We start from the raw sequence: 55,877 nt of genomic DNA, 5'->3' as shown, positions 1-55,877 counted from the left end.
AGGCCAGGGCGACCTGGAACAGGTGGTCCCGGGTGGCGCCGTACTCGTGCATGTAGCGACGGGTGAGCATGGCGATCTCGTCGACGGGCCTGAGCAGCCCGAACGGCCGGGTCCACTGGGCCGGGGTCGGGAGCTGGACGGCGGTGCTGGTCCACGGCCGGGGCCCGCTGCCCCGTTTGCGCGACCGCCAGGCGACCCCGACACTCGCCTGGCCGCTCGCGACGGCGGCGGCGAGATGCGCGACGGTCGCGCACGAACCCCCGCCCCCGAAGCCGACTTTGCTGAAGAAGGTGAGGTCCCCGAAGCCGCAGGCCTTCGCCAGCTCGACCTCGTCCGTCTCCTCCATGGTGTAGGAGGCGAGGGCGTCGACCTCGCCGGGCGCGATCCCGGCGTCGTCGAGGGCGGCCAGCACGGCACGGCAGGCGAGGGTGCGTTCGTCCTCGGGGAGCCGCTTGGCGAAGGGCGTCTGGCCTATGCCGACGATGGCGGTGGCGTCCTTGAGGCCTGCCGGTCCTGCTGCCATGCTGCGCGCACCTCCGGGCCCGAACGGTCGCTGACAGGCCGTCAGATTACAGCTAATCTGACGGGTAGTCAGCTCCGATGTCCTCGGGAGGCGCGCGGTGCGAGCGGATACGGCAGGGGAGAGCGTTCCGGACCTGGTCAGGACGGCGGCCGAGCGGTACGCGGATGTCGAGGCGGTCGTCGAGGGCCGTACCCGCGTCTCCTACGCGGAGTTGGGTGCCCGGGTGGACCGCGCGGCGGCGGCCTGCCTGGCGAACGGTCTCGCACCGGGCGACCGGGCCGCCGTCTGGGCGCCGAACACCCTCGACTGGATCGTCGGCGCCCTGGGCGCGGTCTCGGCGGGCGCCGTCCTCGTGCCGCTGAACACCCGCTTCAAGGGCGCCGAGGCGGCGGACGTCCTGCGCCGCAGCGGAGCCCGGCTGCTGTTCGTGACGGGCACGTTCCTCGGCACGTCCTACGTGGCGTCCCTGCGCAGGGCGGCGGGGGAGGGCCCGGGCCGGGGCCCCCTGCCCGGCCTCCCGGCCCTGGAACACGCGGTGGTCCTCTCGGGGGACGCCCCGGCCGGCTTCCTCACCTGGAAGGACTTCCTGGCGAGCGGGGAGGGGGTCGGGCCGGCCGAGGTGCGCGCGGCGGCGGACGCGGTCGACGGCTCCCTGCCCTCCGACCTCATCTTCACCTCGGGGACGACGGGCCGCCCCAAGGGCGCGGTCATCACCCACGCCCAGACGGTGCGCGCCTACGACATCTGGAGCGACCTGGCGGGCCTCCACCAGGGCGACCGCTACCTCATCGTCAACCCCTTCTTCCACACCTTCGGTTACAAGGCCGGGGTGATCGCCTGCCTGATGCGGGGCGCGACGATGATCCCGCAGCCGGTGTTCAACGTGAACACGGTCCTGGCCAACCTCGCGGCGGAACGCGTCTCGGTCCTGCCCGGCCCTCCAACCCTCCTCCAGTCCCTGCTGGACCATCCGGCGCGGGACGCGCACGACCTGTCGGCGCTGAGGCTGGTGGTGACGGGAGCGGCGGTCGTGCCCCTGCGGCTGGTGGAACGCCTGCGCGGCGAACTCGGCGTCGGCACGGTCCTCACGGCGTACGGACTCTCCGAAGCGGGCGGCGTCGTCACGATGTGCCGGCGCGGCGACGACCCGGCGGTGATCGCGTCGACGTCGGGCCGGGCCATCCCCGGCACGGAGGTGCGGGTCGGGGACGCCCAGGGCCGGCCCCTGGAACCCGGGGTGCCGGGGGAGGTGCTGGTGCGCGGCTTCAACGTCATGACCGGCTACCACGAGGACGAGCAGGCCACCGCCGAGGTCCTGACCCCGGACGGCTGGCTGCGCACGGGCGACGTCGGCGTCCTGGACCCCGCGGGCAACCTGCGCATCACCGACCGCCTCAAGGACATGTTCATCGTCGGCGGCTTCAACGCCTACCCCGCGGAGATAGAGCAGCTCCTGGGCCTCCACCCGGACGTGGCGGACGTGGCGGTGATCGGCGTCCCGGACGCCCGGCTCGGCGAGGTCGGCAAGGCGTACGTGGTGCGGCGCCCGGGTGCCCTGCTGACCGCCGACGACCTGATCGCCTGGTCCCGCCGGGAGATGGCCAACTACAAGGTCCCCCGGGCGGTGGAGTTCGTGGCCGAACTGCCGCGCAACGCGAGCGGGAAGGTGCTGAAAGGGGCGCTGCGCGACGGCAGCCTCACGGGCTGACGGCCGGCAGGGCCGGGGTCCCGGTCACGGACATCATCAGGGAGTAGAGGGTGGTGTCGGCGGCGATGAAGAGGCGGTTGCGCCGGGCGCCGCCGAACCGGATGTTGGCGACGGTGCCGGGGACCAGGACGCGGCCGAGCAGCGTGCCGTCGGGGTCGTAACAGTGCACGCCCCCGTGCAGGGCGGCGGCCCAGAGCCGCCCCCGGTCGTCGAACCGGATGTTGTCGAAGTTGCCGTTCCCGCTCCCGCACGCGACGAAGACGTCACCCCCGTCGAGGCCGCCGTCCTCGCGGACGTCGAAGACGCGGATGTGGTTGGCCACGCTGTCGGACACGTACAGCCGCCGCTCGTCGGGCGAGAAGACCAGCCCGTTGGGCCCCTGGAACCCGTCGGCGACCAGCCGCACCTCGCCGCTCGCGGGGTCGACGCGGTAGACGTTCCGGGCGCCGATCTCACTGACTCCCCGGTGGCCCTCGTAGTCGGTGGCGAGCCCGAACTCGGGATCGGAGAACCACACCGACCCGTCCGACCTCACGACGGCGTCGTTCGGACTGTTGAGCCGCTTGCCCCGGTACCGCTCGGCGATCACGGTGACGGACCCGTCGTGCTCGGTCCGGGTCACCCGCCGGTTCCCCTGCTCACAGGTGACGAGCCGTCCCTGGCCGTCCAGGGTGTTGCCGTTCGGGTACCCGGCCGGTGACCGGAAGACCCCGACGGCCCCGGTGGTCTCGTCCCACCGCAGCAGCCGGTCGTTCGGGATGTCGCTCCACAGCAGGTACCGCCCGCCGGGCACGTACACCGGCCCCTCGGCCCACCGGCAGCCCTCGAACAACACCTCCAGCTTCGAGTCCCCGGCCTGGCACCTGCCGGACCGGAAGCGCTCATCGAGCGTCTCGTACAACTCGGGGTGCTCGCCGGGCATGCCGCCGCCTTTCGGGATCGGGCCTGCTGCTGATCTTCAGGATCCCACTATGACGGGCCCCGCCCTGCCGCGCACAGCGCACGGCCCCCACGACGACGGCGCCCACGGCGACGGCGCCCACGACGACGGCCCTCACGACGACGGCGCCCACGATGACGGCCCTCATGACAACGGCCCTCATGACAACTGCCCCCACGCCACGGGAGGGTGTCGTTCCGGTGCGGCGGGACGTGCCTGTGGCCGGACACGCCTCGGCCGCGACGGCTTCCCCTCCGCGCCGCCGCGGCCGAACCCCGTGTGGCGATGGTCTACTTCGTCGGCTTGAAGGGCTCCGACGTGGCGTGCAAATCCTTGATCTCCAGCGGCTCGCCGGTGGCGTGCAGGTCCTGCGGGGCGGCGGCGCCCTCTTCCGTGGTGTGCGGGTCCTTCGTGGACGCCACGCCGTCCGTGGTGCCCGTGGCGTGCAGGTCCTGCGGCTTGAGCTCGTCGCCCATGATGTGTCATCTCCCGTTGGCGTGGATCAAGCAGTGGGGCGGGCGAGCCTGTCCGGCCACTCCCCCGAGGGTGGCCGGACGGGCCCGCCAGGGCCGCTCACCCTGGTTCGTGGTGCGAGGCCCTCCGCAGTGACCCGTCTGCCCCCCCGACGCGACGGATCGACTACGACGAGCATGGCGTGCGGCGATAAACGAATGATGAACGCCGCCGGCCAGGCCTCAGGCCGCCCGCACCGGGGACAGCAGGGCGCGCACCTCGGCGGCCTCGGGCGAGCCCAGCTCCTCGTAGATCCCGGCCGCCTCCTGCCAGCAGACCTGGGCCCGGCCGGTCTGGCCGATACCGCTGAGCGCGCGGCCCAGGACCGTGAGGACGTTGCCGCGCCGCCACTGCCCGCCGATGCCGCGGAGCACGGTGAGGGCCATCTCGGCGCTGGCGGCGGCCTGGGCGGGGCGACGGGCGGCGAGATCCACCTCGGCCAGCCGGAACAGGCTCATGCCCTCCCAGAGGCGCTGCCTGCTGTCCCGGAACACCGCCAGCGCCTCCTGGAGCCGCTCGGCCGCGTCGCCCAGCTCACCGCTCTGGGTGAGGGCGAGCCCGAGCGCGTAACGGGCGTTCGCCCCGCGCATGGAGTTGCCCATGGCGTCGTAGATGCCGATGCCCTCCTGGGCCAGCGCGACCGCGCTCTGGGTCCGCCCGGTCGCGAGGTGGATCCGGGAGAGGTTGCAGAGCGCGGAGGCCTCGCCGGGGCGGTCGCCCAGGGCCCGGAAGTGCTCGATGGCCCGGGAGAGGTGCTCCTCGCCGTCCTCGTGCCGGTTCTGGTACAGCGCGATGATGCCGCGCGCGTTGCGGGCCCAGCAGACGGGAAGCAGGTCGTCGGCCTCCTGCGCCAGGACGACGACACGTTCCGCCTCCTGGTCCGCCCGCTCGAAGCGGCCGCCCACGTGGTGGACGTTGACGAGCGTCGTGAGCGCCCGGGCCTCCGACCGCGCGAGGCCGAACTGCCGCGCCGCGTCCAGGAGCGCCCCGGCCGTCGCCTCGTACTCCCGGGAGTTGGCTCCCGACTCGGAGAGGTCGTGCGCGGCCCACAGCAGGTCGATCGCCCGCGGGAGGGTGTCCGGGCGGCCCGCCGACTGCCGCACGCACGCCAGGAGGCAGATGGCCTCCGCGTACAGCCAGTCCTGCGCCGTGTGCCGGTTCTCGAAACGCAGCCCCGGGTACGAGGCCGGCTCCAGATGGTCCACCAGCCCGTCACCGGGCCGCACGATCGCGTACACCCCGGCCGCCGACGCCAGGTAGAAGTCCAGCAGCCGCGACAGCGCCGACCCCCGCTCGCTCGGCGGCAGCTCGTCCCGTTCCGCGCACGCACGCGCGTAGAGCCGTACCAGATCGTGGAAGCGGTAGCGGCCGGGAGCGGCAGACTCCAGCAGTGAGGTGTCCACCAGGGATTCCAGGAGGTCCTCGGTGTCCTCCACGGGCAGGTCCAGGACTGCCGCCGCGGCCGGGAGGGAGATGTCGGGGCCGTCGGCCAGGCCGAGCAGGCGGAAGGCGCGGGCCTGGGCGGGTTCCAGCTGGCCGTAGCCGAGCTCGAACGTGGCCTTGACCGCGAGGTCGCCGGCCTGGAGTTCGTCCAGGCGGCGGCGTTCGTCGGCGAGCTTCGCCGCGAGGACCGACACCGTCCAGGTGCGGCGGGCCGCCAGGCGGGAGGCCGCGATGCGGATGGCGAGGGGCAGGAAGCCGCAGGCCGCCACGACGTCCAGGGCGGCCTTCCGCTCGGACGCCACCCGTTCCTCGCCCACGATCTTCGTGAACAGCGCCAGCGCCTCGTCCGGGGACATCACGTCCAGGTCGACCAGGTGGGCGCCCGCCAGGTCCACCATCCGCACCCGGGAGGTGACCAGCGCGGCGCAGCCGTCCGTGCCGGGCAGCAGGGGGCGCACCTGGGCGGCGTCCCGGGCGTTGTCCAGCAGGACCAGGACGCGGCGGCCGGCCAGGACCGAGCGGTACAGCGCCGCGCGTTCCTCCAGGGAGTCGGGGATCGCCGAGTCGGCCGTGCCGAGTGCGCGCAGGAAGGAGCCGAGGACCGTCTCCGGCTCGGCCGCCCGCGCGCCCGCGCCCTGCAGGTCGACGTACAACTGCCCGTCGGGGAAGGCCGTACGGGCCTGGTGGGCCACGTGGACGGCGAGGGTCGTCTTGCCCACGCCGCCGATGCCGGCCAGGGCCGAGACCGCCATGACCCGGCCGTCGGCCGAGGCCAGGATGGAGCCGAGTTCGCGGACGAAGGCGGAGCGGCCCGTGAAGTCCGGCACCGTCGCAGGCAGTTGCGCGGGGCGGACGGGGACGGAGACCGGCTCGGGGGCCGGTGAGGAGGGCTTCGCCAGTCCCGGGTCCGCCTGGAGGATCCGCTGCTGCAGCTCGCTCAGGCCGGGGCGCGGGTCCACGCCCAGTTCGTCGGCGAGCAGACGGCGGGTGTCGGCGTACACCGCGAGGGCCTCGGCCTGGCGGCCGCTGCGGTAGAGCGCCAGCATCAGCAGCTCGCGGAGCCGCTCGCGCAGCGGATGGGCGGCGGTGAGGGCGGTGAGCTCCGAGACCGCCTCGGCGTGGCAGCCCTGCTCCAGGTCCATGTCCAGGCGGGATTCGATGAGTTGGAGCCGCCATTCCTCCAGGCGGACCCGCTGGGCCTCCGCGTACGGGCCCGGCACGCCGGCCAGTGTCTCCCCGTCCCAGTGGGCGAGGGCGCGGCGCAGCACGTCACGGGCGTGGCAGAGGTCGCCGGCGGAGCGGGCCTTCTCCGCCTCGGTGGCCAGGCCCTGGGCGACGGCGAGATCGAGGGTGCCCTCGGCCAGGCCGCGGATCGCGTAGCCGCCTGATTCGCTGACCAGGACGCCGGAGTCGAGGACCTTGCGCAGCCGGGAGGCGTACGTCCGCAGCGCCGCCAGGGCCTGTGAGGGCGGTTCCTCGCCCCACAGGGCGTCGATCAGCTCCGCCGCCGTGGCGGTGCGGCCCTCGCGCAGCAGCAGCGCGGCGAGCAGGGCGCGTTGCTGGGGGGAGCCGGTGGCGATCGGCTCGTCGGCGCGCCAGGCGCGCACGGGGCCGAGCACGCTGAAGCGCAGCGGCGCGGACACCACCGGCTCCGTCGGCCTCGCCGGCTCCCGCGACTCCGGAGAGGAGTCGGGCCGCTGCTCCGGTACGCGCGGCACACCGACCGGTACACCGTCCATGCAGTCCCCCTAGACATCCTGAGCAACCAGGCCAGTTTGCCTTGTGCGCGGCGGATACGTCAGCCGTGGGGGACACCGATCGCAGGCCGGCGCACGGGAGTCCACAAGGTCCGCACACTCTCTTCGCAGGCGCGAGGGCGGGGTCCGTGCGGATCACGCCATCGCGGCCGGAACCTGCCCTTGCCGCATAGCTGACGACCCGTCAGATCAGCGCTACGGTGAGCGCCATGGACACCCACGACAGCACGTTCCCGCTGATCATCTCCGTGGACGACCACACCGTGGAGCCCGCGAGCGTCTGGCAGGACCGGCTTCCGCGGAAGTACCGGGACGTCGGGCCGCGGATCGTCCGGGCGCCCGTGAAGGAGATGACCTTCCTCGGGGGCCGCTTCAAGCCCGTCATGGGACAGCCCGGTGACGACGGTCCGGTCGGGGACTGGTGGGTCTACGAGGATCTCCGCAGGCCGCTGACCCGCCTCGACACCGCCGTGGGGTACGACAGGGACGAGATCCGGCTCGAGGTCATCACGTACGAGCAGATGCGGCCGGGCTCCTACGACGTCACCGCGCGGCTCGCCGACATGGACGTCAACCACGTCCAGTCCGCCCTGTGCTTCCCGACCTTCCCGCGCTTCTGCGGCCAGACCTTCACGGAGGCCGGGGACCACGAGCTGGGACTGCTCTGCGTGCGGGCCTACAACGACTGGACGGTGGAGGAGTGGTGCGGCCCGGACGCGCACGGGCGGCTCATACCCCTGCCTCTCATCCCCCTGTGGGACGCCCGGCTGGCGGCGGCGGAGGTCCGGCGCAACGCCGCACGCGGGGTCCGCGCCGTCGCCTTCTCCGAGATCCCGCCGTTCCTCGGGCTGCCCTCCATCCACACCGACGCCTGGGACCCCTTCCTCGCCGCCTGCGACGAGACCGGGACCGTCATCGCCATGCACATCGGCTCCAGCAGCCGCATGCCGTCCACCTCCGCGGACGCCCCGCCCGCCGTCGGCTCCACCATCACCTACGCCAACTGCTGCTTCTCGATGGTCGACTGGCTGATGAGCGGCAAGTTCGAGCAGTTCCCGAACCTCAAGGTCATGTACGCCGAGGGGCAGATCGGCTGGATTCCCTACATCCTGGAGCGGGCCGACGTGGTGTGGGAGGAGAACCGGGGCTGGGGCGGTGTCGCCGACAAGGTGCACCGGCCGCCGTCCGAGCTGTTCGCCGAGCACGTCCACGGCTGTTTCTTCGACGACGCCTTCGGGCTGCGCAACCTCGACTCCATCGGCGTCGGCAACGTCCTCTACGAGACCGACTACCCACACTCCGACTCCACCTGGCCCAAGTCCCGCGAGGTCGGCGAGGCGCAGATGGGGCATCTGGCTCCGGACGTGGTCGAGCGGATCGTGCGGGGGAACGCCATCAACCTGCTCGGGCTCACCGACGAGGGGCTGTGGCCCGGCAGCGGTGGTGCGCGGTGACGCTGCTGTACGGGATGCAGCTTCCGGTGCAGTCGCAGAGCACCCTCTACGCCGAGGGGTGGGAGGCCGGGGCCGGTCCGGAGGACCTCCTCGGCATCGCCCGCGCCGCCGACCGGGCCGGCTTCGCCTACCTCGCCGCTTGCGACCACGTCGGCATTCCGCGCAGGCTGGCCGCCGCGATGAGCACGGTCTGGTACGACCCCGTCGCCACGCTTGCCTTCCTCGCCGCCGCCACCGAGCGCGTCCGGCTGCTCAGCCATGTCGCGATCGTCGCTCTGCGCCATCCCCTGCTCACCGCCAAGCAGTACGCCACCCTCGACCACCTTTCGAGCGGCCGCCTGATCCTCGGGGTCGGCGCCGGGCACGTCCAGGAGGAGTTCGAGGCGCTGGGCGTCGACTTCCGCGGGCGCGGGGCCGTGCTCGACGAGTGCGTCGACGCCCTGCGGGCCGCCCTCGGACCCGACGAGTTCCCCGAACACCACGGCAAGCTGTACGACTTCGAGGGTCTGGGACAGCGGCCCCGGCCCGTGCAGGGCCGGGTCCCGCTGTGGGTCGGGGGTTCCTCGCCCGCCGCCGTACGACGGGCCGCGCTGAAGGGTGACGGGTGGTTGCCGCAGGGGGACCCCAGGGACCGGTTGCCCGCCCAACTCGCGCGCATCCGGGAGCTGCGCGAACGGGCCGGGGCGCGCGGGCCGTTCACCGTCGGCGCCATCACCGAGCCCCTGTACGTCGGCACGCCCCGCTGGGACGTGGGCCGCAGGACCCTCACCGGCGGGCCGCAGGAACTGGCCGAGTCGCTGCGGGCGTACCGGGCGATGGGCGTGCACCAGATCCAGGTGCGGTTCCGCAGCCGGGACAGGCGCGAACTCGTCGACCAGATCGCCGCGTTCGGGGCCGAGGTGGGGCCGCTGCTCTGAGGGGTCGTCACCCTGCGGGCGCCCGGGGCACGCGGCCTGTCACCGGCGCCGGACCCCCATGAGAACGGGGCACCCCATCCAGGGTCCTGGCGCCTTGCGATGCACGGCACCAGACCACGCGACCTGACCGAACGCTCATGCTGCACGGACCGCTGAGGACGCATACCGGCGGTCCGTGACGCACCGTTACCGGGTGTCGCCGGGGCGTGGTGCGGGAATTCCCGAAGTGCGGGTAAACACTCTGCCGCTCGGGTGCTGTTACTGGGCAGAACACACCATTCGTCCCCGGACACAGGAGAGTGCTTGCCCGATGCGTGACACGGTAACCGTAGTGGCCCTGGTGGGCGTGGTGACGGCGTTCCCGAGGGTGCTGATCTTCTGCCTGATGTGCCGGGAACGGCGGCGGCTCGTGGTGCTGGCCCGGGCCTGCGGACACGACGGACTCGTCCTGGAACACCGCGGACCGGACCGCGCACGACTGGCGCTGAGGCAGGCACGGGGAGAGGACGCACGCGGATGACGACGGAGAGGGCGGAGAGGGCGGAGACCGAGGAGGCCGGCGGGACGGCCGACGGGGGGTTCGCGGGCTTCTTCAACTACCGGATCTCTCATCTCCCGCCGCCGGATCGCACCACGCCACCGGTGTACACACCCACCCTGGAGCCGCGGACACCGACGTGCCCGTCCGGGGTGGTGGACGCTACGGCGCCCTTGGCGGCCGCTGGAGTACGACGCGGCCCGCATGATGTTCAACCGCGCCATTCGTGACCTGGGCCGTTGTCGTCTCCGGCGATGGTCAGAGGACGCCTGTCGTTCGGGCGGTGATGCCGCGGCCATGGCGTGTTGATCAGCCGTTCGACGGTGTTTCTCTCCTTGTGGAGGTCGGTGTCGTGGCTGACGGGCCGACCGAGAGTGCGACGGAGCCTTTCCCCTGACCCGACCCTGACCATTTTTCGCGCTGCGCCCCGGTCGCCCCTGATCGGTCCCCGACCCGACCCGGAAAAACCCCTGGCAGGGGCACCACATGGGCAACAGCGCACCTAACGTGACGACGGTGCCCCGGCCGGGTCCGCACGCTGACACAACCGCTCTCTTCATGAGGAGGATCCATGCCGTTAAGGGGCAGATCCACACTGGGGCGCATCGCCGCACGGGGCACGGCCATGGCCGTGGGAGCCGCCACGGCCGTCATCACCAGCCTCGCCGCCGCTCCCGCGGTCCACGCGTCGCCGCCTGCCACCGGAGCCCTGCGGTGGGCACCGTGTGACGACCCGGCGAAGCCAGGAGCCGAGTGCGCCACTCTTTCGGTGCCGGTCGACTGGGCCCACCCGGACGGACCGAGACTCGACCTGGCCGTGGCCCGCCGCAAGGCCACCGACCCCGGCGCACGCGTCAGCTCGATGGTGTTCGGCCCCGGCGGGCCGGGCGACTCGGGTGTGGAGATGGTGGTGGGCCGTATCAGCCGGTTCAGCCCAGAGGTCCGCCGCAGGTTCGACATCGTCAGCTTCGACCCGCGCGGCGTGGGCAACAGCAACCCGGTGACCTGCTCTGGCGACCTGCTTGCCGAGCGGCCGTCACCGGAGCTGAAGGGCCAGGCGGACTTCGAGGCCACCATGGCGTACAACAAGCGGCTCCGTGCCGACTGCCGGGCCCGTACCGGCCCAGTGTTCGACCACCTCGACACCGCCCAGACGGTCCGGGACCTGGACGCCCTCCGGGCCGCCCTCGGCGAACGGAAACTGACCTTCCACGGCAGCTCGTACGGCACACTGCTCGGGGCTCAGTACGCCGAGACCTACCCGCGCCGCGTGCGTGCGATGGTGCTGGAGAGCGTCATGGACCACAGCGTCCCGACCACCCGTGACTTCCTGCAGTCCGAGGCGGCCGCGGCACAGGATTCATTCCAGGAGTTCGTGAAGTGGTGCGACGGTGCCGCGGACTGCGCGCTGCACGGCCGCGACGTCCGCGCCGTCTGGCAGGGCCTGTTGGCCCGGGCCGGGCGCGGAGAGCTGGAGGACCCGGCGAAGCCGGGCACCTCGCTGTCGTCTTCGGATCTGGTCAACAAGATCGCGTTCAAGAAGTTCTACGTGGCCGACTACGCGGGCCTGGCCACGGCGATCGCGGGGATGGACGCGAGCAAGCCGCTGCCTGCGTCGCCCACCTCGACAGCGCCGCTGCCTCCTGCCACCCCGGTCTTCTGCTCGGACTGGCACCTGCCAGTGCGCGACTACCAGGAGTACGCCTCGCTCGTCGCCATGATGAACAAGACCGCGCCCGACCTGCCTTACCTGCTGCCGATCCACATGGCAGCGGCGTGCCTGGGCGCGCCGACCGCCAACCCACAGCACCGCCTGGACGCACACGGCGCCCCGCCGATCCTGGTCTCCAACGCGCTGCACGACCCCGCCACCGGCTACCCGTGGGCGGTCTCGGTGGCCCGGCAGCTCGGCCGCAGCGGCGTGCTCCTCACCTACGAGGGCCACGGGCACGGCAGCGTCACCAGCGGCCCGTGTATGGAGGACGCCGTGGACAGCTATCTCACCGACCTGGCAGTCCCACCACAGGGCACCAGCTGCCCCGCCGTGCCGTTCTGACAGCTTGCCGATCCGGATCCACCTTCCGTACGGACCCGGATCGGCAAGGTTGATCACGACATCACACAGGCCCTAGGGTCGGCGGGCCAGCAAGTGGGCGTCGAGGAAGCCTCGCTCGGAAGCCGGGTCGTGGAGCAGCCGGGCGAACGTGACGAGCCCGGCCCTGGCCAGCAACTCGGCGAACTGGTCCACAGGCCAGCTATAGGCGGGCGTCACCTTGTGGTCAAAGCAGACCGGCTCCGGTTCATCGGTCGCGAAGAACGAGACCAGGAGCAGGCCCCCTGGTGCCAGAACACGTACCTGCTCGGCGAGCAGCGGGGCCAATTGCCCAGACGGGGTATGGATCATCGAGTAGTGGGCCAGCACGCCGCCGAATGCGCCGTCCTCGACCGGCAGGGCTCCCATCCGCGCCTCATCGAACCGCAGCGCCGGATGGGCCCGCCGGGCGTGGTCGACATGCCCGGGGAGAGGTCGAGCCCGAAGGCTTCCAGCCCCAGTTCGTGCAGCATGGCCGTCAGATGCCCAGGCCCGCACCCGACGTCGGCTGCCCGCGGGTTCCCCGTCCCGCGCACCAGCTCGGCGAAAGTGCCGATCATGTTCCGCGCGAACGGCCGCGTCTCCAACCGATTAGCGAACATTGACGCATAGAGCTCGACGACCCCGTCGTAGGCCGCCCTCGTCTCGTCCTGGTGTTCCGCCACGGGGAAGAAGCTAACGCCCTTGCCGATCGCGGCCGTTCTCCGGCTCCATACCGCCCTTGGGGCTGATCCCATCACCTGAACACGGGACGACCCCGGTAGTTCGGAGAAGGTACCGGCCGTACCAGTACGTCTGCCTGCCCCTGCCCAGCCCGAGTGGCCAGGACGTCGTCTCCTACCGCACGATCCGGGTGCCGCCGAACGTCACCCTGCCCGAACTCGCCTGCCGGTACGGGACGAACGTCCCCTACCTCATGGCGCTCAACTTCCTGGACGTACCGGTGCTGAGCCCCGGCCAGAAGCTGATCGTCCCGGAGATCCCCGCCACCGGGGCCGCCACCGCGACGCCGTGCTCCGCGAACCCGTGGACCTGAAGCACGCAGCCGTCGACTGGAAGACCGGTGGCGAGGGTCCTTGAAAGATTGAACATATCCGCGTCGCGTCGCGTATGTACGCACGTACGGACCCACGGATCCGGTGGAAGGACACAACGACGTGCGTACTTCCCAGTCAGTCTCCGTCGCCCTCGCCTGCCCCGAGGGCGCCTGGCCGCACACCGGCTGGCCGGCACCGGACGATCCGTGCGTGGGGCAGACGGTGCGGGTGACTCCGCCCTTCGAGGAGCTCCGGACTCTCCGGGGCGTGGAAGTGGTGATCCTGCGCTGCGAGGATCCGTCGGACACGGCGTCGGGTCTGCCCGCCGTACGCGAGCGTACGGCGGCTCCGGTGATCGTCGTCAGCCCTCGCCGGGACTACGGGACGATCATCGAGGTCTTCCGCGCGGGAGCGGGTTACCTGGTCGAGGGTGACCACTGCACCCGCATGCTCTCCTCGGCCGTCGTGGGGGCCGCGGTCGGGCACACCTACCTCTCCCCGGCGGCCTGCGCGGCCCTGCGGGAAGGACTGCGGCGGCTGTCCGAAGGCGGGGCGGCGATGGAGCGGCTGCGGACGCTGCTCTCCCCGCGCGAGCGCCAGATCATGGAACTGCTGTCGACCGGGCTGGGCGCCAAGGAGATCGGGCTGCGGTTACGGCTGAGCGAGAAGACCGTGCGCAACAACCTCAGCAACATCTACGCCAAGCTGGACGCACGCGGCAGCACGGACGCGGTCCTGAGGTGGCTGGGAGCCGCGCCCGTGCTTCGCGTCTGAGAACCTCCGGTGCGCCCGGCTACGGCGCCGGTATCTCCGAGAGCGGGATGTCGACGTCGGTGACGTTCTCGCCGCCCTCACCGAAGCCCGGTTCGGACCTGAGGGCGCGCGTGGAGTTCAGCAGCCCCGCGGCCTCCGGCGTCCCGCACTTCACGTTGCGCAGCCACAGGCGCCCGTCGGGGGTGCCGTTCTTCAGGATCTGCGGATAGAAGACGTGCACGCTCGTGCCGCCCTCACTCGGCGAGAAGAACACCTTCTGGCCGTTCTGCGCCTCCTCGTACGTGGCCCGCAGGAATCCGCTCACGTCGGTGCGTTTCGCGGACCACATGAAGAAGGCGATGCTGTCCGCCTGCACGGTGTCCGTCCTGCTGAACGCCAGGCCGGTCGCCTTGTCGTCACGCGTGATGTTGATTTCCGAGGTGCTGAACTTCAGGCCGATCTCGAAGAAGGAGTTGCCGAGTTTCGTGTCGGCGCCGGCCGTGAATCCGTCCTCGAGTTGAACGACCCTGGTGACGGACGTGCTCACATCGAAGGTCTTCGAGGCGGTGCTCGTCGATCCGCAGTTGTCGGACACCGGGGAGACCCGCTGGTTCGGCCCGAGGTTGTCCCGTTTGAACTGGACGTCGACGAACTCGCAGTTCTCCAGCCTGTCGGAGTCCGCCGAACAGTCGGCGCTCACTTCGGAAGGGGTGGCGGCACCGGCCGGGTTCATCAGCGGTACGGCCACCGCGACGGCCGCCACCGGGGCCAGGGCGAGGGTGATGCGCTTCTTCCTGCTCCGGTGGCTTCTCTTGCGGCCGGCGCTTGTCATGGGGTTCTCCTGTGGGGAAAGGGGGTGGGGGAAGGGGTGCGCGGGGTGTCAGCAATCGGTCAGCACCGGCCTGGACGTGCCGTCCACGACACCGGGAGCGCCTGCGGCGCCCGGCAGCATGACCGGCCCCTCGACGACCTCCGGTGCCACGAAGTTCTGTTCCGGCGTGGCGTTGGTGGTGGTCGTCGCCTCGCGGGCGTCGATCCGCACTCGCCATTCGCCCGTCATGCGCTGCATCTTGGGCGTGAACTCCATGTGGAGCACCTTGCCGACCGGCACCTCCCGCTCTTCCGTGTCACTGGCGGTCGCCGACTTCAGGGTGAGGTCGAGGGTGCCCTTGTGCTTGAGCCAGGAGCCGCTCAGGGCTCCGAAGAGTCCTCCGCCGCCACCCTGCTGGGTGACGGTGTACTTGCCCTGGCCCTGTGCCGTCGTGGCCGACCAGGTGACCGACACCTTCGCCGGTTCGGTGGCGTTGGGTTCGCAGTTGGGGAAGTCGATGGAGGCCTTTTCGGCCGGTCCGTCGAAGGTCTCGAAGTCCGTCTCGACGAACTCGCAGTTGTCCGACGCGAAACCCGGTCCGGCGATCGGGTGGCCGCCGAAATCGAAGATGGACTGCTGCGTGCCGTTGAGTACCTTCGCCCGCTGGCACATCGTCACGATCCGCTCGGGCGTCTTCTCGTCGGCGGCGTTCGCGGACGGCAGCAGTACCGTGGCCACGGCTCCGCCGGTCACGAGAGCCGATCCGATCGCGACCGTCCTGATCTTCCTGTTCCTCAGTCTTCTCTTGGCCATGAACCAGATCCTGGACGGGCCTGACCGACCCCGACAGGGTCAAACATCCCTACTTGCCGGTCACGTGACATTCGCCTCAGCAACGTCCGAAGCTTGCATCTGACGCATCGTCAGGTATGCCGCTACGATGCGGAGTCCACCGTGTCCACCCGTGAAGGGGGCCGTAATGGGCAAGCTCGACGGACGGGTCGTCATCGTCACCGGCGCCGCACGGGGCCAGGGCGAGCAGGAGGCGCGGCTGTTCGCGGCCGAGGGTGCCCGGGTGGTCGTCGCGGACGTGCTCGACGACCAGGGCGAGGCCCTGGCGAAGGAGATCGGCGCCCGGTACTTCCGTCTCGACGTCGGCCGGGAGGGCGACTGGCAGGCCGCCGTCGCCGTGGCCAAGGAGGCGTACGGGCACGTCGACGGGCTGGTCAACAACGCCGGCATCCTGCGTTTCAACTCCCTCCTCGACACACCCCTCGACGAGTTCATGCAGGTCGTGCGGGTCAATCAGGTGGGCTGCTTCCTGGGCATCAGGGCGGTCGCGCCGGAGATGTCCGACGGGGGCACCATCGTCAACACCGCCTCCTACACCGGCCTGACCGGGATGGCGGCCGTGGGTGCCTACGCGGCGACCAAGCACGCCGTGGTCGGGCTGACCCGGGTGGCCGCCCTGGAGCTGGCCGGGCGGGGGATCCGCGTCAACGCCGTCTGCCCGGGGGCCATCGACACGGCGATGTCCAACCCGGCCCGGCTGGATCCGACCGCCGACCCCGAGGAGACGGCGAAGGGGCTGGACCGGCTGTACCGCACGCTCGTGCCGCTGGGGAGGGTCGGGCAGCCGGAGGAGGTGGCTCGGCTCGCCCTCTTTCTCACCTCCGAGGACTCGTCGTACATCACCGGGCAGCCGTTCGTGATCGACGGGGGGTGGCTGGCGGGCGTCAGCGTCATCTGACGAGTCGAGCTGACGCATCGTCTGCTATTGACGCTCCCGGAGCCCGGTGGAACAGTCGGAGCCATGAATCTGACGGATCGTCAGACCTGAACCTGGGGCGGTGAACCTCCTTGGAATTCGGCATCTTCGTACAGGGATACGTCGGCAAACGGGCCGAGACCGACCCGCTCGCCGAACACAAGGCGCTGATGGAGGAGACCGAGTACGTCATCGAGGCGGACAGGGCGGGCTTCAAGTACGCCTGGGCGTCCGAACACCACTTCCTGGACGAGTACTCGCACCTCTCCGCCAACGACGTCTTCCTCGGGTACCTGGCGCACGCGACCGAGCGGATCCACCTGGGATCGGGGATCTTCAATCCGCTGGCCCAGGTCAACCACCCCGTGAAGGTCGCCGAGAAGGTGGCCATGCTCGACCACCTCAGCGGCAACCGCTTCGAGTTCGGCAGCGGGCGGGGGGCCGGATCGCACGAGATCCTCGGATTCCTGCCGGGGATCACCGACATGAACCACACCAAGGAGATCTGGGAAGAGACCATCGCCGAGTTCCCCAAGATGTGGCTCCAGGACGAGTACGAGGGCTTCCAGGGCAAGCACTGGTCGCTGCCGCCGCGCAAGATCCTGCCGAAGCCGTACGGCAGGTCGCACCCGGCGATGTGGTACGCGGCCGGGTCGCCTCCGTCGTACGCGATGGCGGCGCGCAAGGGCCTGGGGGTGCTGGGCTTCAGCGTGCAGAAGGTCTCCGACATGGAGTGGGTGCTGGAGCAGTACAAGACGGCGATCGTGGACGCGGAGCCGGTCGGCGCCTTCGTCAACGACAACGTGATGGTGACGACCACCGCGATCTGCGCACCGACCCATGAGGAGGCGGTGCGGATCGCGGCCGGCGGGGGGCTGCACTACCTGCCGTCCCTGGTGTTCCGGTACCACGACACGTTCCCCCGGCCCGAGGGGTTCCCGGTGTGGCCGGAGACGTTGCCGGAGTACACCGAGGAGTTCGTGGAGGTGCTGATCGAGGAGGAGTTGCTGATCTGCGGCGATCCGGACGAGGTGCTGCGGCAGTGCAAGCGGTGGGAGCAGGCCGGGGCGGACCAGCTGAGCTTCGGGTTGCCCGTGGGGGTGCCGAAGGAGGAGACCCTGCAGACGATCCGGCTGGTCGGGGAGCACGTGATTCCCAAGATCGACACGGATCCGGTGCATCGGACTTCGCGGTTCCGAGGGATTGGCTGAGCGTGCGTCGGCGGGTGCGGGTGCGTAGTGGTGGTTCGCGCAGTTCCCCGCGCCCCTCAGGGCACTGGATCCGAGGGAGTTGAATACTCGTGCTCGATCACGTCATCAGGAGTGCGATCGTCGTGGACGGGACGGGTGCCCCGGCGTACACCGCCGACATCGGCATCCGCGACGGCCGGATCGCCGTCGTAGGCCGGGTCGACCAGGAAACCCGCACCACCGAGGACGCCGCCGGCCTCGTCCTCACCCCCGGCTTCGTCGACCCCCACACCCACTACGACGCGCAACTCTTCTGGGATCCGTACGCCACACCCTCCCTCAACCACGGGGTCACCACCGTCGCCGGCGGCAACTGCGGTTTCACTCTGGCGCCGCTGAACCCGGACCGGCCCGAGGACGCCGACTACACGCGGCGGATGATGTCCAAGGTCGAGGGCATGTCGCTGGTGGCGCTGGAGGAGGGGGCGCCCTGGAACTGGCACGGGTTCGGGGAGTATCTCGATGCCCTGGAGGGGCGGATCGCCGTGAACGCCGGGTTCATGGTGGGGCACTGTGCGCTGCGGCGGTACGTGATGGGCCCGGAGGCCGTGGGCGGCCAGCCGACGCCGGAGCAACTGGCCGCGATGGTGCGGTTGCTGCGCGAGGCCATGGACGCCGGGGCGTGGGGGCTGTCCACGACCCAGTCGAGCAGCCACTCCGACGGCGACGGGAAACCGGTCGCCTCCCGGCACGCCGAGCCGGCCGAACTCCTGGCGCTGTCCCGGGCCGTCGGTGAGCACGAGGGCACGCAGATCGAGGCGATCGTCGCGGGCTGTCTCGATCAGTTCAGCGACGCCGAGATCGACCTGTTCGTGGAGATGAGCGCGGCGGCGGGGCGGCCGCTCAACTGGAACGTGCTCACGATCGACGCGGCCGTGCCCGAGCGGGTGCCCCGGCAGTTGCTCGCGAGCGAGCAGGCGCGGAAGGCGGGCGGCAGGGTCGTGGCCCTGACCATGCCGATCCTCACGCCCATGAACATGTCGCTCGGCACCTTCTGCGCACTGAACCTCATCCCCGGGTGGGGGCCCGTGCTCGGGCTGCCCGTGCCCGAGCGGATCGAGAAGCTGCGGGATCCCGGCGTCCGGGCCGAGCTGCTGCGGCGCGCGAACTCCAAGGAGGCCGGCGTCTTCCGGCGGCTCGCGAACTTCGGGCGGTACGTCATCGGCGACACCTACAGCGAGGCGAACGCGGGGCTGACCGGCCGGGTCGTGAAGGACATCGCCGTGGAGCGCGGCCAGGAACCCTTCGCGTGCCTGGTGGAGATCTGCGCCAACGACGAGCTGCGTACGGTGCTGTGGCCGATGCCGCCCGACAACGACCCGGCGTCCTGGGCGCTGCGCGCGGAGACCTGGCAGCACGAGGACGTGCTGCTCGGCGGGTCCGACGCGGGCGCCCACCTGGACCGGATGTGCGGGGCGCCGTACACCACCCGGTTCCTCGGGGACTGCCTGCGCGGGCGGAAGCTCGTCGGCCTGGAGCAGGCCGTGAAGATGCTGACCGACGCCCCGGCCCGGCTCTTCGGCCTGCGTGAGCGGGGGCAGGTGCGGGAGGGCTGGCACGCGGACCTCGTCCTGTTCGACCCGGAGCGGATCGACGCGGGCCCGGCCACCCTGGTCCACGACCTGCCGGGCGACAGCCCACGGCTGGACTCCCGGGCGCTCGGCGTGCGGGCCGTGTGGGTCAACGGCGTCGAGGCGATCCGGGACGACGTGGTGACCGGGGCGGTGCCCGGCCGGGTGCTCCGCTCCGGGCGGGACACGGAGACGGTGAGCACGCGGTGACGGCGGGGCAGCCGCTGTTCGTCGGCGGCTCCTGGGTGGAGCCGGACGGCGGGCACTACGCGGTGATCGACCCGGCGACCGAGGAGACCGTCGGGTGGGCGCCGGAGGCCTCCCGGGATCAGGTGCGCGCGGCCTGCGCCGCGGCCCGGGAGGCCTTGGGGCCGTGGTCGCGCACGGCGCCGGAGGAGCGCGCCGCGGTGCTGGCCCGGGCGGCGCGGATCATCGCCGATCGCAGCGAGGAGTACGCGGGGCTCGCCCGGGCCGAGACCGGCGCGACCACCGGCACCGCGCGCGGCATGCAGGTCGGGGTCGCCGCCGCCCGCTTCCGGCGCTACGCGCGCGTGGAGCCCGCCGAGTGGGCGATCCCACCGCAGATCAACGAGGCCGGGCCCATGGGGAGGGCGGGCGTGATGGGCGCCCTGGCCGTCCGCCAGCCCGTCGGGGTCGTCACCTGCGTCACCTCGTACAACAACCCCTGGGCCAATGCGGCCGGGAAGGTCGCCCCCGCCCTGGCCATGGGCAACACGGTCGTGGTGAAGCCCGCCCCACAGGATCCGCTGTCGGTCTACCGGATGGCCGAGGCGCTGGAGGCGGCCGGGGTGCCGCCGGGCGTGGTCAACGTCGTGTCGGGGCGATCGACCGGGGTCGGCGAGGCGGCCGTGGAGTCGCCCGACGTCGACATGGTCAGCTTCACCGGCTCCACGGCGGTCGGGCAGCGCATCGCCGAGGTGTGCGGGCGGGGCATGAAGCGGCAGTTGATGGAGCTGGGCGGGAAGGGCGCGGCGGTCGTCTTCGACGACGCCGACCTCGGCTCGGCCGTGGCCGGCATCGGCACCACCTTCTCCTTCTACAGCGGGCAGATCTGCACGGCACCGACGCGGGTGCTGGCCCAGCGCGGGGTGTACGACCGGGTGGTCGGGCAACTGGCCGCCTACGCGGACCGCTTGAAGGTCGGGGACCCGAGGGAGCCGGACACGGTGGTCGGGCCGGTGATCTCGGCGGCGCACCGGGACCGGGTGGAGTCGTACGTCGAACTGGGCCGCAAGGAAGGCGCGACGGTGGTCGCCGGTGGCGAACGTCCGGACCTGCCGGCCGGCTTCCACGTCGCCCCGACCCTGCTCGCCGACTGCACCAACGACATGCGTGTGGCCCGCGAGGAGATCTTCGGGCCGGTGGTGGTCGTAGTCCCCTTCGACGACGAGGAGGAGGGCATCGCGTTCGCCAACGACACCGACTACGGCCTGATCGACTACGTCTGGTCGGGTGACGTGGCCCGTGCCTTCCGGGTGGCGCGGCGGCTCCGGGCCGGGGGCGTCGGGGTGAACACCGTGGGCCGGAACATGGAGGCACCCTTCGGCGGGTTCAAGCAGAGCGGGGTCGGCCGGGACGTCGGCTCGTACGCGCTGCACGCCTACAGCGAGGTGCAGGCGATCGTCTGGCCGGGGTGACTCACGGGGCCTTTCGCTGTGAGCGACCCGGGCGGGCACAGTGAAAGGACCCCTCAGTCCGCGAGGTCGACCCGCACCGTCAGCAGATCGGTCCCCAGCGCCCGCACCCCCAGGCTGTTGACCCGGGGCAGCCGCCGCAGTCGCGCCACCGGATCGTCCCCCGGCACCAGATGCGCGGTCCCCGCGTGCCACCGCCCCCGGACGCGCACCCGCACCCGCGGATCGGCCTTGATGTTGCGGACGTACTGCGACCGTTCGCCGAACTCCGAGACGATCCAGAAGGAGTCGCCGACGCGGCGGCCGCCCACCGGTGTCCGGCGGGGCACGCCCGAGACACGGCCCGTGGTCTCCAGGACGGTCTGGAGGGGGAGGCGGCGCATGAGGGGGTTGATGCGGCGCTGGAAGGCCGTGGTGGCGCGGAACCTCAGGTCGGTGTGGCGGGACATGGCCGGCGGTCTCCTTCACACGTAGCTCTCACGGAATCTGCAATGGTTCCTGCTTCAATGATCCCGGACGCGGCGACGACGGGAGCGGGTGGCTGCGGATGCGGATCGTGACCTGGAACCTGTGGTGGCGCTTCGGGCCGTGGCAAGCGCGGCAGAAGGCGATCCTGGCGGCCCTGCGGGAGCTGCGGCCCGATGTCGTGGGCCTGCAGGAGGTGTGGGCCGCCGACGGGGAGAACCTCGCCGAGTGGCTCGCCGGTGAGCTGGGCCTGCACTGGGCCTGGGCCGCCTCGCCCGCCCCGGAGCGCTGGCGGCGGCGGATCGGGGACCCCACCGTCGACATAGGAAACGCCGTGCTCAGCAGATGGCCGGTCGTCGACCAGGACATGCTGCCGCTGCCCGCCCCGGCGGACCTGGACGACGGCCGCCTGGCGCTCTACGCCCGCCTGGCCGGGCCCGGCCACGAGATCCCCTTCTTCACCACCCACTTCACCTCCGCCGAGCACGCCTCGGCGGTCCGCTGCCGCCAAGTCGCCGCACTCGCCGGGTTCGTCGCCCGCCATCGCGGCGGCACCCCCTTCCCGCCCGTCGTCACCGGCGACCTCAACGCCTGGCCCGACTCCGACGAGGTCCGCCTCCTCGGCGGCTACAAGACCGCCCCGGCCGTGCCCCGGCAGGTCCTCCGCGACGCGTGGGAGTACGCCGGCCCGGCCGCGCCGTCCGCCACCTGGGACGCGGCCAACCCGTACGTGGCGCCGACCCACGAGCCGAGCGTGCGCATCGACTACATCCACGTGGGCCTGCCCGGCCCCGGCGGACTCGGCCACGTACGGGACGTCCGGCGGGCGTGCGACGGCCCGGTGGACGGGGTGTGGCCGTCGGATCACGCGGCGGTGGTGGCAGACCTGGCGGAGGGGCCGGGCTCCGGCCGGGGCTGACGTCACCTCATCCCGTGGCACGTCCCAGGAAGACCGGATTCGTGAAGGCCGCCATCGGCCCCGGCACCGGTCCCGCCGCCGCCTCGTGCCGCACCTCGGCCCGGACGTACGCCGCGTACGACGGTGTCGTCCGCCACTCCACGACCCCCGAGCCGGACACCGGCAGCGGGGCGCTGGTGTGCAGCACGCCCTGGTCTGTGACGAAACGGGCCGTGCAGCGCGGGGCGCCCGTCACCTCAAGGCGGACGGCGACGGGGGTGTCGTGGCCGACCGTGAGCCGCTCTCCGATGCCGGCGTGCTCACCGCGGCCGCCGGACACCCCGAACGACAGCGCGACCCTGGCCGACTCGGCCACGTAGGACCGGCCCGCCCGGATGCCGTCCTGGATCGCCTCCCGGGTCAGGTCGTCGGCCAGGACGACCGTCTGGGGGCTGCCCACGGCGTCCGGGGCTCGGTGGGCGTCGCTGCCGCCCATCGCCGGGAGCCAGGCGCGCCCGTCCCGTACGGACGCCACCAGCATGCTGTCCCAGTCGGCGAGGGCGACCTCGTCGTCGGGCGTGTAGGGGCCGTTCCACGCCTCGACCGCGTCGGCCTCGCCGAAGCCGAACTTCCAGTTGCAGCCGACGCAGATGGCGTGCGGGTGGGCCGGGACGACCAGGCCGCCGGCGCGGCGGATCTGCCGGGCGAACCGGCCGAAGCGGTTGTCGCGGGCACGGTAGCGCCAGTCGACGAAGGTGCCCGGGTCGGTGCCGAGCGCCACCACGTGCCCGTTCCGCGTCGTGACCTCCTCACCCAGCATGACCAGCAGGTCGTCCCCGGCCACGTCGGCCCAGTGGGCGTGCGCCGCGTGCGTGTTGTGCTCGGAGGAGTTGATGAAGTCCAGGCCGGCCGCCCGGGCCAGTTCCCCGATCTCGGTGGGGGTGCGGCGGCCGTCGGAGTACCAGGAGTGCAGATGGCAGTCGCCCCTGTACCAGGCACGCCCGCGACCCCGCGCGCGGTCCGGCGGGTACACCGGCCGGGCGGCCTCGCCCGCCTCGCCGTACGTCAGCGTGACCGTGATCTCGTACGACAGGCCCTGCGGGGCGACCGTGTACGGGCCGAGCGCGATGTGCCACCTGCCCGCGCGCACCGGGCCGGGGAGATAGCCGGGCGTTGCGTCGTCGGCGCGGACGAAGAACTCGGTGCGCGCCCCGCCCGACCAGCCGCGGAAGCCCCGGCCGCCGAGTTCGGTACCGCGCTCGTCGAAGATCCCGATGTCGAGGGCGTTGCCGGTGGTGCCCGCCGGGACGGACGGCCGGTCGTAGCCGTAGGCGACCCTGATCTCCCGCACCCCGGCCGGGACCTCGACGGGCACGTACACGAAGTCGGGCGACCCGGGCGGGAGCGTGCCCCGCACCGTTCTGCTCTCCCGGTCCCCGTCGCCCTGGTCCGCGTCGGCCGCTGAAGCGAAGCTCACGCCTCCCAACGTAAGCGCGGCGGCCGCTCCCGTCATGAGCAGGGCGCGGCGGCCGAGCCCGCCGTGGTCGTCCTCGCACATGCTGCTGCTCCCCAGGTGTCGTCGGTGACAGGGCATGGGTGGTGTGCGGTGGTGCGGGGTGTGCGGGGTGTGCGGGGGGTGGTGCGTGCAACGGTCGTATTCAGCCGTGAACCGGCGGGCAAGGGAAGAAGACCCGGCGGCGGGCAGCAGCGGAACAGGCCGCGCGGCCCGGCACTCGCCACGGTCACGCGAATGCCGACCGGTCGGTATGGACAGTCGGTCGCCCCTCGGGTACAGATGGGTCATGCGCATCGCCGTGACGATCTTCCTCACCGACGAGACGATCACCCCGACCCGGCTCGCACGCGAGCTGGAGGACCGGGGCTTCGCCGGGCTGTATCTGCCCGAGCACACGCACATCCCCGTCGAGCGGACCACGCCGTACCCGGCGGGCGGTGAGCTGCCGCGCGAGTACGGCCGCACCTTCGACCCGTTCGTGGCCCTCGGCCAGGCCGCCGCCGTCACCGAGCGGCTCGGGCTGGGCACGGGCATCACGCTCGTCGCCCAGCACGACCCGATCGACCTGGCCAAGCAGGTCGCGACCCTGGACCATCTCTCGGGTGGCCGGTTCACCCTCGGGGTGGGCTTCGGCTGGAACGTCGAGGAGGCCGCCGATCACGGCGTGCGGTGGAGCACCCGGCGCGCGCTGGTCCGGGACCGGATGGCGCTGATGCGGGCCCTGTGGTCGGAGGAGCCGACCCCGTACGAGGGGGAGTTCGGCAGCGTCCGGGCCAGTCACGCGCACCCCAAGCCCGTGCAGAAGCCGCGCGGCCCGGTCGTCGGCCCGCGCACGCTGGTCGGCGGGGCCGCCGGGCCCAAGCTGTTCGCCCACATCTGCGAGTGCGCCGACGGCTGGCTGCCCATCGGCGGACGCGGCCTGTCCGAGTCCCTGCCCCTGCTGCGCACCGCCTGGGCCGAGGCGGGCCGCGACCCCCAGGCCCTCCAGATCGTCCCGTACGCCGTCCACCCGGCCCCGGGCAAGCTCGCCCACTACGCCGACCTCGGCATCGAGGAGGTCGTCACGCAGCTGCCTCCGGCGGGGGAGGCGGAGGTGCTGAGGGCCCTGGACGGCCTCGCGGAGTACCTCTGACAACTGCCCTGCCAGACAAGGTGGTTCGCCTCCTCTACTAAACTGCGGATCAGTAACCGACCCGGGTGCCCACCCCTGCGCGACTGACCACCGCGCCGCACGGGACGAGGCTCCTGCTCGCAGTCATGACGGGGGAGAGTGTTGTGAGGCTTGTCTGGTTCTCTTGGCTCGTGCGCCATTTCGGCGAGTACGGCTACAGCGAGGGGCCGCTGCGCGGCGCGATCGGCACGGCCGCGGTGCTCGTGACCGCCGCGCTGCTCTGGTTCACCCTGCACCGCAACCGGCCGGCCGCCGTGGCCGCAGCCGGTCTCGTGTCCGTCCTGGGCATCGGGTGGCTGGCCTTCCACTGACGGGGTTCCCCACGCCTGATCAGCGCACTCGTATGCTCGAAGGATGACGACTTCCGCGACCTCCGGAACCGGCCCCACCGAGAACTCCATGCGTCGCGCCCTGAAACGGGCCAGGGACGGCGTCGCGCTCGACGTCGCCGAGGCGGCGGTCCTGCTCCAGGCCCGGGGCGAGCGGCTGGAGGACCTGTCGGCCTCGGCCGCCCGGGTGCGGGACGCGGGCCTGGAGGCGGCCGGCCGCCCCGGCGTCATCACGTACTCGAAGAGCGTCTTCATCCCCCTGACCCGGCTGTGCCGGGACAAGTGCCACTACTGCACGTTCGTCACCGTCCCCGGCAAGCTGCGCCGCGACGGCCACGGGATGTTCATGTCCCCCGACGAGGTACTGGACATCGCCCGCAAGGGCGCCGCCCTCGGCTGCAAGGAAGCCCTCATCACCCTCGGCGACAAGCCCGAGGACCGCTGGCCCGAGGCGCGTGAGTGGCTCGACGCGCACGGCTACGACGACACCCTCGCCTACGTCCGTGCCATCTCCATCCGCATCCTGGAGGAGACGGGCCTGCTGCCCCATCTGAACCCGGGGGTGATGAGCTGGACCGACTTCCAGCGGCTGAAGCCCGTCGCGCCCAGCATGGGCATGATGCTGGAGACCACCGCGACCCGGCTCTGGTCCGAGCCGGGCGGCCCCCACCACGGCTCTCCCGACAAGGAGCCCGCCGTCCGCCTGCGCGTCCTCGAGGACGCGGGCCGCTCCTCCGTCCCCTTCACCTCGGGGATCCTCATAGGCATCGGCGAGACCCACGAGGAGCGCGCCGAGTCCCTGTTCGCGCTGCGGAAGGTCTCCCGGGCCTACCACGGCGTCCAGGAACTGATCATCCAGAACTTCCGCGCCAAGCCGGACACCGCGATGCGCGGCATGCCGGACGCGGAACTGGACGAACTGGTCGCCACGGTGGCCGTCGCCCGCCTCCTGATGGGCCCCTCGGGCTGTATCCAGGCCCCGCCCAACCTCGTCGACGACGAGTACGAGCGGCTCATCGGCGCCGGCATCGACGACTGGGGCGGGGTCTCCCCGCTCACCATCGACCACGTCAACCCCGAGCGCCCCTGGCCGCAGATCGACCAGCTCGCCGAGAAGTCCCGCGCCGCCGGTTTCGAACTGCGCGAACGACTCTGCGTGTACCCGGAGTTCGTCCGGCGCGGCGAGCCGTGGCTGGACCCGCGGCTGCGCCCGCACGTGGCCGCGCTGGCCGACCCGGAGACCGGCCTCGCCCGCCCCGAGGCCCTGCCGGAGGGCCTGCCGTGGCAGGAGCCGGAGGAGGTCTTCGTCGCGTCCGGCCGCACGGACCTGCACTCCTCGATCGACACCGAGGGCCGCAGCGGCGACCGCCGGGACGACTTCGACGAGGTGTACGGCGACTGGGGCGCCCTGCGCGAGGCCGCCGCCCCGGGCATGGCACCCGAGCGCATCGACACCGACGTACGGCAGGCCCTGCGCACGGCCGCCGACGACCCGACGAAGCTCACCGACGACGAGGCGCTGGCCCTGCTGCACGCGGACGGCCCGGCGCTGGACGCCCTCGCCCGGGTCGCCGACGACGTACGGAAGTCGGCCGTCGGCGACGACGTCACCTACATCGTCACCCGCAACATCAACTTCACCAACGTCTGCTACACCGGCTGCCGCTTCTGCGCCTTCGCCCAGCGCCGCACGGACGCCGACGCCTACACCCTCTCCCTCGACCAGGTCGCCGACCGGGCCCAGCAGGCCTGGGACGTCGGCGCGGTGGAGGTCTGCATGCAGGGCGGCATCCACCCGGACCTGCCCGGCACGGCGTACTTCGACATCGCGCGGGCCGTGAAGGAACGCGTGCCCGGCATGCACGTGCACGCCTTCTCGCCGATGGAGGTCGTCAACGGCGCGACCCGCACCGGCATGTCGGTCCGCGAGTGGCTCACCGCCGCCAAGGAGGCGGGCCTGGACACCATCCCGGGCACGGCCGCCGAGATCCTCGACGACGAGGTCCGCTGGATCCTCACCAAGGGCAAGCTGCCCGCGGCGGACTGGATCGACGTCGTGACGACGGCCCACGAGCTGGGCATCCGGTCGTCCTCGACGATGATGTACGGGCATGTGGACCAGCCCCGTCACTGGCTCGGGCACCTGCGCACCCTCGCCGGCATCCAGCAGCGCACGGGCGGCTTCACCGAGTTCGTGACGCTGCCGTTCGTGCACACCAACGCGCCGGTGTACCTGGCGGGGATCGCCCGCCCGGGCCCGACCCTGCGGGACAACCGCGCGGTCACGGCCATGGCCCGGCTCCTGCTGCACCCGCACATCCCCAACATCCAGACCAGCTGGGTCAAGCTGGGCACCGAGGGCGCGGCCGAGATGCTCCGCTCGGGCGCCAACGACCTCGGCGGGACGCTCATGGAGGAGACCATCTCCCGCATGGCGGGCTCGTCGTACGGCTCGTACAAGTCGGTGAAGGACCTGATCGCGGTGGCGGACGCGGCGGGCCGCCCGGCCAGGCCCCGCACCACCCTGTACGGGGAGGTCCCCCAGGAGCGGCAGCGGACGGCACAGGCGTCGGACGGGCACCTGCCGGAGCTGCTGCCGGTGCTGGACTGACAGTGACGATTCCGGCTGACCGAGGCAGGCTGTCTACTGGCCCCCGGCGTCCGCCGGCTGATGCGCCGTCGAGGCGCGGTCGGCCGTGGCGCCGGGGGACGCCGGTCGCGGGGGAGTGCCGCGCCGGCCGAGCAGGAGCAGGAGCAGGCCGAGGGCGCCGGCGATGGCCGGCCAGTAGAGGTACCGGTAGTTCGTCGCGGGCATGATCGGCAGGTAGCCGAGGATGTAGGCCGCCGAGCTGATGCCCAGGGCCCGGACCGGCATCGCGAAGACCCCCTTGCCGGGCCGTACGGCGAGCACGAGCGCGACCGTGAGCCAGAACCAGCCGCGGAACAGCCACCGCAGGTCCGCCGCCACGCCGGTGACGTACGTGTCGAGCATGCCCTCCAGCCGGGGATGCGCCACCTCGATGCCCAGGTCGTTGCGGCTGACCCCCGGGTGGTACGGATAGCCGGTCTCGAACAGCAACGACGTGAAGAGCCGCAGCCGGTACCGCAGATACTGCGGCACGTGCCCGCTCATCTCGCGCAGCCACAGGGACGTGATCTCGCCGGAGTCCCCGCGCAGCCCGTCCGCCGGGCGTTCGTAGCAGGCCCAGTAGGCGTCCGACAGGGCCCCGACGCGCTCGCACTCCCGTGCCGCGGCCACGAGCCGGTCCCGCAGGCCGGGTGACACGTCGGCGGACCGCAGTTCGTCCGCCGTCAGCACATGGACGAGGTCGTCGAGCATGATCTGCGCCCCCTGCTTGGTCTGCACCGGCTTCGCGAACAGCGAGATCGCGGCGGCCGGCACGACGAGCCCGGCCACGAGGGCGGCCGTGCACATCACCCACGTACGGCGCCCCGGAGCACGCCACAGCGCGAGGACCAGCAGGGCGAAGACGGGGAGCGCGGCGAAGAAGGCGTTCTTGCGCACGAGCATGGCGTACGCGAGGAACAGCACGCCCAGCCAGAGCAGCCCCCACCGCACGCCCGGGCGCACCCGCCGGTCCCGGATCCGCAGCCCGGTGAACGCGACCGCGCAGGCCGCGAGCAGCGCGAACGCCGTGTGCACGTCCTTCCACACCACCCCGGCGAACGTCAGCACGAAGGGCAGCAGCCCGAGGCCGAGCACGGCGAGCGAACCGCCGCGGCTCGCGGTCAGCCCCCAGACGCACCACGCCAGGACCCACAGCGCGCCCCAGAGGATGACGGACTGCAGGACGGCCATGGCTGCGAACGACCCGGTCACGGCGATGAGCGCCCGCCACACCAGGCTCAGCACGGGCGGATGCCAGTCGGTCAGGGGCCGCTGCCCCCTGGCCTGCCGCAGCTGGTCGAGGCTGTCGGGACTCAGGTAGCCGGGGGCGAACACGAGGATCGTGCCCAGGCAGCAGACCGCGGCGACGGCGGCCAGCCCCCAGACCCAGCGCTGCACACGCGGCAGCCATGTCATTTGTCCCATATGCCGGATGCTAACGGGTCGTCGGTTGCCGACGGCTCAGGGTGCGACGCTCAGGGTGCGACGAAGACGTAGCGCCGGTAGGCGTAGAAGCGGAACAGGGTCGCGAGCACCCAGCCGAGGATGCGGGCGGTGTTGTCACTGAGCGGGGAGTCGAGCCCGAGCAGCTCCCGGGAGGCGAAGACGGTGCCCGCGGTGATGGCGAGCCCGACCCCGTTGGCGACGAGGAACAGGGCCAGTTCGCGGGTCACCCGCTCGCCGTGCTGGTGGCGATAGGTCCAGTAGCGGTTTCCGGCCCAGCTGAAGAGCGCGGCGGCGCCGGTCGCGAGGACGGAGGCCTGGACGGGAGCGGCCGCCATCGGCCCGCCCCGGGCGCCGCCGGGCAGGCCGAAGACGAGCAGGTTGTAGCCGCCGTGGTCCACGACGAAGGCCAGGGCCCCGACGACGCCGAACTTGGCGGCCTCGCGCCAGACGCCTCTGACGGCGTCACGCGCACGCAGTGTCATGGAGGCGAGGACCGGCACGCAGCGAGAGTAGCGACCCGGCGCGCCCCCGCCGTACAGACCCGCCCATATTGCATGATTTTCGACGTATCTGTCGTATCGGTGCCGGTTCGGATGGGAGCAGCCGTGGAGCCGACGATCGCGTGCGTCGTGCCGTGCCACAACGAGGAGGCGGCCGTCGGCAAGGTGGTGGGCGACCTGCGCGCGGCCCTCCCCGAGGCCGTCGTCTACGTCTACGACAACGCCTCCACCGACCGCACCGTGGAGGTCGCCCGTGCGGCGGGCGCGATCGTCCGGGAGGAGTCCCGCAAGGGCAAGGGCAACGTCATCCGCCGCGCCTTCGCCGATGTCGACGCGGACGCGCTGCTCATCATCGACGGCGACGACACCTACGACGCCTCCCGCGCCCGGGACCTGGTGAACCTGCTCTTCGAAGGGCCGTACGACCAGGTCGTCGGCGCCCGCCGTGTGACGGCCGACGGGGCCTACCGGGCCGGGCACGCGGTCGGCAACAGGCTGCTCACCGGGGCGGTGCGGTCCCTCTTCGGCAACGACGTGACCGACATGCTCAGCGGCTACCGGGTCTTCTCGCGCCGCTTCGTGAAGTCCTTCCCGGCGCTGGCCCGCGAGTTCGAGACCGAGACCGAGATGACCATCCACGCCCTCCACCTCCGTCTCCCCACGGCGGAGGCGGTCGTCGACTACCGGGTCCGGCCCGCCGGCGGCGAGAGCAAGCTGCGCACCTACCGGGACGGCTGGCGCATCCTGCGGGTCATCCTCGACCTGGCGCGCCGCGAGCGCCCCTCCCTCGTCCACACCGTGATCGCCGGCGTCCTGGCCCTGATCTCGGTGATCCTCGGCATCCCCGTCATCGCCGACTTCGTCCGCACGGGCACCGTGCCCCGCCTCCCCACGGCGATCCTCGCCGCCGCGATCATGACCATCGCCGCGGTCGTCCTGCTCGTCGGCTACATCCTGGAGTCGCTCACGCACATGCGGCAGGAGCAGATCCGGCTCGTGCACCTCTCCTACCCGGCCCCGGTGCGCTCCCCGCGCCACACCGCCCGCGGGGCGGGCACCGGGCCGGTCCCGGTCCGGAAGGCCGTGGACGGCCCCTGAGCCTCCTGGGGAACAACGGGCTCGCAGTACGATGATCGGAACCCCCGTTCCGCGGGGCCCCGTGACTGAGGAGATGCGTGCCCGTGCCTGCCCGACTTCCTTCGTGGGCCTGGACGACCGGGCTGACCGTGGGAGCGATAGCCGCGGTGACGGTCCTGGCCGTGCAGGCGGACCGGGGTCCGCACCCCACCGCCACCTCGGCCAAGCCGAGCGCCTCGGCGTCGGCGGGAGCGCAGCCCACCGCCACCGCGTCCGTCCCGACCCGGGTGCCCGACGGCTCCGGCACCGGCCGGCGCATCGTCTACTCCCTCGGCGAGAAGCGGGTCTGGCTGGTCGACGCCAGCGAGGCGACCCGCCGCACGTTCACCGTCTGGCCGGGCACCGTCAGCCCCGACCCCGGCACCTACACGGTGTCGTCCCGCAACGCGGCCACGACCGGCTCCGACGGCGTCCGGATCGAGCACATCATCTACTTCGCCGCGAAGTCCGGCGTCTCCGTCGCCTTCTCCCACGCGGTCGACGGAGCCTCGCCACCGCCCGCCGCCTCCGGAGCGAAGACGGGCGGTGTCCGGACGAAGAAGGCGGACGGCACGGCACTGTGGGCGTTCGGCACGGTCGGCACGACCGTGACCGTGGTCAAGTAGGGCCTGGGCTCAGGCGGTTGCCGTCTCCGGCCGCCGGACCGACAACTGGTTGACGATCAGCACGACCCCGCTGAACACGAACACCCGGGTCGCGGCGTCCAGCCCGTTCCAGCTCTTCGACTGCCACATCGAGAACCACTCACCGCCGATCGCGATGAACCCGGCCCCGAAGAGCAGCATCACCATCAGCAACCCGTACGTGGACATCCGCCGGGCGCGCACCTCGTCCCGCCTGGCCCACAGCCAGGTCCCGTATATGAGGACGAGCGCGGCGACGGCCTCCCAGACGATGATCGCGACGTAGGCGGCGTCCTGCAGTGACTGGTTCGTGACGGCCCGCCACATCAGGTCCTCGTCCTTGAACGTGGTGTCCATGGCCAGCACGTGCCGGACGAACTGCTGGTTGGTCCCGAAGTCGGTGATGTTCCCGAAGGCGACAAGTGCCATGTAGAGGGCGACGGATGCGGTGAGCAGCGTGGCGGCGAGAGACAGCCCGCCGCGTGATGTGGAGGTGGCCATGCCGATCATTCTCCCCAGGGGCGGCCGTCCGGTGTACCCGTACTCCGCGGCCGATCCGCCGAACACGCCGCCGCCCGCGTCGACTTCACCGGACCCGGATTACGCCGCTCGTTCGGATCAGAGCAGGCGGAGCCGATGTGAGAAGGCGGTGTTTGCCGGGGGAGATTCGGTGCACCCGATGACTTAACACAATCCTTATATGACGAAGTGGAGAGGCATGATGGGCATCATTGCTTGGATCATCATCGGGCTGCTCGCCGGCGCGATCGCCAAGGCCCTGATGCCGGGCAAGGACCCGGGCGGCATCATCATCACCATGCTCATCGGTGTCGCCGGCGGTCTGCTCGGCGGATGGCTCGGAAAGGTCGTGTTCGGCGTCGACTCCATCGACGGGTTCTTCGAACTCTCCACCTGGATCGCCGCGATCGTCGGCTCCCTCATCCTGCTCGCCCTCTACCGCGTGATCACCGGCAACCGGCACTCGCGCCGTCACGCCTGACCTGTTGAGGGCGCGCCCCTCCGGACACACCTGACGGCTCCCTCCCCTGTTCACAGAAGGAGGAGGGAGCCGTCGGCGTGCGAGGGCGAGGAGACCGTTCAGCGTCCCGCCGCGAACTCCAGGAACTCGGACCAGGCACCGTCGGTGAAGGCCAGCCGACGGCCGTTCTTGTTCTTGGAGTCGCGGATGAGGATGGCGGGGGATGGGGTTCGGGATATGGCGGCCTCGACACAAGCAGGACCGTCATTGCTGCTGTAGCTGCTCTTGTACCAGTCGAGCTCAGTGGTCACGTCTCTTCTCCCAGAACTTTTCCGATGAAGGCCAGGGACTCTTGGGGCGAGAGGGCCTGCGCCCGGATCATTCCATAGCGCATGTCGAGGATCTGGGCGCCCCGAGAATCGCTGATCACGCGATTGTGCAGGTGGGCTTCGAGGTGTCCCAGGGTCTTGCCGTCCTGGAGCTTCAGCACCCCGAACGGGCCTGCCATCCCCGCGTGATCCTCCCGGTCCGTCGGCATGACCTGGATCGACACGTGCCGCAACTCGGCGACCTCCAACAGGTGTTCGAGCTGCTGGCGCAGCACCATTCTGCCTCCGACCGGCCTCCGTAGCGTCGTCTCTTCCTGGACAAAGGTGATGAGTGCTCGCGGCACGCGATCGAACACGGCCTTCCGTGCCATGCGCGCGGCGACGTGCCGCTCGATCTCGTCCTCCGTGAAGGCCGGCCGCCTCATGGCGTACAACGCCTGGGCGTACTCCGGTGTCTGGAGAAGCCCGTTGATCTGGTGGTTGTCGTAGGCCCCGAGTTCGACGGCCTCGTCCTCCAGTTTCGCCAGGTCCCTCACCTTCTTCGGATACCGGGCCTTCTCCACGTCCTCCTTCATCGTGGAGAGCTTGCCGCCGGCGCCCAGCACCTCATCGGCCTTGTCCAGGAAATCCGGCTTCGGAACGCGCCGCGCCCGCTCCACAGAGGAGACCATCTCCTCCCCGTACCCGATGGCCAAGCCCAACTCCGCCTGCTTCAGACCGGCGGCCTCGCGCCACATCTTGATCTGCCGCCCGACCGTCCTGAGCACGGCCGCCGCTTCCTCGTCCTCCACGCCTTCCCCTCCTGACGTACGAGCCGTACGACCCCGCCACGCGTCCGGACAGTCACGCTCCGTACCGAGGTCATCGCTGTTCAGGGTAGGGAGGAACGGCCACGCTGGGTGACATGAGTCAGAAATCCCCCACGCGAACCCCGACCCCCACCCGGTACTTCGCCGTACAACTGTCCGCAACCCGCAGAGGTGCTCGACTGGCCCGCCTGCTCACCGAACGCCAACTCGACGAGTGGGGCGAGCCGTACGAGACCACCGCGCAGGTGGTGGCCGAGCTGGCGTCCAACGCCGTACTGCACGGCCGGGTCCCGGGCAGGGACTTCCGGATCGGCCTCGAACTGCGCCCCGACCACACCCTCCGCATCGAGGTCACGGACGCCCGGGGTGACCGGGTCCCGCGACTCCCCAACCCGGTCGAGGAGGACGCGGAAGGAGGCAGGGGCATGCGCATCGTCGAGGTGCTTGCGGACCGCTGGGGCGTGACGGAGGCACCGGCTCATGCGAAGACGGTATGGGCCGAACTGGCGCTTGATCGTAGCGACTTGGCAGGTCACTCGGTCTAGGGTGGTCGGATGGACGTGGGGGCGGTCTTGATAGCCGTGGCCGGTGTGGCGGGGACGCTCGGGGGTGCGCTGCTCACCCAGCAGGGTGCCGAAAGGGCCAAACGGCGCGAGCTGGAGATGACCCAGGCGCTCCAGGAGAGGCGCGAGAACCGCGAGCTGCGGCGCCGCACCTATACGGAACTGCACCGCGACGCACGGCAGTTCTGCACGGCGATCAGCCGGCACCTGTACGTCATGCGGGACCGCACACCCGGTGACGAGGACGTACAGGCCCTGGAGGCGGCAAAGGACACCTATCGCGACCGCTGGTCGGAGGCGCTGATGATCGCGCCCGACGCGGTGATCGCCCCCGCCCGGGCGGTCAACGAGGCGCTGAACGGGGTGTACGGGCAGGTCAAGCGCCTGGAGCAGGGATCCCCACGGCCAGACGAGACCCTGCGCACGGCTGCTGTGGGTCAGCATGGCATCTGGTCCCTGATCGCCGTCGCGAGGGAAGCGATGCGCCGTGATCTGGGCGTCACCGGGGATACCGGGTCGGGATCGGGCTATCCCGACGCAGAGGTCCTGGCCCGCGACTTCGAGGAGCCGGATCGCGGCCCGTCATGACCCGGCCGGTCCCGCCGCCAAGAACCAAAGAACCGGGGAAAGAACCAACCCACCCCCACCGCCCCCGCAGCTCACCCGCAGGGGTGAACGACGGCTGCGAACGGGCCTTCCGGGCCGCGCAGCCCGGCGGATGCCGCGATTGCAGGACCACCGGGCGCGAGGTGGTGTAGGCATGCGATGAGTGCCTCCATGTCTGCAACCTGACCTGGCACGGCTGATCACCGACCACTCGGCACCACCCGGCACCACCTTCAGTCACACCCCCCACCCCTTCCACCCCCTGAACCCACCCTCCGCCTTCGAATACAGTGCTGAACTGTCGTACGTGTGGACGGGCCCCTGGGAGGTCAAGGTGGGTGCGACTGCCGGTGCCGTCTGGGGGCGTACGGAGCAGCAGGACTTTCGCAGCCGGGTGCGGGGGACGCTGCTCGGCGTGGCCGTCGGGGACGCGCTGGGTGCGCCCGTGGACGGGCTGGGGATCGACGGGATCAGGGAGGCGTACGGGGCGGAGGGGCTGGTCGATCTGGCTCCCGCCTACGGCAGACGCGGTGCCGTCACCCACCTCACGCAGCTCACCCTGTTCTCCGTCGACGGGCTCATACGGGCCCAGGTGCGGCGGGACACCGGCGCCTGGCATCCGCCCACCGACCTGCACCGGGCCTACCGGCGCTGGGCCGCCACCCAGCGGGACTGGGGGCCCGACGAGCGGCGCAAGGAAGACGGGTGGCTCGCGCGGGAGGAGTGGCTGTACGCGCGCCGGGATCCGAGCCGGGCGCTGCTCCTCGGGCTCGGCGACGAGACCATGGGGACCCCCGAGGCGCCCAAGAACCCCGGTGAGCTCGGGCCGGAGGCCGCCGCCCGGTCCGCCCCGTTCGGGCTGCTCGTGGGGTGGGAGCCGCAGCTCGTCGCCCAGCTCGCGGTGGAGTGCGCGGCGCAGACCCACGGTCATCCGACGGCGTCTCTCGCGGCGGGTGCGTACGCCGTGATCGTGCACGCCCTCGCCCTCGGGGAGAGCCTGGACGGTGCCGTGCAGCGGGCCTTCGCGCTGCTGGCGGCCCGGCCCGGGCACCAGCCGGTGTCGGACGCGCTCCAGCACGCGCTCGGTGCCGTGCGGCAGGGGCTGCCCGGGCCGGAGCGCGTGGCGGAGCTGTGCGGGTCCGGTACGGCGGAGAGCCTCGTCGGTGCCGCCGTGTACTGCGCCCTCGTCGCCGCCGACGTCCGGCAGGGGCTGGCTCTCGCCGTCAACCACGACGGCCCGTCCGCCGCCACCGGCGCGCTGACCGGCGGTCTGCTCGGCGCCCTGCACGGCGAGACGGCCCTCCCCCCGGCCTGGCTGGCCGAGCTGGAGGGCCGTCCCACGATGCTGGAGCTGGCCGACGACTTCGCCATGGAGATGACCCAGGGGCCCGCCCTGCACGGGCCCGGCGGGTCGTCACCGGGGTGGCTCGCCCGCTATCCCCGTGCCTGAGCGGAGCGTCCGGCTCACTCCCTGACCGTCGCCCGTACCACGTCGTCCGCCGGGCCGGCCGGTGCCGGGATCGCGGCCGCCGTCGCCCCGCCCCCGTCGGTGTTGATCTTCTCGATGAGCGCCAGCCGCTCCGGGGTGTCCTCCGGCTTGATGTAGCCGACGAGGACGTAGAGGACCAGGGAGACCGCCAGCGGGATCGACACCTGGTACTGGAGCGGCACGCCGCCCTCGACGTTCCAGTGGATCGGGTAGTTCACCAGCCAGAAGGCGAGCAGGCCCATCGACCAGCTGACGAGGGCCGCCGTCGGGCCGGAGCGGCGGAACGCGCGGAGCAGGCCCAGCATCATCGGGATCGCCATCGGGCCCATCAGGCCGGCCACCCACTTGATGACGACGGTGATGATGTCCTTGAACGCCGGGGAGTCGACCTGCGTCGCCGCCGCCATGGACAGGCCGAGGAAGACGACCGTGGCGATCCGGGCGACCCGCAGGCCCTGGCTCTGGTTCCAGGTGCGGGCCCTCGCCCAGATCACCGGCGCGCAGTCCCGGGTGAACACGGCCGCGATGGCGTTGGCGTCGGAGGAGCACATGGCCATGGTGTGCGAGAAGAAGCCGACGATGACCAGGCCCAACAGGCCGTGCGGCAGGAGTTGTTCGGTCATCAGGGCGTAGGAGTCGGAGCCGTCCGGCTTCTGCGAGTCGACCAGCAGCGGCGACATCCACATCGGGAAGAACAGCACCAGCGGCCAGACCAGCCAGAGGATCGCCGACAGGCGGGCCGAGCGCTCGGCCTCCTTGGCGTTGGGCGTGGCCATGTAGCGCTGGGCCTGGTTGAGCATGCCGCCGTTGTACTCGAAGAGCTTGATGAAGAGGAACGCCAGCAGGAAGACCGTGCCGTACGGGCCGACCAGCGGTTTCTCGTGGCCCTGGAGTTCGGGCGAGTCCCAGACGCCGAAGAAGCCGCCGTGGTCGTCGAGCCGTACGAACACCGCCGCGAACATCGCGATGCCGGCCAGCAACTGGATGATGAACTGGCCGAGTTCGGTCAGCGCGTCCGCCCAGAGGCCGCCGATGGTGCAGTAGATCGCCGTGATGGAGCCGGTGATGAGGATGCCCTGGTTGAGGGAGATTCCCGTGAAGACGGACAACAGCGTCGCGATCGCCGCCCACTTCGCGCCCACGTCCACGATCTTCAGCAGCATGCCGGACCAGGCCAGCGCCTGCTGCGTCTTGAGGTCGTAGCGGTTCTTCAGGTACTCCAGCGGGGAGGCCACATGGAGCCGTGAGCGGAGCCGGTTGATGCGCGGTGCGAAGAGCTTCGACCCGATGGCGATGCCGAGGGCGATGGGGAAGGACCAGGTGACGAAGGACGTGACGCCGTAGGTGTAGGCGATGCCCGCGTACCCGGTGAACATCACCGCGCTGTAGCCCGACATGTGGTGGGAGATGCCGGAGAGCCACCACGGCATCTTGCCGCCGGCGGTGAAGAAGTCGCTGACGTTGTCCACCCGTTTGTGCGACCAGACGCCGATCGCGACCATCACGGCGAAGTAGCCGATGAGCACGGCCCAGTCGAGACCGTTCATGAGTCCCCTTCCACGGTGCTGCCGCCACAGTCAGGCATGTGAACTCTGGGTTCGGTGACGTCCGCACGGCAAGCAAGAGGAAGGTCAAGAGAGCGCAAAATAGTTCGGTGAGGTGACCTCTGTTTATGTACATGAACGAGTGATGTGGCTGGAAGTCGCTCCTCAGCGCATCAGCTCTCCCGCGTTCACCAGCAGCGACTGCCCTGTGATCGACCGCGCCCGGTCCGAGGCCAGGAACGCGGCCGCGTCCGCCACGTCCGCGTCCCTCGTCAGCTCCGGCAGCGCCATCCGATCCGTCAGCCTGCCCAGCACGTCCGCCTCCGACACGCCTTGCGACCGCGCCGCGAACCGCACGTACGCCTGCACCGAAGGCCCCCACATCCAGCCGGGCAGCACCGTGTTGACCCGGATCCGGTGCGGGCCGAGCTCCCGCGCCAGCGAGTACATCGCACTCGTCAGCGCCCCCTTCGACGCCGCGTACGCCGCCTGCCGCACCTGCGACGGAGCCGCCACGGCCGACTGCGTCCCGATGAACACGACGGACCCGCCGCCCTGTTTGAGCGAAGGCAGGCAGGCCCGGGTCATCCGCAGCGCGCCCAGCAGATTCACGTCCAGGACGGCACGCCAGGCCTCGAAGTCCGCGTCCTCCAGCCCGCCGAAGTGGCCGTCGAGCGCGGCCACCTGCACGACGGCGTCGATCCGGCCGAACCGCTCGACCGCCAGCCCGGCGAGCGCCTCGCACTGCGCCTCGTCGGAGATGTCGGTGGCCCGGTACGCCGTGCACGCCCCGCCGGGGTCCACCTCTTCGGCGGTCTTCGCCAGATGCGCCTCCGTGCGGGCGCCGAGCACGGCATGCCCGCCGTCCCGTACGACGGCCGCCGCGACCTGCCGCCCGAGCCCGGCCCCGACCCCCGACACGACGACCGTCTTCCCCGCGAGCAGTGGCATCGAAGCCTCCCCGGAACCCTGGCGCATTATCTGACGGGGCGTCAGAGTATGGGTCAGCCGCCAAGAGAGGGGAAGGGCATGAGCGACGACACCCGCAGCGAGCTGTACGCCGAACTGGCCGCTGTCGGCCCCTACGGCACCCACCCCGGCCACGCCCTCATCACCCTGGTCGAACCGCGGCCGGGCCACGAGTACGCGTACAACCGCTGGTACGAGGACGACCACTACTACGCCGGTGCGATGGCCATGCCCTGGATGTTCGCCGGCCGCCGCTGGGTGGCCACCCGGGACCTGCGACTCCTGCGCTACCCCGAGAAGTCGGCGATCGCCCGGCCCGTCACCACCGGCTGCTACCTCTCCACGTACTGGATCACCGACGGCCGCTACGACGACCACATGCGCTGGACGGTCGCCGTCAACCGGCGCCTCAACCGCGACGGCCGCGTCTACCACGACCGCACGCACGTCCTCACGGCGTTCCAGAACCACGAGGCGACCGTCTACCGGGACGGCGTGGCGGGCCCCCGGGACCGCCACGCCCTCGACCACCCCTACGCGGGCCTGGTCCTCCAGGTGGTGGAGGCGGACACCCCCGAGCGGCACGCCGAGCTGCTGGAGTGGCTGCGCACCCGCCACCTCCCGAAGCGCCTCGCCGGCTCCCCGGCCGCGCTGGTGACCGTTTTCCGCCCGACCCCCCTGCCCGGCGACCGCATGACCTACGTCAAGCAGGTCGAGGGCGTCGACACCCGCCTGACCCTGCTGTGGTTCCTCCAGACGGACCCGAGGCAGTGCTGGGACCCCTGCTTCACGGGCCTGGACACGGCGGTGGCGGAGTCGGGGCTGGGCAGGGTGGAGCTGGTGGCGCCGTTCATCCCCACGGTGCCGGGGACTGACCTTTACGTGGATCAGCTCCGCTGAGGGTCAGCGCAGCTCCTCCGGGCACGGTGTGCCCCGGGGGAGCTGGTACGGGGCCGCCAGGCGGTACGTGCCCGCCTTGGGGGCCAGCAGTTCCGTCCACCTGTCGCCCTGGGCGTCCTCCTCCGTCTCCCGCAGGCAGCCGTTGACGTTGGTGTACGTCTTCGGCTCCGCCTCGGGACTGTTCCTGGACGCCTCCGTCTCCTGGGGCGGCTTCAGGCTCCTGCCCTCCGCGTCGACGATGCTCAGCCAGGGCGAGTACGGGATGCGGACCAGGACGCGGCCCGGCTTCTTCACCCGGAGGATCACCTCACCCTGCTCGGCCCGGTCGACCACGGCGTTCGGCCCGGCGAGGGGGGTGGGGCCGGTCACCTTGAAGAGCTGCCAGTTGGCGTCGCCCCAGATCTGGGTCAGGTAGGGGAGGCCGCGCTGCACCAGGGCCCGCTCGCGCTCGCCGCCGTCGCCGTCCGGCTCGTCCTTCGGCAGGACGACGTAGTGCACCGACCAGCGCTTCAGCCACTCGTGGTAGTTCGCCGAGTTGAGGGTGTCGTCGTAGAAGAGGGGGTTGCGCTCCATGTCGGCCTGGCGGTTCCAGCCGCGGGCCAGGTTGACGTACGGGGCGAGGGCGGAGGCCTCGCGGTGGGAGCGGGCGGGGACGACCTCGACCCGGCCCTTCTCGGCGCCGACCTCCTGCAGTTCGTTCACCAGCGGCGCGAGCTCGCGGGACCAGGAGGCCGCCGGGGCCGTGTGGACGATGTCGTCGACCGTCTTGAAGCCGATCCACACCGTGAAGCCGACGAGCGCCACGACGGCGGCGTACCACTTGCGGCTGCGCGGCACCGTGTAGGGGAGCGCGGCGACGAGCGCGACTCCGGCGAAGAGCATCGCCAGGCGCGTGATGTTCGAGCCGATCTGGGAGCTGATGAGCCACACCAGCACGACACCCAGGCCGTACACCGCGGCCGTCAGCCGGACCGTCTTCCAGTCCTCCGGCACCAGGAGGAAGACGAGGACCGAGAACGCGAGGGGCAGCACCACCGACCCGATGATCATCGGTTGCGTCCCCGAGAACGGGAACAGCCAGGCCGACACCGCGACCACCGCGGTCGGCGCCAGGCCGAGGGCCCAGGCCCCGGGACGCCGCTTCTGCAGGAACAGCGCCACCGCCACCAGGCCCACGAACAGCCCCGCGACCGGGGACGCCATGGTGGCCAGCGCGGCCAGGGGCGCCGCGCACAGGGCCTTCGCCCAGCGCTTGTAACGCCACTTGTACGGCCAGCAGAACACCACCGCGACCGCGCCGAGCGCGAACATCATGCCCAGGCCGAAGGTCACCCGGCCGGACACGGCGTTGCAGAACAGCCCGAACACGCCCGCCAGCGACGCCCACAGGGGGTTGCGGACCGAGCGGGTGCGCAGGAGGAGCAGGGTCAGCAGACCGGCCGAGACCGTGCCCGCGATCATCATCGTCGTCCGCACGCCGAGCACCGACATCAGATACGGCGACACCACGCTGTACGACACCGGGTGCATGCCGCCGTACCAGGCGAGGTTGTACGCCGAGTCCGGGTGCCGGCCGACGAACTCGGCCCACGCGTCCTGTGCGGCCAGGTCGCCGCCGCTGTTCGCGAACGTGAAGAACCAGACGACGTGGAGCATGCCGGCCAGGCCCGTGATCGACAGGACCGGGTGGCACAGCATGCGCTCACGCAGAGTCAGCAGGGCGGGGTGCAGCCGGGAACCACCGTCACGGCCGGGTGCGCCGGTGCCCTCCGGCGGGGCGCCCTCCGGCGGGGTGCCCTCCGGCGGGGTGCCCTCCGGCTCTGCGGGCAGGCGTATTCGCGGGCCGGATACCGGTCCCGGTCCGGCGTCGTCTGCGCGTGTCGGCTCCGCAGTGGCCACTCGAAGGCACTCCCCGTGTCCCGTCTTCTGTTCTCAGCATCTTCCCCCCGGCCGCGTACCGTTCACCATCGGTTCGCGGCCGCGTCCGCCGCGTACGGCGACCTGCCCCGGTTCGGGACGCTAGCACGCACCGTTCCTAACCAGTGAGCTGGAGTGAGTCTTGGACCCACACCTGGTCACTGCGGACACCCCGAACGGTTTTGGATGTCCTGGTTGCCCGCGTACTCGCCGCGTCCGGTGGCACGGATCGTGTCCGTGGTCCGGGGATGCGGGGGCGGGGTCCCTCACGCTCAGGGGCACGCCGGTCGGCCTGGATGGTCCGATGCTCGTGCACATCGCTCTGGTGTGCACGGGGCGGTGTCGTCCGTCGCCGGATCGGGTGTCCCTGGGCGCGTCGTCCGATCGCGATGCTCGCCGCATCGTGCCGGGTGGTCTTACGGTTGGGGCCGGCCATCGGCCTTTGCCAGTGCTGGGCGCCCCACTTGCTGGTGTAGGCCGGGTCCACGGCGATGATCGCGATACCTGTGGCGTCGGCCATGGAGGTCAGCCGGGCGCGGAGCTTGCCGGTGGGCATGCCGGAGATGAGTTGCCGAAATCGGCGCTTGCGCCCGTGCTTCTCTCTGGTCTTCTCGGTCTGGAAGTCGAGGTCTTCGACCGCGATGGCCTTCACGCCGCAGGTCTTGGCCCAGTTCAGCAGCCGCGTGAGGGCGTGACGTAGCTGGGCGTCGCGGTGCTGGGCGTTGCCGGAGAGGTCGTAGAAGAACCGGCGCGGCCGGCCGGTCGGGTTGCCGTGAGTGTCCAGGCGCCATGCGGCGAGGTGGTCGGCGTTGGTGTCGACGCCGATCACGCCATCGGTGAGGGCGGCTTCGAGTGGGATCGTCTTGGTGGGTGGGATCTGCCAGGAGGCGTCCACGTACCAGCGCCCGCGCCGCGTGTCGTAGTGGATGCGGTAGGCCACGGCCCGGTTCGCCTGCACACGGTCGGCCCACTCATGCCCCCGGTGCGGGAACCGTGCCTTGGCAGTGAGTACGTACCGGCCGTGCTTGGCGTTCGCCAGGCCGGCGAGCGGGGCCGGGAGTCTGATCGATACTTCACCCCCGGGCGTGATGCGGATCGTCTCGTTGCCGAACCTTTTCCCCGACTCGCCGTCCGCCTGGAGGAACCAGCGCCCGGCCTCCCACCGCTCACGCCACTGGACCTCGGTGAGCTGCGTCTTTTCGAGGTTGCTGCGGGTGCCCAGCAGACGCTTACCGCCACGCACGATGTGCACCCGGCCCGCTTCCCGGTCGGCCCGAACACGGTCGAGCCGGTCCTCCAGCACATGCAGGCGGCGCGCTTTGTGGAACCACTCGCGCGCGCAGCGGTAGCCCCCCAAAGTCCGCTTGGTGCCCTTCTCCCCGACCGGCAGCGACAGCCGGTGCCGGATCGTCGTGATACCGGCTTCGAGGGACTGGACGTGCGCGGCCTGGCCGCGCCGGGCGAGCGCCCACTGGTCATGCGTGGCCTTCGTGATCGACCCGGCCCACCTGGACGACGACTCGGCCGTCAGGTCCCGCTTACGGGCCGCCCATGACTCGGTGGAGTGCTCCAGGCCGTCGGCGCAACGCGTTTTGAGGTCCTTCGAGGCGAGCGAGCCCAGGTGCGCACCCACCAAGCGCAGAACCTTCTCATCCGCGGGCGTGAGGTCCCCCAGCCGGGTACGTACCGCCACACCGGACGGGCCGAGAGCGACGAACGGCGCGGCGATCGGGCGGAGGTCAGCCACGTTCGGCGGCTTCCAGTGCCTTGCGGGCGCGGTTCTTCGCCGACCTGCGCCCGTACAGACGGGCGCAGAACGACGTCAGTACCTCCACCATGTCCCGCACCAGGTCGTCTTCGACCTCGCCGTCGTCCACTACCAGCAGGCGACGGCCCGTCGCGGACAAGGCAGCCTCGACAAGTTCGACGTTCATCCGGCCGAGCCGGTCCTTGTGCTCCACCACCACGGTGCTCACGTTCGGGTCGGCCAGCAGACGCCGGGCCTTGGAACGACAGCCGTTCATCCCGGAAGCGATCTCCGCCTCCACACGAACGACTCGGTGACCGGCCTTCGCTGCCCACGCCGACAGCCGAGCGACCTGGCGTTCCAGATCGGCTTTCTGATCGTGCGAGGACACGCGGGCATACAGCCCCAGACCGCCGATGGCGTCGGGCGTGGTGTTCGCATCGATGTTCACCAGGATCGTGCGCGGCCCGACCCGCTGAGCCGGTACCGGCAACATTCCCTCACGGAACCAGCGATACGCGGTCTGCGGATGCACGCCCTGCGTCTTCGCCCATTCCGTCAGATTCACGCTCTGACAACGACACTCACTCCTACAGGGTTACGCTCACCTCCCCGACTTCGAGAACCAGCAGGCGGAGACCCCGCCGGGCAGCGCCCGGACGGGCCGTTACCGGCGGGATGCGGCAGCGGGGAACGGCTTCCCGGCTCAGCCGATCCGCGTCAGCTTGTCCGCGAAGCCCGGCTCCACCAGGTCCTTCTGGAGGGCGACCGGGACCTTCACGGCGTTGGTGCTGCCGTCCCCGACAGTGAGCGTGCCCACCTTCGCACCGGCCTCGGCCTCGTGCGGCAGGTCGTCCGCGGCGAACGTCAGCTTGACGGACAGGCCCGCCCATCCGACCGCGGTGACGTCCTCGGTGACGACGACCGGCGTACGGCCGCCGAGACCGTCGTCCGCGTACCCGACGACATCGCCCTTCTTCAGGATCGTCGCCGACTCCAGCGCGTCCTGCGCGGCCCGGATCAGCTGGTCGCCCTCGTGGAGCGCGGCGCCCAGGATGGTGTTGTCGGGGCCGCCGGCCGGCTGGCGCACGACCGCGCCGACGATCCGGCGGGTGTCGCCGTTGACGTCCTTCCTCGCGGAGAAGACGAGGTTGCCGAGCGCGGAGGTGGTGGTGCCGGTCTTGATGCCGGTGACGTCGTTGTAGCCGACCAGGCGGTTCCAGTTGTTGTGCCTGGTGCCCTTGTAGTCGACGTACGACATCATCGCCGCGACCTCGCGGAAGACGGGCTGCTCCATGGCCGCCTTGGCGAGCTTCACCTGGTCCACGGCCGTGGAGACGGTCGTGTTGTTCAGGCCCGAGGGGTCCGTGTACGTCGTGTTCTTCATGCCGAGGTCCAGGGCGGCTTGGTTCATCTTCCGCACGAACGCCTTCTCGGACCCCGCGTCCCAGCGGGCCAGCAGCCGCGCCACGTTGTTCGCGGACGCGATCAGGATGCTCTCCACGGCCTCCCGCTGGGTGATCTTGTCGCCCTTGGTGACGTCGACGGTGGACTCCTGGCCCGCGTCCGACTGGTCCTCGGCGGCCTGGTCGATGTCGATCTTCGGGCCTTCCGCGCCGCTCTTGAGCGGGTGATCGCGCAGGATGACGTAGGCGGTCATGACCTTGGCGACGCTGGCGATCGGCACGGGCTTCTGCTCGCCCGAGGAGCCGAACGAACCGATGCCCTGGACGTCCAGCGCGGCCTGGCCCGCGTCCGGCCAGGGGATGTCGACCTTGCCGCCCTCGAAGGTGTAGCTGTCCTCGGCGGTGAGTTCGAGGGTGGGCGAGGGGAGCGGGCGGACACTCTGCACGACCGCGAAGACGATCACCAGCAGCAGCGCCAGCGGCGTCCAGATCTTGACCCGGCGTACGGCCGTCCGCAGCGGGGTGGCCGGGGGCGGCGGGGTGTTCGTCAGCTCCGCCAGCAGGTCCAGCGGGGGCCTCGGCGGCAGCGGCTGCTGCGTGGTCCGCTCGGGGCCGACGGTGGGGACGGGGGCGGTGGCGTCGGCGGGCGGGGCGGCTTGGGGCGCGGCCTGAGGTGCGGCTTGGGGTGCGGCTTGGGGTGCGGCTTGGGGTGCCTGGGGCTTCCGTGTCGCCGGATCGTCCAGGGGCTTGAGTGCGACGAACCTGCTGGTCCGCTCGGCGTCCGTCTCGGGGGCGCTCCTGGGGGCGTCCTCGGGAGCGTCCTCGGGAGCGTTCTTGGGAGCGTCCTTGGGGGTGTCCTTGGGGGCACCACCGAGCTTCAGCATGGTGGTGGGCTGGTCGACCGGGGGCCGTACCGCCTTGAAGACGGCGGTGGGCTGGTCGACTGGGGGTGCGGCGGGCTTGCCGCCGTCGTCGTCCTCGTCGGTGTCGTCCTCGGCTTCGGCTTCGGCTTCGGCTTCGGCGTCTGCGGGGGTGGCGTCCGTATCCGCGTCGGCCTTTGCGGCTGCCTTCGCGGCGGCCTCGGTGTCGCCAGAGGCGCGCGGGTCCGCGGGCCCGGCGGAACGGTCCGCCTCCGGCTTGTCGGTGTCGTCGCCGCTCCGCGCGCCCTTCGACGCCGCCTCCACGGCCTCCTCGTCGCCCTCCTGGGCGTCCCGGGCGCGCGGGCCGGCCTCGGCGGTCTCGTCCGCGGTCTCGTCGGCCTGCCGGCCCTCCGTGGAGTCCGTGGCGGCATCCTCGGCGGACTCGGCGGGCTTGCCCTGGTCCTCGGCAGCGTCGGGCTTCTTGTCCTGGTCCGCGGACGCGACCCACGCGGCCACCGCGTCGCGCAGGCGCCCGTCGCCACCGGCTGAGGCGTCGGCGCCCTCCTTGCCGGAGCCCGAGGACTCGCCAGAGCCCTCCGTGGCCGTCTCCGCCTCTGCGGGCTCCTGGGACTCGTCACGGTCCGCACCCGAGGGCTCCTCGCCCTGCTCGGAGTCGGCCGCACCCGAGGGCGCCTCCGCCTGCTCGGCGTCGGCTACCGCGTCCTCGGCGTCCTCGGCGTCCTCGGCGAGCGAGGGGTCCGCGTCATCCGCCGCATCCGAGCCCCGCCGGGCCTCTGACACCTCGCCCGAGCCGCTCTCGCCCTGCCGGGCGTCAGCCTCCGCGTCCTCCGCGTCCGCAACGGCGTCCTCGGAATCCTCGGCGTCCGGGTCGCCCTCACTCCGTCCGGCGTCGTCCGCCCGCTCCGCGGCAGCCCCTGCGTCCGCGTCCTGCTCGGCGTCCGCAGCCGCAGCCGCGTCCGCGTCCTGCTCGGCGTCCGTCGGCTCCGGCTCGTCGGCCGTCCGGACGGACAGCACGCGCGTCGCAGTGTCGACGCCGCCGCGTGCCGCCGTCGAGGAACCCTTCGTGTCCCGGGCCACCGCGAGCCGCGGGTCGGTGGGCTCGCGCCGGGCCTCGGGAACCGGACCCGCGCTCCCCGACGTCGGTTCTGCCGACGACTCGCGCTGCTTCGACCTGTCGGGGGACTCGCCCGCCACCGATGCCTCCTCCTCGCGCCACACTCCCGGTGCGCGCGTACCGAACCGTGAACCGCCGCCCTGACACCGCTCTCCAGCGCTGTCCGAACCATGTACCAGTGTCCTGTGTGCGGACTAAACCCATCCGGTAGACGAGAACGACATACCTATCGGTTCCACTACGAACCGGTCACGCACCCTCGACAGACCAATGTGAGAGGGGTCACCCTGTCATTCATCCACGCGGGGAGGCATGGATGGGCAGGAGCCGCAGAACACTTCCGGAGGAGCTTCTGTTGCTGGCATTGGACCCGACCACGGGTACCACTGCACAGCCGCAGTCGCTCGACCTCGGTCTGGCCGGAGCACAGCTAGTAGAGCTGGCGCTGGCCGGACGGATAGCCCCAGACGGGGATCGTATCGCCGTGGTTGTACCACGGCCGACTGGAGATCCGACTCTGGACTGCGCGTTGGAGTTGCTGCGAAGGCGCGGCGCTCCCGTACGGGCCGTCCATTGGATCGGCGGACCCCGGCTGGGGCTCCGCCAGACCTACCTCTCGCATCTGGAGCGGTGCGGCATGGTGCATGCCGTGGCGGGCCAGATGTGCGGAGTGCTGCCGACGACTCGCTACCAGGCGACGGACACCGAGATCAGCCGGGAGATCAGGGCCCGGCTGGACTCCGCGATCCGCACCGGCGTACCGCCGGACCCGCGGACCGCGGCGCTCGCCGCCCTGGCACACGCGGTCGGCCTCGGCAAGCACCTGTACCCGGGCAACGAGGGACGTTCCTCTCGCTCCCGGCTCAGGGACCTGATCAGGCACGACCCCATGGGCGGTCTCGTCGCGCACGCGGTGATGGACGTCCAGAACGGCGTGGCGGTACAGCCGCGCCGCAGCCCGGCCCCGTCCGGCCGTCAGGCCGCCGGCGGAGCCAGGCCCGCAGCGGAACCCGCCCGAGGCGTTCCGATGCAACCGCGCCACGGAACCATGGTGCGTGCCGTGGCCCACTGAGCCGCGCCGCGCCGCACCAGTACGACCCACGACCGGCACGCATCACGGGACCCCACGAACCCGGTCACGGGAGCCGCAGTCCGAGCGGGGCGGCGAGAGCGCAGACTCTCGCCGCCCCGCTCGGCGTGCCGTGCCCGAACTGGCGTGTACCCGTCGCATATCCACCATTTCCCAGCGGTAGGAAGCACCTTGGTGGCAGTCTGCTCAGCAGCAGATACGCAAAGTAGAGGCACGCAGCCGGAGGTGCACGTCCCGTGGCGTCCAATGTCAATCCCACCGTCAGGCGGCGCCGGCTGGGCCAGGAGCTGCGCAGGCTCCGTGAGCTCAAGGGCATGACGGCCGAAGAGGTGGCGGAGCGGCTGCTGGTGTCGCAGTCGAAGATCAGCCGGCTGGAGAACGGGCGGCGCAGCATCAGCCAGCGCGACGTGCGCGACCTGTGCGGGGTCTACGAGGTCGAGGACCAGCGCATCGTCGAGTCGCTGATGCAGATGGCCAAGGACTCGCGGCAGCAGGGCTGGTGGCACGCCTTCGGGGACATTCCGTACAGCGTCTACATCGGCCTGGAGACGGACGCCGAGTCGCTCAGGGTCTACGAACCCCAGATCATCACCGGCCTGTTGCAGACCCGCGCGTACGCCGAGGCCATCATCCGGGGCGGTTCGCCCGAGGCGTCGGAGGCGGACAACGACAAGCGCGTCGAGGTCCGGCTGCGCCGGCAGGGCCGGATCACCGCCGAGACCGATCCGCTGCGGCTGTGGGTGGTGCTGGACGAGGCGTCCCTGCACCGGGTCGTGGGCAGTCGGCCGGTGATGCGCGAGCAGCTGGAGCACCTGATCGAGATGTCGCAGCTGCCCCACATCACCGTGCAGGTCCTGCCGTTCGAGGTCGGCGCGCACGCGGGCATCAACGGCCAGTACTCGATCCTGGAGTTCGCCGACGCGGCCGATTCCAGCGTGGTCTACATCGAGGGCGTCACCAGCGACCTGTACCTGGAGAAGCCGCTCGACGTGCAGAAGTACACGGTGATGTACGAGCACCTGCGCGCGCAGTCGCTGAACGTGGACCAGTCGCGGCAGCTCATCGAGCGGGTGGCGAAGGAGTACGCGCGCTGACCGGCCGTCGGAGGATGACCTTCCGCCGGGGCGAAGCGCGGGATGCTACACCCCTGACACGCCCGACTGGAAGTCTCCCCTGGAATATGCCATCCGGTCGAGTGAATGGCTGCTCCGTACGAGGAGGTTGGCGAGTAGCGTCGATCACGCCAACCGCGAGCACAGGTTGGCGTAAACGCAACTGGCTACGGAGCGAACGAACATGGCAATTCGTCTGGGCACCACGGAAACGTGGACGACGTCCTCCTACACCAACAACAACGGCGCCTGCGTGATGGTCAGGTCGACCGTCGAGGAGGCCCTGGAGCTCGGGGACACCAAGATCCCCGAGGGGCCCAAGCTGGCGTTCCCCGCCGACGCGTGGAGCGCCTTCGTGGCCTCGGTCAAGGCCTGAGTCACCGCAGGACAACAGCACAAGCACCACCGACAGAGCCCTCTCGACCAGCATCGCCGTCCTTGCCGAGAGGGCTCCGCTCGTGCCCGCCGGCCCCCGAGGGGGCCAACTCACCGGATCAGCTCACCTGAACTGCTCACCTGAACTGCTCACCGGATCAGCTGACCGGATCAGCTCACCGGGAAGGCCACGTCACACACCGGGTCCTCGGCTCCCGTCGCCGCCCAGTCCGCGAAGTACAGCTCACGGCACGGGCCGGTCGCGGTCAGCCCCTCCGCCGCCATCCACTCCTCCACCGCCTCGAACGCGGCCAGGATCTGCGGATGCGCCACCTGCGCCTTGGTGATCCTCGTGTACGCCAGCCGCCGGGCCGGCTCCACCCGCACCGCCGTCTCCCACGCCCGGCCCTGCTGCTCGGCCCACGCACGCGCCGCCGCCTCGTCGGCGACCGGTACGCACGCCTCCGCGGGGCCGTCGCTCTCCATCGACACCTCGGAGTGATAAGCGACGTAAGGCACCCCGGCCACCCCTCCGCACCGCCGGGCCGCCTCCTCCAGCCGGCCCAGCGCCGCGCCGATCCACGCCGGCAGTTCGTCCGCCAGCGTGTGCCGCCTCTCGGTGATCACCACCTGCGCCGGCGTCTCCACCGTCTCGACCGTGAACTTCCCGTGCATCTCGGAGCTCCTCCCCGACAGTCGTCCACGGAGGTACTCGGCGAGCGTCCGCTGCCCCGCCACCCGCGCCTCGACATCCGCCCAGTAGGCGCCGAGCAGGTCCGCCGCGGCGGGCCCGTCGCCCGCCGCGACCACCTCGGCGATCCGGGCGAGCGGCATGTCCAGCTGCCGCAGCATCGCCACGAGCCGGGCCCGTTCGACCTGGCCGGCGCGGTAGTAGCGGTAGCCGGTGGCCTCGTCGACGTACGCCGGCGCCAGCAGGCCCAGCCGGTCGTACAGCCGCAGGGCCTTGGGCGACAGCCGGGCGCGCGCGGCGAACGCCCCGATGGTGAGCAGGTCGCGGTCCGGTACGTCCACCACGGCATCCTCCGTCATCGGGCGGCTTCTCCGCCCGACGACGAAGACGCTCGGCCCTGCCCCAGGGGCAAGGTCAAGCAGGGGGTGTCAGGCCAGCTGGGCCTCTATCGCCGCCACGACCTCCGCCGACTCCGGCTCGGTCTGCGGTGAGAAGCGGGCCACGACCTGGCCGTCCCGCCCGATGAGGAACTTCTCGAAGTTCCAGCGGATGTCGCCGCTGTGCCCCTCGGCGTCGGCGAAGCCGGTCAGACGGTCGTACAGCGGGTGCCGGTTCTCGCCGTTGACCTCGACCTTCTCGGTCATCGGGAAGGTCACGCCGTACGTCGCCGAGCAGAACTCGGCGATCTCCTCGGAGCTGCCCGGCTCCTGCCCGAGGAACTGGTTGCAGGGCACGCCGAGGACGGTGAAGCCGCGCTCCGCGTACTGCTCCTGGAGCTTCTCGAGGCCCGCGTACTGCGGGGTCAGGCCGCACTTGGAGGCGACGTTCACCACGAGCACCGCCTTGCCCGCGTACTGGGACAGGGCGGCCGAACCGCCCTGCAGCGCACCGATCTCGACGTCGAGGGGAGAGGAATCGTTACTGGTCGTCATGAGCGGATGCTAGTGCCGGGCCGGTCCTGGGCCTCCACCAGGACCTGCCCCGCCGCCGTCCGCGCGTACAGCACCGACCTGCCCGCCCTCCGCCGCTCCACCAGCCCGGCGTCCAGCAGCACCCGCAGATGCCGCCCGACCGAGCCGAGCCCCTGCCCGGTCAGGGCGACCAGCTGGCTGGTGCTCAGCGGTGAGCCGAGCCGGACCAGCACACCCGCACGGGCGGTCCCGAGCAACGTGCCGAGGCTCGCGGGCACGGGTCTGCCGCCGGGGTCGGCGAGTGCGCCGTCGCACGCGTAGACCACCGCGTACCGGTGGGGCTCCTCCCAGGACACCCAGCCGGTCTTCGGGGTGACCGGCACGAACAGGAGCTCGGCGCCGGAGATCTCGCGGGGCGGGTACTCGTGCAGATTCACCTGGAGCCGGCTGTCACCCAGCCACCGGGTCCGGCCCGGTCGCAGCTCGTCCAGCACCGCCGCCCAGCCGCCCCGGCTCACCTGCGCGGTCCGGGCGACCACGTCCGCCTCCAGCACCCGCCGGCGCCGGTCCCAGTCCGGGCGTACGGTCTCGGTCCAGACGTACGTCAGCAGGCCGGCCGCGCGCTCGGGGAGGTCGTCCCGGTCCAGGGCGGCGGGATGAGGGTCCCCCCAGGTCGAGCGGAGCCGAGAACTCGGGGGAGGGTCGGCGAGGGAGAGCCGCAGATGGGCGCGGGCCTCGTCGGGGCGGGCCGCCCGCACCCGTGCCACCTCTTCCTCGAAGGTCTCCCGGCCCCTCGGCGTGGGCGTCAGGAAGTCGGCGATCCAGGACCGCCCCAGCCCGGCGCGGACGAGCAGCGCGGTCACGGGGTCGGCGGCCAGGCGGGCCCGGTAGCCGGGCAGATGGTCGCGCAGCCAGGCCCGTTCACCGGGATGCGCGGGTGTGCCCCGATGCAGCAACTGGAGGCAGGCGAAGGCCTCGGCGAGCGGGGAGATGACGAACCGGCTCCCGGCCAGGGTGTCGGCGTTGATCTGCCACCAGCCCATCGGCCCCTCCGGATGTTTCGCACCTGCGCGAAACGATAACCACGTCGTACGGACCGCTCGGAGACTCCGCGCATGCGCAGCTACCGCGATCTGTTCCGCACACCCGAGTTCACCCCGTTCCTCCTGGCCTCGTCGGCGCAGACGGTCGCGCAGACGATGGGCGGCCTGGCCCTGGGCACCCTGGTGTACCGGGCGACCGGCTCGCCGCTGCTGTCGGCGGTGAGCATGTTCGGGTCGTCGCTGGTGCACGTGCTGGGGGCGACGTTCCTGCTCTCGGCGGCCGACCGGCTGCCCCCGCGCGCGGCCCTGACGGCCCTGCCCCTGCTCTTCGCGGTGGCCACGGCGGCGCTCGCCCTGCCCGGCCTGCCCGTCTGGGCGCTCCTCGGGATCGTCCTGGCCAAGGGGCTGGTGGAGTCGGTGGGCGGGGGAGTGCGCTGGGGCCTGCTGAACGAGATCCTCTCCAAGGACGGCTATCTGCTGGGCCGTTCGGTGTTCAACATGATGAGCGGCCTCATGCAGATCGCCGGCTACGCCACCGGCGGCGCGCTCGTGGCCCTGCTGTCTCCGCGGAGCTCCCTGCTGACGGCAGCCGCCCTCCACCTCCTCGCGGCCGTGGCCGTCCGCCTCGGCCTGACCAGGCGCCCACCCCGTACGACCGGGCGCCCCTCGGTGGCGGCGACCTTGCGCGCCAACGCCCAGCTCTGGTCGTCCGCGCCCCGCCGTCAGGTCTATCTGGCCCTCTGGATCCCGAACGGCCTGGTCGTCGGCTGCGAATCCCTCTACGTCTCCTACGCCCCCGGGTCCGCCGGCACCCTGTTCGCCTGCGCCGCGCTGGGCATGCTCGCCGGGGACGTCCTGGTGGGGCGCCTGCTGCCGCCGCGGCTGCGCCCACGCCTCGGGTTCCCGCTCCTGCTGCTCCTGGCCGTTCCGTACGTGCCGTTCCTGCTGCGTCCGCCGCTGCCGGTCGCGGCGGTCGCCGTCGCCCTGGCCTCGGTCGGTTTCGGCGCGAGCCTCGTACAGCAGGAGCGTCTGGTGAGGCTGACTCCCGACGGGCTGACGGGGCACGCCCTGGGGCTGCACTCGGCGGGGATGCTCACGATGCAGGGCGTGGCGGCGGCGCTGGCCGGATCGGTGGCCCAACTGACGTCACCGGCCCGGGCGATGACGGCGATGGCCGTCGCGTCGGCGGGAGTGACGCTGCTGCTGATGGCGGCGGGCAGGCGGGAGCCAAAGTGTCCGCACAGTCTCAGCGGCACGCCGCGTGCACGGCGTGCCGCTGAGACTCTCGCACCACTTGCCGCCCGTCCGCCGGATTCGCCAACAGCATCCCCTCGTCCGGTCGGGGTTTCGGTTCCGACCGGTCAGTCACCGTGAGGGCCGCGAGCGCCGCGAGGACCGGTGCGGGTCACTCCTCGTCCGGAGCGTCCGGAGCGTCCGGGGCCTCCAGGACGTTCGGGGGATCCGGGGTGCTCTCCTCCGGGGCGCCGCCCTCGATGAGGCGTTCGGCGATGTCGTCGGCCCACTCCTGCGCCCACCGGCGGAGTCCGGCGACGGACTCGGCGTCGATGCCCTGGGAGGTGAACGCCCGGTCGTCGAGCCAGTCCGTGCCGGTCAGCCGGGCCTGGAGGTCGGTCAGGTCGAAGGTCTCGGGGGCGTGACGGCGGCCGAGTTCCTCCAGCTCGGGGTGGCTCCAGCGGGCCGAGGCGGCGTGGACGTCGACCAGGTCGCGGGCGAGTCCGCGGTCGGCCAGGTCCCGTACGCGGGTGCCGACGAGGTCGTCGAGGGAGAGCGTCGGCCCGAGCCCGGTCTCCACGGGCCGGCGCCACAGCATCTCCTTGCGGACACCGGCCTCGAACTCCTCCCCGGTCGCCGCGTCCGTGACGAGGAACTGGGCGGACAGCGGCTCGGTCTCCAGAGTCCGCACGAGCCAGCCGCGCGCCACGAGCCCGGTCCGGACGGCGTCGGCGATGGTGTCCATCCCGGCGGGGTGCTCGGTGGCGAGGTCCACGTCCCGCCCGGCCCGCTCCACGAGGCCGTGGGCCAGCCCCGCGTACCCGCCGGCGAGTACGAGGGCGTAGGCCTCACCCACCGCGAGCAGATCACGCAGGAGCCGGCCGCAGGGCTCGGGGACGGGACGCGGGGCGGACATGACCCTGATTATCGCGTGAGGGCGGTGGGGGGCCGGGGCGATGGGCCCGGACGGGTGAAGGGCGCTCGTCCCGGGGGCGCGGGGAACCGGACGACCAGCCCCCACGGCGCCCCACCACACCACGGACGGAGCTACGGCTTGCGCCCGACACCGCAGTACGCGTCCACGGCACCCGCGCCGGCACCATCGACCCCGTCCGGGCGCCACTCGGGCACCCGCACGACCCCCGGTTCCACCAGCTCCAGCCCGTCGAAGAACCCGGCGATCTCGGCGACCGGGCGGACGTAATACGGCACGGCCCCGCTCGAGTTGTAGGCCTCGGACGCGGCGACCATGCCCTCGCTGGTCGCCGTGCTGTCGCTGATCACCAGGTGGCTCCCGGCCGGAAGCCCGGCCATGAGCAGCCGTACCAGCTCGCGCGCCCGCTCGTAGTCGGCGACGTGCCCGAGCGTGTTGAGGATCATCAGCCCGACCGGACGGGAGAGGTCGAGCGTGCCCGCGGCGGCCTCCAGGACGGCCTCGGGGTCGTACAGGTCGGCGTCCAGATACGCGGTCCTGCCCTCGGGCGTGCTGGTGAGCAGGGCGCCTGCATGGGCCAGCACGACGGGATCGTTGTCGACGTAGACGATCCGGGAGTCCGGGGCCACGCGCTGGGCGACCTCGTGCGTGTTGTCGGCGGTCGGCAGCCCCGTGCCCACGTCGAGGAACTGCCGCACGTCCTGCTCACCGGCCAGATACCGGACGGCCCGGCCCAGGAACCGGCGGCTGGTGACCGCCACGTCGACCAGGCCCGGGAAGATCGACTTGATCTGGTCGCCGATCTCGCGGTCGACCTCGTAGTTGTCCTTGCCGCCGACGAAGTAGTTCCAGAAGCGGGCCGAGTGCGGCTTGGAGGTGTCGATGCGGGCACGCAGACGGTGGTCGGACATGGCGGGGCCTCCTTGGGGCGGGGAAGGGGGGCCGGATCACCAACCTAGGTGAACTTCCAGGTGTAATACGGATGTTGTCCGCTCCGTCGCCCGGGCGGGGTGGGGTTTCGGCCAGGGGACGTCGAGGCGGCGGCCCCGCCGTGGGACCGCCGTGTCGTCGCGCCGTGGGGCCGCCGTGTCGTCCCGCCACGTTGTCCCCGTCGCCGGACTACACCCCGCGCGAGGCGAAACCGCCCATGCCTCCGCTGCCGCGCCGCTGGATCGCCAGCCATACGCCCCACGCCAGGGCCCACAGCAGCAGCCCCGCTGCCACCGGCGTACCGAACATGATCAGCAGACCGGCCCCGATGTTGGCTCCGACGACCCCCGCCGTCAGGATCCGCCACCCCACACCGGCCATGAGCCCGACGACCACCAGTGGCCCGAGCACCCCCCACCAGCGAGGGTCCATCTCCCCGCGCCGCGTGCCGCGCACGAGTACCGCGGCACCGGCCGCCACCAGCGCCAGCGCGATCCCCCCGGCGACCGCGGCCACACCGTCCCCGACGTCCCACGGCTGGAACGCGTAGTCGAGTTCACTCGCCGGCAGCCCCTCGTAGTTCCGCTGCCCCGTCAGCCCCCAGGCGGCCACCGGCACCCCGACGACGAGCGCGGCCCCGGCCGCGACGATTCCCCGATTTCTCATACGTCCAGCATCGGGGGCCGGACGGGCGGCGTCATGAGCACGCGTACTCAGGTACGCCGCCCGGTGCACAGGCCGCGGCCTGTCAGGGCCTGGGCGATGCGGGGGGTGAAAGCTGCTACGCGTTTTCTAGTCATTCATAGTCGTTGCTAGTCGTGTATCTCGAATATCTTGGTCTTGTGAAGCTTTCGGAGTGGG

General features: G+C 71.5%; 51 protein-coding genes and 1 pseudogene (1 of these 52 running past the window's edge). 26 read left to right on the top strand and 26 right to left on the bottom strand.

All coding sequences use genetic code 11. The features are described 5' to 3' along the window. Window positions 1–523, bottom strand: partial view of a lipid-transfer protein gene (locus ACZ5TL_RS36830; protein ID WP_468595151.1) — the 5' end (the start) only. 638 nt of this gene lie to the left of the window's left edge; the window shows 523 of its 1,161 coding nt (coding positions 1–523); it begins with the start codon at window positions 521–523; the stop codon falls past the left edge of the window. A 97-nt stretch (window positions 524–620) separates the two neighbouring features. Here ACZ5TL_RS36830 and ACZ5TL_RS36825 point away from each other — a divergent pair, with 97 nt between their 5' ends. Further along, the gene (locus tag ACZ5TL_RS36825; RefSeq protein ID WP_468595150.1) at window positions 621–2,231 is read left to right on the top strand and encodes a FadD3 family acyl-CoA ligase; all 1,611 of its coding nucleotides are present in this window, start codon (window positions 621–623) and stop codon (window positions 2,229–2,231) included. Here the strand turns inward: ACZ5TL_RS36825 and ACZ5TL_RS36820 are convergent. The 3 genes from ACZ5TL_RS36820 to afsR all read right to left on the bottom strand — a co-directional run bounded on the left by ACZ5TL_RS36820 (window position 2,221) and on the right by afsR (window position 6,866). Then, on the bottom strand, window positions 2,221–3,153 hold the full coding sequence (locus ACZ5TL_RS36820) for an SMP-30/gluconolactonase/LRE family protein (RefSeq protein ID WP_468595149.1): 933 nt from the start codon (window positions 3,151–3,153) through the stop codon (window positions 2,221–2,223). The two genes, ACZ5TL_RS36825 and ACZ5TL_RS36820, sit on opposite strands and share 11 nt — an antisense overlap. A gap of 308 nt (window positions 3,154–3,461) precedes the next feature. Continuing rightward, on the bottom strand, window positions 3,462–3,647 hold the full coding sequence (locus tag ACZ5TL_RS36815) for a hypothetical protein (RefSeq protein WP_468595148.1): 186 nt from the start codon (window positions 3,645–3,647) through the stop codon (window positions 3,462–3,464). Window positions 3,648–3,866: 219 nt separating this feature from the next. Continuing rightward, entirely contained in the window at window positions 3,867–6,866 is a 3,000-nt protein-coding gene (gene afsR, locus ACZ5TL_RS36810) for an SARP-family global regulator AfsR (RefSeq protein WP_468595147.1), read from the bottom strand. A 227-nt stretch (window positions 6,867–7,093) separates the two neighbouring features. Here afsR and ACZ5TL_RS36805 point away from each other — a divergent pair, with 227 nt between their 5' ends. The 4 genes from ACZ5TL_RS36805 to ACZ5TL_RS36790 all read left to right on the top strand — a co-directional run bounded on the left by ACZ5TL_RS36805 (window position 7,094) and on the right by ACZ5TL_RS36790 (window position 11,849). Continuing rightward, window positions 7,094–8,338, top strand: coding sequence for an amidohydrolase family protein (locus tag ACZ5TL_RS36805; RefSeq protein WP_468595146.1), 1,245 nt, complete (start codon window positions 7,094–7,096; stop codon window positions 8,336–8,338). A 14-nt stretch (window positions 8,339–8,352) separates the two neighbouring features. Further along, complete coding sequence (locus tag ACZ5TL_RS36800) at window positions 8,353–9,255, top strand: TIGR03619 family F420-dependent LLM class oxidoreductase (RefSeq protein WP_468595164.1); 903 nt, start codon at window positions 8,353–8,355, stop codon at window positions 9,253–9,255. Between the two features lie 310 nt (window positions 9,256–9,565). Beyond that, on the top strand, window positions 9,566–9,775 hold the full coding sequence (locus ACZ5TL_RS36795; RefSeq protein WP_468595145.1) for a hypothetical protein: 210 nt from the start codon (window positions 9,566–9,568) through the stop codon (window positions 9,773–9,775). Between the two features lie 589 nt (window positions 9,776–10,364). Continuing rightward, window positions 10,365–11,849: an alpha/beta hydrolase gene (locus tag ACZ5TL_RS36790; protein WP_468595144.1), complete on the top strand. Its 1,485-nt coding sequence runs from the start codon at window positions 10,365–10,367 to the stop codon at window positions 11,847–11,849. Between the two features lie 72 nt (window positions 11,850–11,921). On the opposite strand, the pseudogene ACZ5TL_RS36785 reads toward ACZ5TL_RS36790, so the two are convergent. Further along, window positions 11,922–12,550, bottom strand: a pseudogene (locus ACZ5TL_RS36785) (class I SAM-dependent methyltransferase). Between the two features lie 56 nt (window positions 12,551–12,606). Between ACZ5TL_RS36785 and ACZ5TL_RS36780 the strand changes: the two are divergent. Next, the gene (locus ACZ5TL_RS36780; RefSeq protein ID WP_468595143.1) at window positions 12,607–12,921 is read left to right on the top strand and encodes a LysM peptidoglycan-binding domain-containing protein; all 315 of its coding nucleotides are present in this window, start codon (window positions 12,607–12,609) and stop codon (window positions 12,919–12,921) included. Window positions 12,922–13,042: 121 nt separating this feature from the next. Beyond that, a complete protein-coding gene (locus tag ACZ5TL_RS36775; RefSeq protein ID WP_468595142.1) occupies window positions 13,043–13,696 on the top strand; it encodes a LuxR C-terminal-related transcriptional regulator in 654 nt (217 codons plus the stop codon). Between the two features lie 19 nt (window positions 13,697–13,715). On the opposite strand, the gene ACZ5TL_RS36770 is transcribed toward ACZ5TL_RS36775, so the two are convergent. Both ACZ5TL_RS36770 and ACZ5TL_RS36765 read right to left on the bottom strand, forming a co-directional pair. After that, window positions 13,716–14,507 carry a hypothetical protein gene (locus ACZ5TL_RS36770; RefSeq protein ID WP_468595141.1) on the bottom strand — a complete coding sequence of 264 codons (792 nt, stop codon included), beginning with the start codon at window positions 14,505–14,507 and terminating at the stop codon, window positions 13,716–13,718. A gap of 48 nt (window positions 14,508–14,555) precedes the next feature. Next, window positions 14,556–15,299, bottom strand: a complete 744-nt coding sequence (locus tag ACZ5TL_RS36765; protein WP_468595140.1) for a hypothetical protein — start codon at window positions 15,297–15,299, stop codon at window positions 14,556–14,558. Window positions 15,300–15,465: 166 nt separating this feature from the next. Here ACZ5TL_RS36765 and ACZ5TL_RS36760 point away from each other — a divergent pair, with 166 nt between their 5' ends. The 4 genes from ACZ5TL_RS36760 to ACZ5TL_RS36745 all read left to right on the top strand — a co-directional run bounded on the left by ACZ5TL_RS36760 (window position 15,466) and on the right by ACZ5TL_RS36745 (window position 20,733). Beyond that, the gene (locus ACZ5TL_RS36760) at window positions 15,466–16,236 is read left to right on the top strand and encodes an SDR family NAD(P)-dependent oxidoreductase (RefSeq protein ID WP_468595139.1); all 771 of its coding nucleotides are present in this window, start codon (window positions 15,466–15,468) and stop codon (window positions 16,234–16,236) included. 110 nt (window positions 16,237–16,346) lie between these two features. Continuing rightward, a complete protein-coding gene (locus ACZ5TL_RS36755; protein ID WP_468595138.1) occupies window positions 16,347–17,465 on the top strand; it encodes an LLM class flavin-dependent oxidoreductase in 1,119 nt (372 codons plus the stop codon). A gap of 89 nt (window positions 17,466–17,554) precedes the next feature. Further along, entirely contained in the window at window positions 17,555–19,285 is a 1,731-nt protein-coding gene (locus ACZ5TL_RS36750; RefSeq protein ID WP_468595137.1) for an N-acyl-D-amino-acid deacylase family protein, read from the top strand. Beyond that, window positions 19,282–20,733 (top strand): aldehyde dehydrogenase family protein, encoded by a 1,452-nt coding sequence (locus ACZ5TL_RS36745; protein ID WP_468595136.1) that lies wholly within the window; start codon window positions 19,282–19,284, stop codon window positions 20,731–20,733. Before ACZ5TL_RS36750 ends, ACZ5TL_RS36745 begins: the two co-directional genes overlap by 4 nt. 53 nt (window positions 20,734–20,786) lie before the next feature. On the opposite strand, the gene ACZ5TL_RS36740 is transcribed toward ACZ5TL_RS36745, so the two are convergent. Continuing rightward, window positions 20,787–21,179 carry a nitroreductase/quinone reductase family protein gene (locus ACZ5TL_RS36740; RefSeq protein WP_468595135.1) on the bottom strand — a complete coding sequence of 131 codons (393 nt, stop codon included), beginning with the start codon at window positions 21,177–21,179 and terminating at the stop codon, window positions 20,787–20,789. Window positions 21,180–21,277: 98 nt separating this feature from the next. On the opposite strand from ACZ5TL_RS36740, the gene ACZ5TL_RS36735 reads away from it, so the two are divergent. Further along, on the top strand, window positions 21,278–22,114 hold the full coding sequence (locus tag ACZ5TL_RS36735; protein WP_468595134.1) for an endonuclease/exonuclease/phosphatase family protein: 837 nt from the start codon (window positions 21,278–21,280) through the stop codon (window positions 22,112–22,114). A 7-nt stretch (window positions 22,115–22,121) separates the two neighbouring features. Here the strand turns inward: ACZ5TL_RS36735 and ACZ5TL_RS36730 are convergent, their stop codons facing one another. Then, the gene (locus tag ACZ5TL_RS36730) at window positions 22,122–23,651 is read right to left on the bottom strand and encodes a CehA/McbA family metallohydrolase (RefSeq protein ID WP_468595133.1); all 1,530 of its coding nucleotides are present in this window, start codon (window positions 23,649–23,651) and stop codon (window positions 22,122–22,124) included. A gap of 244 nt (window positions 23,652–23,895) precedes the next feature. Between ACZ5TL_RS36730 and ACZ5TL_RS36725 the strand changes: the two genes are divergently transcribed. The 3 genes from ACZ5TL_RS36725 (at window position 23,896) to ACZ5TL_RS36715 (ending at window position 27,720) form a co-directional block, all read left to right on the top strand. Next, window positions 23,896–24,741 carry an LLM class F420-dependent oxidoreductase gene (locus tag ACZ5TL_RS36725; protein ID WP_468595132.1) on the top strand — a complete coding sequence of 282 codons (846 nt, stop codon included), beginning with the start codon at window positions 23,896–23,898 and terminating at the stop codon, window positions 24,739–24,741. A gap of 170 nt (window positions 24,742–24,911) precedes the next feature. Next, on the top strand, window positions 24,912–25,091 hold the full coding sequence (locus tag ACZ5TL_RS36720; protein WP_468595131.1) for a hypothetical protein: 180 nt from the start codon (window positions 24,912–24,914) through the stop codon (window positions 25,089–25,091). 43 nt (window positions 25,092–25,134) lie between these two features. Further along, window positions 25,135–27,720, top strand: coding sequence for a bifunctional FO biosynthesis protein CofGH (locus ACZ5TL_RS36715; protein WP_468595130.1), 2,586 nt, complete (start codon window positions 25,135–25,137; stop codon window positions 27,718–27,720). A 33-nt stretch (window positions 27,721–27,753) separates the two neighbouring features. Here the strand turns inward: ACZ5TL_RS36715 and ACZ5TL_RS36710 are convergent, their stop codons facing one another. Both ACZ5TL_RS36710 and ACZ5TL_RS36705 read right to left on the bottom strand, forming a co-directional pair. After that, entirely contained in the window at window positions 27,754–29,163 is a 1,410-nt protein-coding gene (locus ACZ5TL_RS36710) for a hypothetical protein (RefSeq protein ID WP_468595129.1), read from the bottom strand. 50 nt (window positions 29,164–29,213) lie between these two features. Next, window positions 29,214–29,684 carry a GtrA family protein gene (locus ACZ5TL_RS36705; protein ID WP_468595128.1) on the bottom strand — a complete coding sequence of 157 codons (471 nt, stop codon included), beginning with the start codon at window positions 29,682–29,684 and terminating at the stop codon, window positions 29,214–29,216. Between the two features lie 105 nt (window positions 29,685–29,789). Here ACZ5TL_RS36705 and ACZ5TL_RS36700 point away from each other — a divergent pair, with 105 nt between their 5' ends. Next, a complete protein-coding gene (locus ACZ5TL_RS36700; protein ID WP_468595127.1) occupies window positions 29,790–30,782 on the top strand; it encodes a glycosyltransferase family 2 protein in 993 nt (330 codons plus the stop codon). 83 nt (window positions 30,783–30,865) lie between these two features. Next, the gene (locus ACZ5TL_RS36695; RefSeq protein WP_468595126.1) at window positions 30,866–31,426 is read left to right on the top strand and encodes a hypothetical protein; all 561 of its coding nucleotides are present in this window, start codon (window positions 30,866–30,868) and stop codon (window positions 31,424–31,426) included. Between the two features lie 9 nt (window positions 31,427–31,435). Here ACZ5TL_RS36695 and ACZ5TL_RS36690 read toward each other — a convergent pair whose 3' ends face one another. Beyond that, window positions 31,436–31,945: a DUF2165 domain-containing protein gene (locus ACZ5TL_RS36690; protein WP_468595125.1), complete on the bottom strand. Its 510-nt coding sequence runs from the start codon at window positions 31,943–31,945 to the stop codon at window positions 31,436–31,438. A 220-nt stretch (window positions 31,946–32,165) separates the two neighbouring features. Here ACZ5TL_RS36690 and ACZ5TL_RS36685 point away from each other — a divergent pair, with 220 nt between their 5' ends. After that, entirely contained in the window at window positions 32,166–32,444 is a 279-nt protein-coding gene (locus ACZ5TL_RS36685; RefSeq protein ID WP_468595163.1) for a GlsB/YeaQ/YmgE family stress response membrane protein, read from the top strand. A 98-nt stretch (window positions 32,445–32,542) separates the two neighbouring features. On the opposite strand, the gene ACZ5TL_RS36680 is transcribed toward ACZ5TL_RS36685, so the two are convergent. Both ACZ5TL_RS36680 and ACZ5TL_RS36675 read right to left on the bottom strand, forming a co-directional pair. Continuing rightward, window positions 32,543–32,734 (bottom strand): DUF397 domain-containing protein, encoded by a 192-nt coding sequence (locus ACZ5TL_RS36680; RefSeq protein ID WP_468595124.1) that lies wholly within the window; start codon window positions 32,732–32,734, stop codon window positions 32,543–32,545. After that, the gene (locus ACZ5TL_RS36675; RefSeq protein WP_468595123.1) at window positions 32,731–33,543 is read right to left on the bottom strand and encodes a helix-turn-helix domain-containing protein; all 813 of its coding nucleotides are present in this window, start codon (window positions 33,541–33,543) and stop codon (window positions 32,731–32,733) included. Before ACZ5TL_RS36675 ends, ACZ5TL_RS36680 begins: the two co-directional genes overlap by 4 nt. A gap of 113 nt (window positions 33,544–33,656) precedes the next feature. On the opposite strand from ACZ5TL_RS36675, the gene ACZ5TL_RS36670 reads away from it, so the two are divergent. The 3 genes from ACZ5TL_RS36670 (at window position 33,657) to ACZ5TL_RS36660 (ending at window position 36,180) form a co-directional block, all read left to right on the top strand. After that, window positions 33,657–34,106: an ATP-binding protein gene (locus ACZ5TL_RS36670; protein ID WP_468595122.1), complete on the top strand. Its 450-nt coding sequence runs from the start codon at window positions 33,657–33,659 to the stop codon at window positions 34,104–34,106. A gap of 9 nt (window positions 34,107–34,115) precedes the next feature. Next, a complete protein-coding gene (locus tag ACZ5TL_RS36665) occupies window positions 34,116–34,712 on the top strand; it encodes a hypothetical protein (RefSeq protein WP_468595121.1) in 597 nt (198 codons plus the stop codon). A gap of 352 nt (window positions 34,713–35,064) precedes the next feature. After that, a complete protein-coding gene (locus ACZ5TL_RS36660) occupies window positions 35,065–36,180 on the top strand; it encodes an ADP-ribosylglycohydrolase family protein (RefSeq protein WP_468595120.1) in 1,116 nt (371 codons plus the stop codon). A 14-nt stretch (window positions 36,181–36,194) separates the two neighbouring features. Here ACZ5TL_RS36660 and ACZ5TL_RS36655 read toward each other — a convergent pair whose 3' ends face one another. Beyond that, window positions 36,195–37,766: a sodium:solute symporter family protein gene (locus ACZ5TL_RS36655; protein WP_468595119.1), complete on the bottom strand. Its 1,572-nt coding sequence runs from the start codon at window positions 37,764–37,766 to the stop codon at window positions 36,195–36,197. A 162-nt stretch (window positions 37,767–37,928) separates the two neighbouring features. Next, on the bottom strand, window positions 37,929–38,714 hold the full coding sequence (locus tag ACZ5TL_RS36650) for an SDR family oxidoreductase (RefSeq protein WP_468595118.1): 786 nt from the start codon (window positions 38,712–38,714) through the stop codon (window positions 37,929–37,931). A 78-nt stretch (window positions 38,715–38,792) separates the two neighbouring features. Here ACZ5TL_RS36650 and ACZ5TL_RS36645 point away from each other — a divergent pair, with 78 nt between their 5' ends. Then, window positions 38,793–39,632: a hypothetical protein gene (locus ACZ5TL_RS36645; protein ID WP_468595117.1), complete on the top strand. Its 840-nt coding sequence runs from the start codon at window positions 38,793–38,795 to the stop codon at window positions 39,630–39,632. A gap of 3 nt (window positions 39,633–39,635) precedes the next feature. Here the strand turns inward: ACZ5TL_RS36645 and ACZ5TL_RS36640 are convergent, their stop codons facing one another. The 4 genes from ACZ5TL_RS36640 to ACZ5TL_RS36625 all read right to left on the bottom strand — a co-directional run bounded on the left by ACZ5TL_RS36640 (window position 39,636) and on the right by ACZ5TL_RS36625 (window position 46,777). Beyond that, window positions 39,636–41,531 (bottom strand): MFS transporter, encoded by a 1,896-nt coding sequence (locus ACZ5TL_RS36640; protein WP_468595116.1) that lies wholly within the window; start codon window positions 41,529–41,531, stop codon window positions 39,636–39,638. A 136-nt stretch (window positions 41,532–41,667) separates the two neighbouring features. After that, entirely contained in the window at window positions 41,668–43,296 is a 1,629-nt protein-coding gene (locus ACZ5TL_RS36635; RefSeq protein ID WP_468595115.1) for a nuclease/transposase family protein, read from the bottom strand. After that, the gene (locus ACZ5TL_RS36630; RefSeq protein ID WP_468595114.1) at window positions 43,289–43,864 is read right to left on the bottom strand and encodes an IS607 family transposase; all 576 of its coding nucleotides are present in this window, start codon (window positions 43,862–43,864) and stop codon (window positions 43,289–43,291) included. The genes ACZ5TL_RS36635 and ACZ5TL_RS36630 overlap by 8 nt, the downstream gene beginning before the upstream one ends. Before the next feature lie 138 nt (window positions 43,865–44,002). Continuing rightward, window positions 44,003–46,777 (bottom strand): D-alanyl-D-alanine carboxypeptidase, encoded by a 2,775-nt coding sequence (locus ACZ5TL_RS36625; RefSeq protein ID WP_468595113.1) that lies wholly within the window; start codon window positions 46,775–46,777, stop codon window positions 44,003–44,005. Between the two features lie 236 nt (window positions 46,778–47,013). Between ACZ5TL_RS36625 and ACZ5TL_RS36620 the strand changes: the two genes are divergently transcribed. The 3 genes from ACZ5TL_RS36620 (at window position 47,014) to ACZ5TL_RS36610 (ending at window position 49,275) form a co-directional block, all read left to right on the top strand. Beyond that, window positions 47,014–47,769, top strand: coding sequence for a GOLPH3/VPS74 family protein (locus ACZ5TL_RS36620; RefSeq protein WP_468595112.1), 756 nt, complete (start codon window positions 47,014–47,016; stop codon window positions 47,767–47,769). A 254-nt stretch (window positions 47,770–48,023) separates the two neighbouring features. After that, window positions 48,024–48,881 (top strand): helix-turn-helix domain-containing protein, encoded by an 858-nt coding sequence (locus ACZ5TL_RS36615; RefSeq protein WP_468595111.1) that lies wholly within the window; start codon window positions 48,024–48,026, stop codon window positions 48,879–48,881. A 202-nt stretch (window positions 48,882–49,083) separates the two neighbouring features. After that, window positions 49,084–49,275, top strand: coding sequence for a DUF397 domain-containing protein (locus ACZ5TL_RS36610; protein ID WP_468595110.1), 192 nt, complete (start codon window positions 49,084–49,086; stop codon window positions 49,273–49,275). Window positions 49,276–49,445: 170 nt separating this feature from the next. Here the strand turns inward: ACZ5TL_RS36610 and ACZ5TL_RS36605 are convergent, their stop codons facing one another. The 3 genes from ACZ5TL_RS36605 to ACZ5TL_RS36595 form a co-directional block, all read right to left on the bottom strand. Beyond that, the gene (locus ACZ5TL_RS36605; protein WP_468595109.1) at window positions 49,446–50,324 is read right to left on the bottom strand and encodes a MerR family transcriptional regulator; all 879 of its coding nucleotides are present in this window, start codon (window positions 50,322–50,324) and stop codon (window positions 49,446–49,448) included. 69 nt (window positions 50,325–50,393) lie between these two features. Beyond that, complete coding sequence (locus tag ACZ5TL_RS36600) at window positions 50,394–50,897, bottom strand: glutathione peroxidase (protein ID WP_468595108.1); 504 nt, start codon at window positions 50,895–50,897, stop codon at window positions 50,394–50,396. Further along, complete coding sequence (locus ACZ5TL_RS36595) at window positions 50,894–51,919, bottom strand: ArsR/SmtB family transcription factor (RefSeq protein ID WP_468595107.1); 1,026 nt, start codon at window positions 51,917–51,919, stop codon at window positions 50,894–50,896. The genes ACZ5TL_RS36600 and ACZ5TL_RS36595 overlap by 4 nt, the downstream gene beginning before the upstream one ends. A 72-nt stretch (window positions 51,920–51,991) precedes the next feature. Here ACZ5TL_RS36595 and ACZ5TL_RS36590 point away from each other — a divergent pair, with 72 nt between their 5' ends. Beyond that, on the top strand, window positions 51,992–53,293 hold the full coding sequence (locus tag ACZ5TL_RS36590; RefSeq protein ID WP_468595106.1) for an MFS transporter: 1,302 nt from the start codon (window positions 51,992–51,994) through the stop codon (window positions 53,291–53,293). 31 nt (window positions 53,294–53,324) lie between these two features. Here ACZ5TL_RS36590 and ACZ5TL_RS36585 read toward each other — a convergent pair whose 3' ends face one another. From ACZ5TL_RS36585 to ACZ5TL_RS36575, 3 genes are all read right to left on the bottom strand, one after another. Next, the gene (locus ACZ5TL_RS36585) at window positions 53,325–54,068 is read right to left on the bottom strand and encodes a nucleotidyl transferase AbiEii/AbiGii toxin family protein (RefSeq protein ID WP_468595105.1); all 744 of its coding nucleotides are present in this window, start codon (window positions 54,066–54,068) and stop codon (window positions 53,325–53,327) included. Window positions 54,069–54,199: 131 nt separating this feature from the next. Further along, window positions 54,200–54,997 carry an SAM-dependent methyltransferase gene (locus tag ACZ5TL_RS36580; protein WP_468595104.1) on the bottom strand — a complete coding sequence of 266 codons (798 nt, stop codon included), beginning with the start codon at window positions 54,995–54,997 and terminating at the stop codon, window positions 54,200–54,202. 208 nt (window positions 54,998–55,205) lie between these two features. Further along, entirely contained in the window at window positions 55,206–55,682 is a 477-nt protein-coding gene (locus ACZ5TL_RS36575) for a hypothetical protein (protein ID WP_468595103.1), read from the bottom strand. Window positions 55,683–55,877: the final 195 nt, after the last annotated feature.

Source organism: Streptomyces sp. NPDC033136, assembly GCF_055578235.1.
The sequence above is the reverse complement of the archived record's forward strand: the minus strand, read 5'-3'. Positions and strand labels throughout refer to the sequence as shown.

Excerpts from the sequence above, each read along its gene's own strand:
- ACZ5TL_RS36820 (WP_468595149.1), bottom strand. The coding sequence starts at position 3,153 with ATGCCCGGCGAGCACCCCGAGTTGTACGAGACGCTCGATGAGCGCTTC.
- ACZ5TL_RS36815 (WP_468595148.1), bottom strand. The coding sequence starts at position 3,647 with ATGGGCGACGAGCTCAAGCCGCAGGACCTGCACGCCACGGGCACCACG.
- afsR (WP_468595147.1), bottom strand. The coding sequence starts at position 6,866 with ATGGACGGTGTACCGGTCGGTGTGCCGCGCGTACCGGAGCAGCGGCCC.
- ACZ5TL_RS36805 (WP_468595146.1), top strand. The coding sequence starts at position 7,094 with ATGGACACCCACGACAGCACGTTCCCGCTGATCATCTCCGTGGACGAC.
- ACZ5TL_RS36800 (WP_468595164.1), top strand. The coding sequence starts at position 8,353 with ATGCAGCTTCCGGTGCAGTCGCAGAGCACCCTCTACGCCGAGGGGTGG.
- ACZ5TL_RS36795 (WP_468595145.1), top strand. The coding sequence starts at position 9,566 with ATGCGTGACACGGTAACCGTAGTGGCCCTGGTGGGCGTGGTGACGGCG.
- ACZ5TL_RS36790 (WP_468595144.1), top strand. The coding sequence starts at position 10,365 with ATGCCGTTAAGGGGCAGATCCACACTGGGGCGCATCGCCGCACGGGGC.
- ACZ5TL_RS36770 (WP_468595141.1), bottom strand. The coding sequence starts at position 14,507 with ATGACAAGCGCCGGCCGCAAGAGAAGCCACCGGAGCAGGAAGAAGCGC.
- ACZ5TL_RS36765 (WP_468595140.1), bottom strand. The coding sequence starts at position 15,299 with ATGGCCAAGAGAAGACTGAGGAACAGGAAGATCAGGACGGTCGCGATC.
- ACZ5TL_RS36760 (WP_468595139.1), top strand. The coding sequence starts at position 15,466 with ATGGGCAAGCTCGACGGACGGGTCGTCATCGTCACCGGCGCCGCACGG.
- ACZ5TL_RS36740 (WP_468595135.1), bottom strand. The coding sequence starts at position 21,179 with ATGTCCCGCCACACCGACCTGAGGTTCCGCGCCACCACGGCCTTCCAG.
- ACZ5TL_RS36735 (WP_468595134.1), top strand. The coding sequence starts at position 21,278 with ATGCGGATCGTGACCTGGAACCTGTGGTGGCGCTTCGGGCCGTGGCAA.
- ACZ5TL_RS36730 (WP_468595133.1), bottom strand. The coding sequence starts at position 23,651 with ATGTGCGAGGACGACCACGGCGGGCTCGGCCGCCGCGCCCTGCTCATG.
- ACZ5TL_RS36725 (WP_468595132.1), top strand. The coding sequence starts at position 23,896 with ATGCGCATCGCCGTGACGATCTTCCTCACCGACGAGACGATCACCCCG.
- ACZ5TL_RS36715 (WP_468595130.1), top strand. The coding sequence starts at position 25,135 with ATGACGACTTCCGCGACCTCCGGAACCGGCCCCACCGAGAACTCCATG.
- ACZ5TL_RS36710 (WP_468595129.1), bottom strand. The coding sequence starts at position 29,163 with ATGGGACAAATGACATGGCTGCCGCGTGTGCAGCGCTGGGTCTGGGGG.
- ACZ5TL_RS36690 (WP_468595125.1), bottom strand. The coding sequence starts at position 31,945 with ATGGCCACCTCCACATCACGCGGCGGGCTGTCTCTCGCCGCCACGCTG.
- ACZ5TL_RS36685 (WP_468595163.1), top strand. The coding sequence starts at position 32,166 with ATGGGCATCATTGCTTGGATCATCATCGGGCTGCTCGCCGGCGCGATC.
- ACZ5TL_RS36670 (WP_468595122.1), top strand. The coding sequence starts at position 33,657 with ATGAGTCAGAAATCCCCCACGCGAACCCCGACCCCCACCCGGTACTTC.
- ACZ5TL_RS36665 (WP_468595121.1), top strand. The coding sequence starts at position 34,116 with ATGGACGTGGGGGCGGTCTTGATAGCCGTGGCCGGTGTGGCGGGGACG.
- ACZ5TL_RS36655 (WP_468595119.1), bottom strand. The coding sequence starts at position 37,766 with ATGAACGGTCTCGACTGGGCCGTGCTCATCGGCTACTTCGCCGTGATG.
- ACZ5TL_RS36650 (WP_468595118.1), bottom strand. The coding sequence starts at position 38,714 with ATGCCACTGCTCGCGGGGAAGACGGTCGTCGTGTCGGGGGTCGGGGCC.
- ACZ5TL_RS36645 (WP_468595117.1), top strand. The coding sequence starts at position 38,793 with ATGAGCGACGACACCCGCAGCGAGCTGTACGCCGAACTGGCCGCTGTC.
- ACZ5TL_RS36620 (WP_468595112.1), top strand. The coding sequence starts at position 47,014 with ATGGGCAGGAGCCGCAGAACACTTCCGGAGGAGCTTCTGTTGCTGGCA.
- ACZ5TL_RS36610 (WP_468595110.1), top strand. The coding sequence starts at position 49,084 with ATGGCAATTCGTCTGGGCACCACGGAAACGTGGACGACGTCCTCCTAC.
- ACZ5TL_RS36605 (WP_468595109.1), bottom strand. The coding sequence starts at position 50,324 with ATGACGGAGGATGCCGTGGTGGACGTACCGGACCGCGACCTGCTCACC.
- ACZ5TL_RS36600 (WP_468595108.1), bottom strand. The coding sequence starts at position 50,897 with ATGACGACCAGTAACGATTCCTCTCCCCTCGACGTCGAGATCGGTGCG.
- ACZ5TL_RS36595 (WP_468595107.1), bottom strand. The coding sequence starts at position 51,919 with ATGGGCTGGTGGCAGATCAACGCCGACACCCTGGCCGGGAGCCGGTTC.
- ACZ5TL_RS36590 (WP_468595106.1), top strand. The coding sequence starts at position 51,992 with ATGCGCAGCTACCGCGATCTGTTCCGCACACCCGAGTTCACCCCGTTC.
- ACZ5TL_RS36585 (WP_468595105.1), bottom strand. The coding sequence starts at position 54,068 with ATGTCCGCCCCGCGTCCCGTCCCCGAGCCCTGCGGCCGGCTCCTGCGT.
- ACZ5TL_RS36580 (WP_468595104.1), bottom strand. The coding sequence starts at position 54,997 with ATGTCCGACCACCGTCTGCGTGCCCGCATCGACACCTCCAAGCCGCAC.
- ACZ5TL_RS36575 (WP_468595103.1), bottom strand. The coding sequence starts at position 55,682 with ATGAGAAATCGGGGAATCGTCGCGGCCGGGGCCGCGCTCGTCGTCGGG.